This is a genomic window from Zunongwangia atlantica 22II14-10F7, assembly GCF_002094855.1.
Taxonomy (GTDB): Bacteria; Bacteroidota; Bacteroidia; order Flavobacteriales; family Flavobacteriaceae; genus Zunongwangia; species Zunongwangia atlantica.
The window spans coordinates 1-57,671 of record NZ_ARYN01000004.1 but is presented as its reverse complement, the minus strand read 5'-3'; the positions used below and the strand labels follow the sequence as shown (position 1 = coordinate 57,671).

Here is a 57,671-nt window from a genome sequence, read left to right as displayed (position 1 = left end):
TCGTAGACGGAGAAATTTGTGCTAGCATGCCAGCCCACGTAACTTCAAATACAGGTTTAGATGCTTTAACACATTGCGTAGAGGCTTACGTGTCTAATATAGACGATAATTATGCTGATGTTTTAGCTAAAGGCGGATTACAAATTGTTTTTGATAATTTGCAAGAAGCGGTAGAAAATCCTACTAACATCACTGCTCGTCAAAACATGCACGACGCTTCATTTATGGGAGGATTAGCTTTTAACAATGCTTGGTTAGGAATTGTACATTCGTTATCTCACCAAGTTGGTGCTCTTTTTGGAATTCCTCACGGAGCAGCTAATGCTATATTCTTACCAAACGTTATTCGTTACAATGCCGCAGCTACCAATCGTTACCCAGAATTGGCAAAAGCAATTGGTAAAGAAACTGCTGAAGATTTAGCCGTGGCAATTGAAACGCTTAGAGCAAGTGTAAACAATAATGCTTCTATTCAGGAATTTGGAATTACAGAAGAAGACTGGGAAAGAAATCTTGATTTTATGGCAAATAATGCTTTACAAGATCCTTGTACCGGTTTTAACCCACGAAAACCTTCTTTAGAAGATTTAAAAGCACTTTATAATGCTTGTTTCTACGGAAATGTTTATGCTGAATAAGTAACATTTGTTTTATAAAAAATCCCGATTTTCAGATTGAAAATCGGGATTTTTTAATGCTTTTTTATTCCTCTAATTATTCTAAATCATTAACAATTTCATCTAATTTCTTCAAAAGTTTGCCATAAATGGCTTCCGTAGAGCTTAAATATGCGAATAAACTAATTCCACCAATCGCCAAATACATAAATACGGCAAAAATGATCTTCTTAATTACTGAAATATTTGCAATCGTATTCAAATAAACTTCAGAATCGTTAAAAACAAGCCATAATTCAACAAGCATAAACAAAGGAATAATCAAGCCCGTAAGAATGATATAATTTCTTTTCTGATTTTTGATGAAAACCTGGTTCGTTTTCATGTAATGCTGAACATCGTCTGAAGGTTTAATATTCTTTAATTTCGCAATAGTATTTTTATTCAGCAAAAAAAGAAAAAATAGAAAGCCAAAAGCCAAACCAGCTGCCAAAAATTCTTGATAAAGGAGCAACATTCCTAGGATTAATAAGCCTACAGGAATTAGACTCATATTATCCTTCTTTAAATATTTTAATATTTGCTGAAACCAAAGTTTAGATTCTCTATTATAAAATTCGATATTTTTAACATTTCCGTGATTTCCGTTTTTCCAGATGTTTTCGATACTATTTTCCATAAATAATTGTTTTTAGTTTTGTTTTTATTCTATTAATTCTTGCGCCAACGGCACTTACTTTCATTCCGCTTACATCAGCTATTTCTTTATACGACTTATCTTCCAGGTAAAGAACGATAATTGCTTTATCTACTTCGGGCAATTGTCGAATCGCTTTGTAAAGCAGTTGTAATTCTTCATTATTAAAAGCCTCACTTTCTGTACTTAGATCATTTTGTACAATCTCGTTAGTTGCCGTATGCTTCTTTTGTTTTTTCAGCATGGTCATGCAAACATTAAGTGTTATTCTGTACACCCAAGTAGACCATTTAGATTGTTCTTTAAAATTATCTTTGCTTTTCCAAATTTGTAGACATACTTCCTGAAAGTAGTCTTCAAAATCGAATTCGGTATCAGTATAAGCCCTGCAGAGTTTTATTATAATCCCTTTATGCGGAACGATATACTTTATGTAAAAATCTTCACTCAAAATTGTTGTTTATTAAATAGGTAATCACAAAACCAATTTTATTACGGATAAACTTTATTTTAATTAAATCTAAATAATTTTTGATTGCAGCATTCAGCATTATATATTTGCCTACATAGAATTAATCTAAATAAAGATGATAAGCTTTGCGCTTCTTTTTTGCCTTTTAGGTTGTTGGTGTCATTACGCAAAATCGCAAAAAATAAAAATTGAAAAGATGTTTTTAGAAAATTGGATTGGCGAACACCATTTACCAGCAAAACTGGCTACATTTATTTTTTTACTGCTATCATATTCTCTTTTTTATGCTAAATATGGTTTAGTTAGCGGCCTATTTGTTTTTATCACCGTTTTAAGCCTAATATTAAGTTTATTGATTTTGGGACGCCCTCTTAATACACCTAAATTAAGTGTCCTCATCTTTATTTTTTTAGTGAGTTTATTTTCTGAAATTTTTATTTGATTATGCCGGCCAATAAAAAATACCTAACAAACTCTTTTCATCAAAAATTTGCGAAACTAAGTGCAGGAATTTTAGGTGGTTATGCGATTTCAGCATTACTGCATATGGCGTTGGCTTTTTGGCTTCCAAATCATAAGCTTGTTTTTATAACATCTGTATTTAGTCTTTTTCTGGTATGGATGTTATTAATCATCATACCATATTTATATAAAAATGCCTGGAAAGTCTGGGGTATTTACCTTGCCATAATCGCTTTGCTTTATGGCGCTGTTTATTTCGGAAAAATATACCATCCAATCGTCTAATATGAGCAAAAGAAATTACAACGTATTTTTTCACGTTCATACCATAAGCGGTATCATAATTAGTGCTGCATTATTTATTATTTTTTTCTGCGGAGCTTTTGCCTTGATAAAGGATGAAATTACCGCCTGGGAAAAAGGCGAAAATGTTAATATGAAAATAGCATCAGACGTAGATTACGATCGCGCTATGCAAAGCCTGAAGGATGAGGGCTTAAATTTAACAGGAAGAGACATTAGGATGATTCCGCCAGATGTTAAACAGAAAATGTTCGTAGGCGTTTCAGCTTCAAAGTCAGAAAATGCTAGTGAAGAAGATAAATTAAGCACTTATTATAACCTTCACACTCGAACGTATGAATTATCTACTTACTATGCTTTTTACAGTATTGGTGAATTGATCTATAGACTTCATTTCTTTCATCAAATTCCTACCTACGGAATCTTAACAGCAGGCTTCGTTGCTTTCTTTTTTTTATTGGCGATCGTAAGCGGACTAATAGTTCACTGGAAAAAAATTGTCTCAAATTTTTACATTTTCAGGCCAAAAACAAAACTTAAAACTATCTGGACAGACGCACATACAGCTTTAGGAGTTATTGGATTGCCATTTCAATTTATGTTTGCGCTAACCAGTAGCTTTTTATGCCTTTCAAGTCTTATTTTACTTCCTATAAATTTTGCTTATGATGGAAATCAGCAGCAGGCGTTGGAAGATCTCCGTCCAATGCAAAAAACCTATGAGTGGGAAGAACAAGCAACAGGTGAAATTCCAAGTTTAAATGTTTTATATGAAAAAACTCAGGAAAAATGGCCAGAATTTGAAGCCGCTCAGGTTTATGTAAAAAATTATGGTGGAACCAACATGAAATTTCAGATCGATGGTTTACTTAAACCAGATGAGGCGTTTCTAGGTCACGGCAGAGTCGTATATGATGTAATGTCGAATACGATTACTGAAGAAAAAAATCCTGAAGATCCAGGCTATGCTGAAACAGTAGAATTAGCCATAAGAAGACTTCATTTTGGTGATTTTGGAGGCCTTTCATTGAAAGTTATCTATTTTGCTTTAGCGATAGTTACCTGTTTTGTAATTCTAAGTGGTGTTTTAATTTGGTTAGAAGCCAGAGATAAAAAATATATCCCAGAAAAGAAGCGTAAATTCAATAGAGCTCTTGGTTATTTTTATGTAGCAATATGCATGTCACTTTATCCCATAACCGCAATTAGCATGCTTGTGGCTAAATATATCCCCAGAACCATGGATGCCGATAGACAATCTATACTCTATGCCGTTTTCTTTATAGGCTGGTTAATATTTACCCTGTTTTTCAGTTTTAGGAAAAACAACTATATCACCACAAAATATTCATTAATTCTAGGAAGTTGCTTCGGAATTTTAGTTCCGATAATCAATGGACTGGTTTCAGGAAACTGGATGTGGGTAATGTATCAGCAGGATCAAACTGCAATTTTCTTTGTAGATATTTTCTGGATCTGTATATCGCTTATAAGCTTCGGAATTTTGCTAAGAATGAAGAAGCCAGTTTGAAGCGGCTTTTAAAAAGTATAATAAAGCGAAACAAAAGAACTGGCTACGTAATAATTACGATTTTCTAAATCTGGAGCTATATCATCTCGTTTTTCAAAATTAAACTGAAGCCCAGCTCTAAAATTTCTTAAAAAGACATAGCGTAATTCGAGATTCATCGCCAAATTTACAAATTGGTCAGTTTCAGTATTTGTGTTTAAATAATCTCGATTTACCATACCAACGTCTCCCCCGGCCAAAGCCTGAAACTTATCATTTAAAAACATCGTGTAAATATAGCCTCCTATTCCGTACTGTTGGTAACCAACATCATTAAATCTTTCATAGTAGGCATAGAGTTCAACCGGTACAAAATACTTGTTTGTACCATAACCGGCTTTAAAAAGCAAATCTAAACCATCTGTTGTAAAGTCTGGATCTGCAACATTAATCCATTTTTCAGTAGGAATAGGATCAGCTCCTGCAGAGACAAAGAAATAAGAGTCCATTTTTTTTCTTTTAGGACCTAAATCGTAACATTGGGAAAATGACTGAAAACTAAAGAAAAGAAGTATTACTAGAAATTTGATTTTCAATTTTGGAAGCTTTTAAAATGTATGACAATAATTAAACAATCTCAGCAGAATCTATTTCGCTACTACCCCTATCTCTTAAAGGCTTTATATCTTTAGATAACTCACTTTTAGTATTATTTATTGCTTTTTGCCAATCCATTTCGTTCACAATAGTCACTCCAAGATCTTTTGCTTCTTCTACAACCAGCCAATCAGGATTTTTTCCGGTTATAAGATAATTTGTATCACTAGCCATTTTTTCTTCAACAATGGCATGTTTTCTTAAAAGATCATTTTTAATAACCTCTTCTCTATACTCATCTAACTGGCCATCAAATACGACTTTTTTACCATCAAAATCGTTTTTTGCCTCTATATCTTCTTTAAAATTATCATCAATCAAATCTTCTATATCTTCAGGAGAATTGAAAAAATGATTCCAGGTAAGATAAACGATTCCCAGGAAAACCAGGATATACGCGGTTATAATAATTTGAATGGTCATAGTTAGTGTGCGGTTAGCTAACAATCCTATAATTGGTTGATTATAAGACTGAATTTTCAACAAACTTACATCATTTTTTTTCAGTAATCTTTATAAAATTAAGCTTTTAACGCTTTTAGCAAAATATTAAAGGTCATAAAATTGTTTAAAGGCGTTGCTTCTAATTAAAGCGTTAATCATTGCTTAAAACAGCTTTTATTCTTTTCGTATTCGGTGAATCTTCTTAATTTCAGAAAAAAGAAGTTATGGAATTAAAAAAATTAGGAAACACAGATCTGCAAACACCTCCAATCATTTTTGGTGGTAACGTTTTTGGATGGACGCTTAACGAAAAAGAGTCTTTTAAAATGCTAGATGAATTACTTGAACAAGGTTACACGTGCATAGATACCGCAGATGTTTACTCAAGATGGGCTGAAGGAAATCAAGGAGGCGAATCTGAGAGGATTATTGGTAAATGGATGAAAGATCGTGGTGTAAGAGATAAAATTACGCTGGCCACTAAAGTAGGTTCAGATATGGGGCAAGGCAAAAAAGATATTTCTGAAAATTACATTTTAGAAGCCGCACAGGAATCACTCAAAAGGTTAGAAACAGATTATATCGATTTGTATTACACCCACTGGGACGATGATCGTACTCCTGTTGAAGAAACTTTAGGCGCTTACCAAAAACTGATCAGAAACGGAGACGTTAAATATATTGGTGCCTCAAATTTGAGTCCGGCGAGATTAAGGGATTCTTTAAACGCTTCTAAAGAAAAAGCTCTACCAAAATATCAGGTTTTTCAGCAGGAATATAGTTTAATGAATCGTGATAAAATTGAAGGTGATATTTTAGAATTATGCCAGGAAAATAATGTGAGTATATCAACCTATTTTTCTTTGGCTAGCGGATTTTTAACCGGTAAATATCGCAGCAAAGACGATCTTGAGGGACAAAACCGAAAAGATTTTGTAAAAGATTATCTAGATGATCGCGGTAAAAATATTCTTAAAACTTTAGACGAAGTTTCTGAAGAGCACGGAATCTCTAATGCTGGTGTGGCTTTAGCCTGGATTATTAACAGACCAGGAATCACCGCCGCAATTGCTAGTGCTACAAAATCGTCGCATTTAAAAGCTTTCAAGGAAGCAACTTCAGTAAAACTATCTGATGAAGATATGGTGAAATTGAATGAGGCAAGTAGTAAAAAAGCGCTACAGGATAATTAGAATAAAGATGTAAAAAATAAATAAAAAAGCCCCAAAATTGGGGCTTTTTTTATGCAATCTTAGCTATAATATCTTTCAAGTTTAATCGATCCTGCTCACCTGTTTTCATATTTTTCAAAGTATATTCTCCTGCTGCCATTTCTTCGTCACCCGCAAGAATCACAAATGGAATATTACGTTTGTTTGCATAATTCATTTGCTTTTTCATTTTGGCTGAATCTGGGAAAACTTCAGCATTTATACCTTCAGCACGCAAAGCATTTACACCTTTAAATGCATAGAGTGCTTCCTTTTCACCAAAGTTTACAAATAAGACTTTTACATCATCTGCAACTGCTTCAGGGAATAAATTCAATTCTTCCAACACAAGGTAAATTCGGTCTAAACCAAAAGAAATCCCAACGCCACTCATATTTTTAAGTCCAAATATTCCCGTAAGATCATCGTAGCGACCACCGCCGCCAATCGATCCCATCTTCACCCCTTCTGGTGCCGAAACTTCAAAAATCGCTCCTGTATAATAATTTAATCCTCTCGCTAGCGTCACATCTAAATCGAGTTTTGCTGTTTTTAAGGGCATTTCTGAAATTGCATTCTGAATAAATTCTAGCTCTTCGATTCCTTTTAAACCAGCTTCAGAAGTTGATAATATCGATTTTAAAGCCTCAATTTTTTCAGCAAAATCACCTTGTAATCCAAAAATTGGTTTGATTTTTTCTATGGCTTCTTCAGCAATTCCTTTAGCAAGCATTTCTTTCACCACACCATCTTCACCAATCTTATCCAGTTTATCCAGCGCAACGGTAAAATCGATTAATTTATCCTGCTCGCCAATCACTTCAGCAAAACCAGATAAAATTTTACGATTATTGATCTTAATTGTAACTCCGTCTAGTTTTAATGCTGAAAAAACCGAATCGTACAATTGTACAAACTCTACTTCCTGCCATAAACTATCACTTCCAACAACATCAGCATCGCACTGAAAAAACTCTCTAAATCTCCCTTTTTGAGGACGATCTGCACGCCAAACAGGCTGAATTTGATAGCGTTTAAACGGAAAATCAATTTCATTTTGATGCTGCACCACATAGCGAGCAAAAGGCACAGTAAGGTCGTAGCGAAGTGCTTTTTCTGAAATCGACGGCGTAAGTTTCAAGCTATCTTTATCTGCATAAGCACTTTCATCGGCTTTCTTTAAAAAATCTCCAGAATTAAGAATCTTAAAAATAAGTCGGTCTCCTTCTTCTCCATATTTTCCCATCAGGGTATCAGAATTTTCAAAACTTGGTGTTTCGATCGCCTGAAAACCAAACTTCTTAAATTCAGTTTTAATAATATCGAAAATAAAATTACGCTTTGCTACTTCCTGCGGAGTAAAATCTCTGGTTCCTTTTGGTATTGAAGGTTTTTGTGCCATAAATCAATCTATCTTCAGGAAAAATCCTGTATTCATTCAGTTTAAAATTGTTGTCCAAAATTAACGAAAATCGCCTGTATATTTGGTTTACAGACCATTTTATCGGCTGCAAATATCTTAAATTTTGCTCGAACCTAAACAATTTTCAATTTTTAAGTAACATTATTCTTAAAAATGAGTCTAACTTACAGTGACTGAAATTTCAAAATATGTTTGCACTCCTACGCGAGAATATTAGTATCGCTTTCGATTCGATTAAAGGTCAGCTTTTAAGAACTATTCTAACCGTTCTTATTATTGCTATTGGGATTACCGCATTGGTAGGAATTCTTAGTGCCGTGGGTGCTTTAGAAAACACCATTAGCGGGAATTTTGCTTCTATGGGTGCCAATACATTTAATATTCAGCGTTATAATTACACTTCACAAAGAGGAAACGAGATTAATAAAATAAATCCTGTGATCACTTATAGAGAAGTAAAAGATTTTCAGGATAAATATCAATATCCTTTAACTACAACGGCGATTAGCTTTACGGGAACTACTGCTGCGGAAATTAAATGGGAAAACGAAAAAACAGATCCTGAAATAAATGTACTGGGAATTAACGAAAACTTCCTTACCAATTCTGGTTTAGAAATTGAAACAGGTAGAAATTTCAACTATTTTGATATTCAAAACAATAATAACGTAGCCATTGTTGGAGCCGATTTTGCTAAAGATAACGGCCTTTTTAAAGGTGCTAGCCCAATCGATAAAATTATAAGTGTTAGAGGGGCAAAATTTAAAGTGATTGGCGTTTTAGAATCTAAAGGATCTACATTTGGGAATAATGAAGATTTACGCATTTTGATTCCGTTACAACACGCCAGATCGATATTTAGCAATCCCGGGATTAATTATAATTTAAGTATTAAGGTTGAAAATAAAGAAGCTTTAGAAGCTGCACAGGATGAAGCGATCCTTACATTTAGAAACATTAGAAAATTAAGCCCTATTGAAAAAGACAATTTTGGGATTGAAAGATCAGACAGTTTATTAAATGAGATTGCAGAAATGTCTTCTGTTTTAAACTTTGCTGCCTGGATTATTAGCCTGGTGACTATTTTTGGATCTTCTATCGCTTTAATGAATATAATGCTGGTAAGTGTTACTGAAAGAACTCGTGAAATTGGTGTGCGTAAAGCCCTTGGTGCCAAGAAAAACACGATTGCCGTACAGTTTTTTATGGAAACACTAATCATTGGTCAATTTGGTGGAATTTTAGGGATTATCTTAGGAATTTTAATTGGGATGGCCGTTTCAGCCGGTGTAGGTTTCGATTTTACAACTCCGTGGTTAGCGATGTTTTGGGCTGTGGTTGTTACCCTGCTTACCGCGCTATTTTCAGGATTATATCCTGCAATAAAAGCCTCAAAACAAGATCCTATAGAATCACTTCGATATGAATAAAAAGCATCACTAAAACCTCTAAAATTGAATGCTCTAAAAAAGTTTTTCCCTATAATTTTTGTATTAGCACTTGTAAAATTAGGGATTCAGTTATTAGGCAATCAAAATTATGGGTTCCACAGGGATGAGCTTTTACATCTTTCTGTAAGTGAACATTTAGATTGGGGATTTATGGAATTCCCGCCATTTATAGGTTTCCTTGGTAAACTCTCTTATTGGTTTTTTGACTATTCTTTAATAGGCGTTCGCTTATTTCCGACATTTGCAGGTGTTACGATTCTTATACTTTGCTGCTTAATTTGTATCGAGATTGGCGGTAAAAAACAAGCGATTTTACTTTCCGGGGTTTGCATTTTAGCTTTTTTGCCATTTTATAGAAATCATACATTATTTCAGCCGGTAGCATTTAACCAGTTATTTTGGACACTTGGCTTTTACTTTTACATCAGATTTATTAAAACTGAAAAGAAAAAGTTCCTTATTTATCTTGGAATCACTCTTGGATTTGGATTACTGAATAAATACACCACGCTTATCTGGGCATTCGGGATCTTAATTGGTATACTGTTTTATAGAAAAGGGAATTTATTCAGAAATAAATGGATGTATTTTTCTGCAATATTAGCTTTACTCATTTTTTTGCCGAATATTATCTGGCAAATCGACAATGATTTTCCACTCCTGAAGCATTTACAAGCGCTAAAAGAACATCAACTAGATGAAATAAATCCGTGGGAATTTGTCTTGGCGCAGTTAGACTATCCTTTTACGTTATTAATTAGCATTCTGGGAATTATTGGACTATTTATAGATGAAAAACTGAGGAAGTATAAGTCGGTTGCTATTGCATGTCTGGTTATCTTCGGACTCATGTGGATCTTAAACTCAAAAGCTTATTATGTTTTTGGAATTTATCCTGTTTTATTCGCAGCCGGTTCAACTAAAGTTTCCTTTGTTTTCAGTAAAAAACAAGTCTGGATTTATACAATTTCAGCAATAGTTTTACTGCCTTCAATTTATTTTATTCCTGAAGCTACGCCCATACTTTCCGTAGAAAATTATATAGATCATGCCGACTTAAAACAAAAAAACGGCCGAGTTGAATTAACCAGTGATTATGCAGATATGTTTGGCTGGGAAGAACAAGTAAAGCTAGTAAATAGCGTTTACCAAGGTCTTAATGAAGCAGAAAAACAGAAAACGGTGATCTGGGCTGAAAATTACGGAGAAGCCGGAGCCATAAAAGTACTTGGCAAAAAATATGATTTACCCAATCCTATTAGCCGGCACGGTAGTTTTTGGACTTGGGGTTATGGCAATAAAAATGCTGAAATATGGATAAGTTTAGGAAACGAAAAGCAAGTTTTACGCCATGTTTTCGAGGAAATAGAACTCGTAAAAACCATTACTCATAAATATGCTGTTGCTGAAGAAAACAATATCCCATTATACATTTGCCGAAAGCCAAAAACCGATATTGAAAATTGGTGGCAAAAGTATAAAGATCATATTTACGACTAAGCTTTTGGAATTTCAGCTTATAGAAATATTTTGCTATAAAAATTGTGAGTAGAAACGTAGAATCTTAACTCTTCACGATTTCAGCAAAATAATTATAAAGATCACCTTTGGTAATGTTAGATCCTTGTTTAATTAGCGCAAAAATATCTTTGTTTCGATCTTCACTTATAGCTTTAGTAGAGGTATAAATATTTACGGCATCATCCATCAAATTTGTACGTAACCAATTATAACCTTCGTGTGTAGTAATATCGATAGCTTCATTTTCTACTTTAACAGCGATAAGATTAATCGTAGCCGCTGTGATTTGAAATAAGAATATTTGTTGTTTTGAAAAATGCTCCAGATACTCCACTTTGTTTAAAACACCTTCCCAAATTAGGTCACTAAAAACATCGATTTCTTTTTCTGCAACATCTGGTTTATTGGTTTTTATATCTTTCCACTCTTCCGCAGTGATAGACTGGGTAGCTAAAAAATTAATAAATTCCTGATGCATTTCTTCAAGCTGCTCGCGTGTAAGTCTTGCGTATTTCATAACAAATAAAACAGTTATAAAAAAAGCCCACTCATAGAGCAGGCTTTTTAATATTTATATAGGTTTCTTAAGCTTCTCCTACAACATCAAATGATAATGTAGAGATTACCTCACGGTGAAAACGTAAAGTAGCTTCGTATTGTCCTAATCTTTTGATGTTTCCACCGGCAATATTGATATATTTCTTGTCGATTTCTACACCTTCTTTAGCTAAAGCATCAGCTAAATCTGCATTAGTGATAGATCCAAATAATTTGTCTCCAGCACCAGCCTTAGCTGTAAGCTTAATAGATAAACCATTAAGTTTTTCAGCTTGCTTTTTAGCCTCGTCGATATGCTTTTGCTCTTTATAAGCTCTTTGTTTAAGAGTTTCAGCTAAAACTTTCTTAGCTGATGGAGTTGCCAATTCTGCGAAGCCTTGTGGGATTAAAAAGTTACGACCGTAACCATTTTTTACAGATACCACATCGTCTTTAAACCCTAAATTATCTACGTCTTTTTTAAGTATCAATTCCATAATTGCTTCTTTTTATTTTAATAAATCACCAACGTATGGCATTAATGCTAAATGACGTGCACGTTTAACAGCAACAGCCACTTTTCTTTGGTATTTTAAAGAAGTCCCAGTTAAACGACGAGGAAGTAATTTTCCTTGCTCGTTTACAAAACTCATTAAAAAGTCTGGATCTTTATAATCGATATATTTAATACCAGATCTTTTAAATCTACAGTACTTTTTAGTTTTAGAAGTTTCTATATTAAGAGGAGTAAGATATCTAATCTCTCCGTCTTTCTTACCTTTTGCTTGTTGTTCAATAGATGTAGCCATACCTTACGCTTTTTCTTGGATTCTTTTTCTTCTTTTCTCAGCCCAGGCTGCAGCGTGCTTATCTAACTTCACAGTTAAATAACGCATCATACGCTCATCTCTTCTAAAAGCAAGTTCTAAAGGCTCGATAGCCTCTCCTGGTGCTTTAAACTCAAATAAGTGATAAAAACCACTTTTTTTGTGCTGAATTGGATAAGCTAATTTTTTAAGCCCCCAATTCTCCTTTGATACCATCTCAGCTCCTTTAGAAACAAGAAATTCTTCGTATTTCTTAACTGTTTCCTTTATCTGCTCATCAGATAAAACGGGATTCAAGATGAAAACAGTTTCATAATGATTCATAAAAGTATATTTTATTAAAATTGGCTGCAAAAATAAAACTATTTTTTATATTTCACAAGCTTATTTTATCAGGGTTAAAATCCCTATTTAATCGACGAAATTACGCCCTACCTTGCTTTTATCAAATATAATTTCTAATATTGTTAATTGTAAATTACAAAAGACCTGTGGAAGATATTTTGCTTAAATGTGCAGTTGTAGACGACTCTAGTCTTCAGCGATTATCCATCGTGAAGATGATCAAAGACCATCCTAATTTAACATTGGTAGCAGAATATAATAATGCTATCGAAACAAAGAATGGTCTTTTGGATACCGATATCGATTTAATTTTCCTTGATATAGAAATGCCTATTTTATCTGGTTTCGAGCTGTTAGATGATCTTCCTAACCAGCCACAAATCGTATTTGTAACCGGTAAAACAAAATATGCATACAAGGCTTTTGATTATAGTGCTACAGATTATTTACAGAAACCCGTTAGTAAAGAGCGTTTTAGCAGTGCAGTAATTAAAGCATTAAATATGTACAAGCTTAAAACACAGGCTGTACTTCCTGAAGACGAAGATTTTATTTTTGTAAAAAGTAACCTTAAGAACCGAAAAGTATTTCTAAACCGTCTTAAATACATACAGGCGCTTGGAGATTATGTGAAGTTTGTTACTGAAGAAGATAATTTTGTGGTACTTGCGACCATGAAATCTTTTGAGAAAGAATTACCTTCAGATAAATTTATGAGAACACATAAATCTTACATTATAAATTTAGATAAGGTTGAAAGATATAATAGTAAGACTGTTGAAATCGCAGGAGAAAAGCTACCATTAAGTAGACACAAGAAAAATAATCTTATCGAAGCACTAGGCAGTAAAGCTTAAATTTATTTCAGAAAAACATTTTAATTTTCAGATACTAAGAAGCCGAATATCAAAATTTCGATATTCGGCTTTTTATATTATATAAATTCCGAAAATCTTATACAGGATCTACATTTACAATAACTCTTACACTTCTATAAGCTGAAATTGCATTAAAACTGATAAGAATCTTTTTAAGCACAGATTTTGTTTTACCTAAAGATTGGTTCTGCGGAATTTTAAGCATGATATTTTTGTAATACTCATTTCTTATTCTGGCCACCGGTGGAAATTCTGGTCCTAAAACATGCTGCTTAAATACATTTTGCATCGCTTTCGCAATCCAATCTGCCGCTTCATTGGTTTTACTGAAATCTCGCGATTTTAAACTTAATCTTACCAATCTAAAATAAGGCGGATACTTATAATTATATCTTTCCTGAAGTTGTTCTTTATACATCCCAGCATAATCATTAGTAGAAACTTGCTGAATGATCTGATGATGCGGATTATAACTCTGAATCAAAACCTTACCTCGTTTCTTGGTTCTACCGGCTCTTCCTGCAACCTGAAGCATTAACTGGAAACTACGTTCGTGTGCTCTAAAATCTGGGAAATTCAAAAGATTATCGGCATTCATAACCCCTACCAAGTTAACATTTCTAAAGTCAAGTCCTTTAGTAAGCATTTGAGTTCCTACCAAAATATCGATCTCTAAATCTTCAAAAGCGGTGATAATTTTTTCGTAGCCATGTTTCCCCCTTGTGGTATCCTGATCCATTCTGCCAATTTTATGCTTGGGAAACAGCGCTTTTAATTCGGTTTCAATTTGCTCCGTTCCAAAACCTTTTGTAGATATATCATCGCTGTGGCAGGCCATACAACGTTGCTGCATTGCGATATGATATCCACAATAATGGCACCGTAACTGGTTGCTATGGCTGTGATAGGTTAAACTTACATCACAATTAGGACATTGCGGAGAATGCCCACAGGTATTACATTCTAATATTGGTGAAAATCCTCTCCTATTCTGAAATAAAATTATCTGTTCCCCTTCAGCTAAAGATTCCTCGATCTCTTTTAATAATCGATCTGAAAAATGCCCCGTCATTCGTTTTTTGCGATGCTTTTCTTTAATATCAACAATTTCGATTTCTGGCATCAAAACATTTCCAAAACGCCTGGATAATTCAGCAAAACCATATTTATTATGCGCTGCATTAAAATAAGATTCTAGCGAAGGAGTGGCAGACCCCATTAAGGTTTTGGCTTCAAAAAAATTCGCTAAAACTACGGCAGCATCTCTCGCATGATATCTTGGTGCAGGATCGTATTGCTTAAACGTAGCTTCGTGTTCTTCATCAACAATAATCAATCCTAATTTCTGAAACGGTAAAAATATCGCCGATCTGGCGCCAATAACTACTTTAGGATCATCGCCGGCATTAAGCACATTTTGGTAGACCTCTACCCTCTCGTTCATGGAATATTTACTGTGGAAAACTAAAACTTTATCTCCAAAATACGCCTGAAGTCGGTTTATTAACTGCGTAGTAAGCGCAATTTCTGGCAGTAAATAAAGGGCTTGCTTACCTTCGTTTAAAACCTCTTCGATAAGCTTTAGATAAATCTCAGTTTTACCACTAGAAGTTACACCGTGTAATAAACACACCGTTTTTTCTTCAAAAGAAGCTTTAATTTGTCCAAAAGCTTTAAGCTGATATTCGTTAAATTCGATATGTTTTCTTGTAATCTCCCCATCAAAGCTTACACGATCTTCAGTAATATAATATTCCTTAAAAATGTTCTTTTTTACCAAACTTTTTAAGGTTGAACTGGTTACTCCGGCAAGTTTTTGCAGCTCTTTGGCACTAATTGGTTTGGTATTTTTAGCTTTTAAGCTGAAATAATTAAGTACCACTTCTCGTTGCTTATGCGCTCTGGAAAGTTCATCTAAAAGCTGATGCATGGCATCCTCAGATTCGTGATTTTCGTGCAGTTTTATATATTTAACGCGCTTTGGTTTGTACTGCTCGTAAATTTCCTGACTAAGAATTACAATATCTTTCGCCATCAATCGGTTTAAAACCGGCAAAACCGATTTTCTGTCTAATAGTGCTTCAACTTCTTTAATTTTTAGTGACGACTGATTTTGCAAAGCTTCAACCACCAAAAATTCGTCATCCTTAAGCTCAGATTCGATAATTTCAGCCTCTTTTTGTAGCTGAACTATACTTTCACTTTCCAGAATAAATGCTCCGGGCAGTGCTGCGCGCATCACTTCACCTTCAGTACACATATAATAGGAAGCGATCCAACTCCAAAACTTCAGTTGTTGTGCAGTAACTAAAGGAATTTCATCTAAAATCTGACTAATAGGTTTGGCTTCGTAAACTTCTGGCGCTCGATTATGTACTTCAGCAATAATCCCTGTGTACACTTTAGATTTTCCGAAGGGAACAGCAACACGCATACCCGCTTGTAGAAAATTAGCTTCATCTTTAGAAATACTGTACGTAAACCTGTTATCTAAAGGCAATGGTAAAATTATATCTACAAAATGGGACATAAGCTATAGCTATTCTTAAATTGAGTGCTGGTAAAAACCGCAAACATACTATTCTAGATTATCGAGTAAAAATAAAAACCATTCTCGATTAAAGAATGGTTTTTAAATTAATTTAATAAATAACCAATATTAGCTATTTATCGATCATTTTTTATTTTTAGTTATTCGGCGCGTTCCCAGGTCATTGTTTTATAAAAGAAAGCCAAATAACCTCTAACTTTAAGTTTATCGGGATCATTTTCGTCTACCCAAATCTTTACTTTATATTCTTTTCCAGATTTTGGATGAATAATTTCTCCGCCACTATACTCATTTCCATCTTTACGAAGCCCATGCATAAGTTGTAATCCCTCTATAGGTTTATTTTTTAGATCTCCTTTACATGCCGTACAAAGTTTATCACGATCTTCTTCTTTAGTAATCCTAACCACTTTACCACAAACTTCGCCGTCGTCTTTTTGATAGATTTTTACGATAGAATTTACTTTACCTTCGTCATTAGTACATTTCCATTCTCCAAAAATGTCGTCTTGCGCATTCACTGCATTAAGCGCCCCAAGAGCGATAAAAATTACGGAAAATAGAATATACTTTTTCATATTATAAATTTAGCATTGCTTCTTTTAAGTCGTCTTCAGCTGGTTTATTAGAAAGCCAAATCCCAAATAGCGCTTTTTTAAATTCCATGCCTTTAATTGTACCTTTTTCTTCTCCATTTTTGTAAGATATCACTCCGGTACCAGGAATGTAAACTAAATCGAAAACATCGTTCTTTTTAATTTCTTCACTAAAAAATCCTTTAAACTTTTTAATTTCTGAAGCTAAAGGGGCAGTGTTTCCATTGGTTGAATTCTCAAAACCTTCGTTAACGGCATCTACCATTTTTTTACTGGTAATTAATTTTGAAACGATATGAAGTTTAATCGCCATTGGCTTATCTGCACTCATAATCTGTTTCGCATCGCTATTTTTTTCTTCCAGGTAAAGGCCACCGGCATAAAGATCGATCCAAAGTTTCTCTCGTACCCCAGCTCCATTTAATTTTAATGATTCTCCTTTAAAAGTTACTGTATTTGGTAAAGTAACTCCTCCAACTTCGGTTTGTGCACTCAACATTGTAACTGAGCATAATGCCACAAAAAGCAACATATACTTTTTCATTGTCTGTGTGGTTTTAGTTAAAATAAATTTATTTAAAATTTTTCTTCAGTTTTATTAAAGAGGCGTTAAGTTCGAACCCCAACAAAAGAATATTAGCATTTAACCAAATATACACCATTAAAATTAACAATGCTCCAATAGAACCGTACAATTCGTTATAATTTGAAAAATTTTCAATGTATAAACCGAATAAAAATGAAGTGATTAAAATCAAAATTGTGGTGAAAAATGCACCAACAGAGAAAAATCTTGCCTGCCGTGCTTCTTTTGTTCCGAAGTAATACAAAGTTGCAACTGCAATATAAATAAGTATTACAAACGCAAAATATTTAACTACTCCGGCTCCTGTACCATCATCTGCTATTAAGCCATAATCACTTAAATCTTCTACGGCATAGGTTAAATATACCATTAATATTACGGTAAGAAGCAAAAGAAATGCCAAAACTAGCGAAACGCCAATGGCCACGATATACTGCCTAAATAAAGAACGTTTAATTTTGGTATGATAAGAAAACTCAAAGCCAGTAAAAATAGCGTTCACACCATTGGTCATTAAAAATATAGAAAGTATAAATGAGAACGAAAGCAAGCCACCACGAGGATTATTGGCAATATCTGCAAAAATATCACTAACATATTCCTGTGTTTCGGGTGGTAAAAGTGTGTCTATAAAAAGTAAAAATTTAATTCTGAAATCGTCGATAAGATTGGTCTCTTCAACATAAGGGATTAGATTGAAGATAAACAGCAAAAAAGGGAAAAGCGCCATAAAAAAACTAAAAGCAATGGCACTGGCTCTAGACGAAAACGTACCATGAATAATGCCGCCACTATAAATATCCCACAAATGGTAAAAGGAAAGACCATCTGTACCCGGCAAAATAACTTTACCAGATGTTCTTTTCCACCAGGCTGAAATATTATCCAGTTTAGCTGTGATCGCCTCGAGTATCGACATATTTTACATAGCTTTTAAGCTAAGATCCATATTATAAACCGAATGGGTTAAAGCCCCGCTCGAAATATAATCTACACCACATTCGGCATATTTTCTGGCAGTTTCTAAAGTTATTCCGCCGCTAGATTCGGTTAAGCATTGGTTACCTATAAATTCGACTGCTTTTTTAGTATCAGCATAATTAAAATTGTCGATTAGGATTCGGTACACTCCGCCCTCCTCTAAAATTTCTTCGATTTCTTTCATATCCCGGGCTTCAACAATAATTTTAAGATCAAGATTGTTTGTTTCCAGATACTTTTTTGTTTTCTTGATGGCTTTGGCCACTCCACCCGCAAAATCGATATGATTATCTTTTAGCATGATCATATCATAAAGTGCAAAGCGATGATTTTCACCGCCACCAATTTTTACGGCCCATTTTTCTAAAGCACGAATTCCTGGTGTGGTTTTTCTGGTATCAAGTATTTTGGTGCCGGTACCTTCAAGTTTATCTACAAATTCTTTGGTTTTAGTGGCAATAGCACTCATTCGTTGCATCGCATTAAGCACTAATCGTTCAGCTTTTAAAATAGATTGCGAAGCAGCTTCAACATAAAAAGCTACATCTCCTTTCTTCACTTTTTCGCCATCATTGATCTTAATATCCAGTTTCACTTCAGGATCTACATATTCAAAAACTTTTTTTGCAAAAGCAACTCCGGCTAAAATACCATTGTCTTTTACCAAAAGTTGTGCTTTTCCTTTAGCTTCCGCAGGAATACAAGCGAGTGAACTGTGATCGCCATCACCAATATCTTCCCTAATAGCGTTGGATATGATTAATTCAATTTCTTTTTCAAATTGTGCTGCTGAGATCATTTGCAATACTTATTTTTGTAAATGTAGGAAAGTCTGCGCTAAATATACCGAATGACGATAAAATTACTCTGCATAGGAAAAACCGACAGCAAGGAATTACAAAAACTAATTGAAGTCTATCTAAAACGGCTTCAGTTTTATACAAAATTTGAAATCGACGTAATTCCTGATTTGAAAAAGGCTAAAAATTTAGACGAAAATCAGCAAAAATCGAAAGAAGGCGAATTGATCCTGAATAAAGTTCAAACCTCAGATTATTTAGTGCTTTTGGATGAAAATGGAAAACAATTTTCTTCAGAAGCCTTTTCAGAATACCTTCAGAAAAGAATGAATAGCGGCTTAAAACAACTCATTTTTGTTATTGGTGGCCCTTATGGATTTTCTGAAGCGGTGTATCAACGCGCCAATGGTAAAATATCCTTATCTAAAATGACGTTCTCCCACCAAATGGTGCGTCTTTTTGTAACCGAACAAATTTATCGCGGCTTTACTATCTTAAAAAACGAACCTTATCACCACAGATAATTTATATGGAATTAGTATTTGCAACTCACAATAAAAATAAATTCAAAGAAATCGAAGCCATGCTTCCAGAACATATTACTTTATTATCCTTAGATGATATTGGCTGCACTGAAGATATTGTTGAAACTGCCGATACCATCGATGGTAACGCCATTTTAAAAGCTGAATATGTTCGCCATCGTTATGGCTACAATTGTTTTGCTGATGATACCGGTCTAGAAGTTCAAGCATTGGCGGGAGCTCCTGGAGTATATTCTGCTCGCTACGCTGGCGAACAAAAAGATGACAAGGCAAATGTTGCTAAATTATTAGAGCAATTAAAAGATAAGGAAAGTAGAAAAGCGCATTTTAAAACCGTGATAGCGTTAAATCTAGAAAATAACGAAAATCTTTTTACCGGTATTTGTGAAGGTGAGATCATAGAAGAACGAAAAGGAGAAAAAGGCTTTGGTTACGATCCTGTTTTTGTACCTACTGGCTATAATCGCACATTTGCAGAAATGGAAATGAAAGAAAAAGCTGAAATTAGCCACCGAGGTAAAGCTTTTAGAGCTTTAATTAATTATCTTTCAAAATAATAGCCGAATTAAAAATATAAATGCGATAAGCTGTAAACTAATACGTACATTTGCAGCTTATTAAATTTTATAATGAATAAATTCCAAGAATTAGGTTTAAATTCCTCGATCTTAAAAGCTATTGAAGACATGGGCTTTGAAAGTCCAAGTGAAGTACAGGAAAAAACCATCCCCATTTTATTAGACGAAGAGACTGATATGGTTGCGTTAGCCCAGACCGGGACAGGAAAGACGGCAGCTTTTGGTTTCCCTTTGATTCAGAAAATTAACCCCAAATCAAAGCACACTCAGGCACTTATTTTATCTCCTACCAGAGAATTGTGTTTGCAGATCACAAACGAACTTAAAAACTATTCTAAATACGAGCCTTCACTTTACCCTGTTGCGGTTTATGGTGGAGCCAGCATTACAGAACAGGCAAAACAAATAGAGCGAGGCGCTCAAATTATTGTTGCGACTCCTGGAAGAATGCAGGATATGATAAGACGCGGTCTTACCGATATTTCGAAAATCGAATACTGCGTTTTAGATGAAGCAGATGAAATGCTGAATATGGGATTCTATGAAGATATCACTTCAATCCTTTCACATACTCCAAAAGAAAAAAGCACCTGGTTATTTTCGGCAACCATGCCAAAAGAAGTAGCTACGATTGCTAAAAAATTTATGCGTAACCCTATTGAAGTTACCGTAGGTAGCAAGAATATGGGTTCTAATAACGTTTCTCACGAATTTTACCTAGTAAACGCTCGTGATCGTTACGCTGCATTAAAACGTTTGGCAGATGCTAATCCAGATATTTTCTCTGTAATATTTTGCCGCACCAAAAGAGATACGCAAAAAGTGGCAGAGCGTTTAATCGAAGATGGTTATTCGGCTGCTGCATTACACGGAGATTTGAGTCAGAATCAACGTGATTTGGTAATGAAATCTTTTAGAAGTCGCCAAATCCAGATGCTGGTAGCTACAGATGTGGCTGCACGAGGAATTGACGTAGACGATATTACCCACGTAATAAATTACCAGCTTCCAGACGAAGTAGAAACCTATACGCACCGTAGTGGTCGTACCGGCCGTGCCGGTAAAACTGGTACATCGATGGTGATCGTTTCTAAAAGTGAGCTTCGAAAAATTAAAAGTATCGAGCGTATCATCAAACAGTCTTTTGATGAGAAACAATTACCAGATGGAAAAGACATCTGTAAAGTACAGCTATTACACTTAGCCAATGATATTAAAGATACTGCTATTAATCACGAAATTGATGCGTATTTACCTAATATCAATAAAGTGCTTGAAGAATTCAGTAAAGAAGAATTAATTAAAAAATTCTTTTCAGTAGAGTTTACAAGATTCTTTAACTACTATAAAGATGCCAGCGATCTTGCTCCGGTAAGTGGTGGTGCAAATGTAGACCTTGATCCAAACTCTACCCGTTACTTTATGAACGTTGGTAAGAAAGATGGATTCGACTGGATGAGCTTAAAAGACTTCCTAAAAGATGCATTACAACTAGGAAAAGATGGTGTATTTAAGGTAGACGTTAAAGACAGCTTTTCTTTCTTTAATACTGAAAACTCTGAAACAGACAAAGTTCTTAACGCATTTAGCGATTTTGAATATCAGGGTAGAAAAATTAATGTAGAAATCACCAAAAACTCCAATAGTGGCGGTGGTAAAGGCGGTGGCCGCAGGCGTAAAGGTCGTAACGGCGGTGGCGGTTTTGGAAAAAGTGACGACAGATCTTCAGGTAAAGGAAGATCCAGATCTAAAGATTCAAAAAACTCTAAAGACAACGGCTTTAAAGGTAAAAAATCAAAGCGTTCAGGTAGTCGCGGTAAAAATATAGAAAGTTCTATTAAAAGAAGAAAATCCAAAAAATAAGCTAGGTTTTAGCCTATTTTGGCATCATTTTTTAGAATGATTTTCATATTTTAGGCCCCAAGATTTATGAAGCAGTTAGTTACTTTTTTATTTTCAGTATTTTTTGTTTGCCAAATAGCAAGCGCTCAGGATGTTATTTCAGGAACCGTGATGAATGCGGCTAATGACGTGCCATTAGAGAATGTTCATATTGTAAACCTTAACCAGGTAAAAGGAAGCACTTCTGAAGAAGATGGTTCTTTTAAATTGCAGGCAACAGCAAATGACACCTTATATTTTACTTATTTAGGTTTTAAATCTATTAAAGTAAGGGTAACTAACGATTGGCTTAAATACGGAAATGTAAAAGTGAAAATGACAGAAGTTGGGATCGCTTTGGAAGAAGTGACCGTGAGTGACGTAAAACTTACCGGTTATCTTGAAATCGACGCTAAGAATATCCCAATTTATGAAAATAAGAGATATAGTATTTCCGGCCTTAATATTGGTTATGAGGCCGGAGGTTCTTCTCCTAATGCTTTTAATAAAGTAATTGGATCTATTTTTAATCCTGCCGATGCATTGAACAATCTATTTAGCCGAAGAGAGCGTCAAATGCGTAAGCTTAGGCAAATGAAAGAAGACGAAAGTATTCGTGATCTTTTAGGCTCTAAATATAATCGCGAAACATTAAGCGCAATGCTACAGCTTAGTAAAGCTGAAATCGAAGAAGTTTTAAGTAGGTGTAACTATTCCGAAGATTTTGTAAAAACAGCTACAGATTTACAAATCCTTGATGCCATAAGTGGTTGTTGGGAAGAATATAAATTACTACAGCGTAACAAAAATTAGAAGTTGCTTTCTTCTAAGTAGCTTTTAAGGTTTTGAAGACTCTTTTCAAAATCATTGCCTAATCGATTCTCCATACTGTAGAAAATAGAAATCACAGAATAAGGAAATGGTAAATAACCACGTACACCAAAGACGATTTTAGTTCTTTCTGGCTGTATTTCTTTTGATGCAAAATATACTAAAGCTACTGCTTCTGCGGGTTTTACTACAAGTAATTTTATTTCGAAAACATGGCCGGGTTTTACTTTTATAATCTTTTGAGTGCCCTCACCAATACTTTTATCACCTTTCCAATATACAATTGCACCTTCCTTGCCATCCTCTCCCTTAAATTTTAAGTGAGTAAGCTTAGCATTTTGTAATTGAGAAACCCATTTTTGTTGGTTCTTAAGTTGTCTTACAAAACCAAAAATATCTGCTTTAGATCTATTTATAACAATAGTTCTACTTACATCATAATCTTTCTTAGACCAGGCATGTAAAAAAGCTACAAACGTAATTATCGCAATAATAACGTAGAAGAAAAGCGTCATTGGTGTAATTTACTTTTTGTTAAAATTAGCAATTATTTCGAATAAAAATGAGAAATAAGCTCACTACTATTTTTAAGGTTATTCTTAAGCCATTGTAATTTTAAGTCTTCTTTCTCTTCTTCATTAAGTTGCCAATTCACAGCTTCTTTTCTTATCCGTTCAGCTAGACTTTGTAAGATAATTGCGGCAGAAACAGAGATATTTAAACTCTCTGTAAAACCGTACATGGGGATTTTTAAAGTACAATCTGCTTCTTTCATTATTTCTTCTGATAATCCATAACGCTCTGTCCCGAAGAATAAAGCCGACTTCTTATTGACATCAAAATCTCCCAAGTGTAAAGAATCATTATGGGGGCTTGTCGCTACAATTTGATAGCCATTTTCCCGTAAATGCGATATACACTCTTTTGCTGAAGCATGACGATTCACAGTAACCCATTTTTGAGCGCCCATGGCGATCTCGCGATCTATCCTTTTAGGAAATTTTTCTTCGATTACATGTACATTTTGGATTCCAAAAACATCACAACTTCGTATAACTGCGCTTGTATTATGTAATTGATATACATCTTGTGTAGCCACAGTTATATGATTAGTTCGTTGATCGATCACTTTTTTAATAAGCGACCTTCTACGATCGGTAAGAAAATCTTCTAAGTAAGAAATTAAAGCAGGGTCATTCATATATCATCAAAAATATAAAAATGAAATTACTAAATGTATAAAAGATGCTATAAAAGCCCATTCAGCCTTAAATATCGTGCGTAATAAAAATGAAAATCATTCAAATTACTGCTTAAAAATTTAAAATTTAGCGTCTGTAAATAACAAATGAATTACAGTAACATAAAATTGAAATCTAAATCGCTATAAAAGTTAATATTCGATAAAAATTGTATTGATTTTTATCGAATATAAGGTTCAGGTTTCTTCAAAATAATTATCTTTTTCAAAATTTCTTTTTATGAAAAATCTTGTAGTACTTACAGGGGCAGGAATTAGTGCCGAAAGTGGTATAAAAACCTTTAGAGATGCTGATGGTTTATGGGAAGGCCACGATGTGATGCAGGTAGCTTCGCCTTTAGGCTGGGAAAAAGACCAGGAACTGGTACTCGATTTTTATAATCAGCGTAGAAAACAGTTGTTAAGCGTTGATCCTAATAAAGCACATATAGTTTTGGCCGAATTAGAACAGGATTTTAACGTTGAAATTATTACACAAAACATCGACGATCTTCACGAACGTGCCGGCAGTGCTAATGTTTTGCATTTACATGGCGAACTTTTAAAAGCCCGCAGCACTTTTGATGAAAATTTAGTGCTCGATTGGAAACAAGATATTAAGATTGGTGATTTTTGCGAACATAATTTTCAATTACGCCCGCATGTGGTTTGGTTTGGTGAAGCGGTCCCAAAGATGGAAAAAGCCATTCAAAAAGTATCGCAAGCCGATATTATTGCAATTATAGGAACATCAATGCAAGTTTACCCGGCAGCTGGTCTAATAGATTTTGCATCGCCGCAAACGCCAGTTTATTTTATCGATCCTAATCCTAATATTCAGGAGAATGAATATCTAAATATTTATGCTGAAAAAGCAGTAAGTGGCGTCCCAAAAATGGCTGAAGAACTTCGCAAAAAATTTGTCTCGTGAATGTCGAATTTCATCTAGAGAAAATGACCATGCATGCTGAAAGTAGAGCAAACTTAAGCAGGATAATTAGCAAAAATCAGTTTCTACCGGATTTAATTCAGATTATTCAGCAATCTACAGTATATCGCCTTAAAGCAATTGTGGCTTTAGAATTTTATACCAGGGATCATTGGGAAGAAGTAAAAAATTATTCCGAAGAAATCATTGAAATTTCAACCAAAATCACTTCAGAAACCGAGAAGCGCTGCATTTCAAAATTATTGGAGAAAATTAGCGAATTTCAATATAAAGAATCAGGTTTTAAAATTCCGCAGCAATCTTTAGAAAAAATGGCCAGTGTTTGTTTCGACTGGCTTTTAGTAAACAGTAAAACCGCAACAAAAGCTTTTGCGATGCAAAGTCTTTTTTACCTGGGTTTTAAAATAGGCTGGATTCACCCGGAATTGAGAGCATATTTAGAACAAAATCTGGCTAAGGAATCTGCCGGTTTTAAATCTCGCGGAACAAAAATTTTAAAGAATTTAAGATAGTGGTTTCTTAGATGGTTTTGAAGCACTATCTTTACGCTTTAACTTTTAAAATAAGAAAATGACTCCGCTAAATGCAATTTCTCCGATAGACGGAAGATATCATTCTAAAACAAAAGCTTTATCGGCTTATTTTAGTGAAAAAGCGCTTATAAAATATCGTGTAAAAGTAGAAGTTGAATATTTTATTGCTTTATGTAAACTTCCTTTACCTCAGTTAAAAGATGTAGATGAGGCTGTTTTTCCACAACTTCGTGGGTTGTACGAAAACTTTACAATTCAGGATGCACAGGCTATAAAAGAGATTGAAAAAACCACCAATCACGATGTTAAAGCGGTAGAATATTTTTTAAAAGAAGAGTTTGAAAAATTAGGCCTGGAAAAGTCTAAAGAATTTATACATTTTGGGCTTACTTCTCAGGATATTAATAATACAGCGGTTCCGCTTTCGTTAAAAGATGCGATAGAGGAAGTTTATATACCACAATTAGACGAAATTCTAAGCAAATTAAAATCGCTTGCTAAAGATTGGAAAGATGTACCAATGCTTGCCCGTACTCACGGCCAGCCTGCCTCTCCTACTCGACTTGGTAAAGAAATAGAGGTTTTTACTGCTCGACTAAAGGAACAAAAAGAGCTTTTAGATGCTTGTAGTCACGCTGCTAAATTTGGTGGCGCAACAGGAAATTATAATGCTCATTTTGTAGCATATCCAGAAATTGACTGGAAAAAATTTGGTAGCGGCTTTGTTGAAAACACTCTTGGTTTAAAACATTCTTTCCCAACAACTCAAATCGAGCATTACGATCACATGGCTGCTCTTTTTGATGCTTTAAAAAGAATAAACACCATAATCCTAGATTTAGATAAAGATATCTGGACGTATGTTTCTATGGATTATTTTAAGCAAAAGATCAAAGCTGGAGAAATAGGAAGCTCTGCCATGCCACATAAGGTAAATCCTATCGATTTTGAAAACAGTGAAGGGAACTTGGGTATCGCGAATGCTATTTTTGAGCATTTAGCCGCTAAATTACCAGTGAGTAGATTACAGCGAGATTTAACTGATAGTACTGTTTTAAGAAATATAGGCGTTCCTGTTGGGCACACAGTTATTGGATTCCAGTCGACTTTAAAAGGCTTGAATAAATTATTGCTGAATGAAGAAAAGCTTAATGCAGATCTTGAAGCAAACTGGGCCGTAGTTGCTGAAGCTATTCAGACAATCTTAAGACGTGAAGGTTTTAAAAATCCTTACGAAACTTTAAAAGGCCTTACTCGTACTAACGAAAAGATCAATAAAACAAGTATCGCTAACTTTATTGAAAACTTAGAAGTAGAAGATAATATTAAGGAAGAATTAAAGAAAATTACTCCGCAAAACTATACCGGAATCTAATTTACATTTTTTATTCTTATTGAATATCAAAGGATTGCCAGTGGCAATCCTTTTTTGTATCACAACTAATAGAAATTCGACTATTTTTGTAATAAATAAATCTATATTTTTACACTAAACCGTAAATTGAAATTATGAATTCAGACTCTCAAATATCAGAAAATATAAATCCTGAAGAACAGGTAATTTACTCTGATGCGCAACTTAAACAAGGGCAAACAGCTTATATAAATAAGGTTTTTAACTGGATGTCACTGGCACTTCTAATTACCGGTGTAACTGCATTTTTTGCAGCTGGTAGTTATGAATTGATGAATTTAATCTTCTCTAATAAGCTTGTTTTTTACGGACTTTTAATTGGGGAAGTTTTATTAGTTGGATATATTGGCGCTAATATTCAAAAGTTGTCGACTACTACCGCTACAGCTTTATTTATCCTGTATTCCGTGTTAAATGGTATTACTTTATCATTTATTTTACTTGTATTTACCTCAGCTTCTATAGCGACCACTTTTTTTGTAACTGCCGGTACGTTTGGTGCTATGAGTGCTTACGGATATTTTACTAAAAGAGATCTTACCAGTATTGGTAATCTTTGCTTTATGGCATTAATCGGGATTATAATCGCCTCGATCGTAAACATTTTCTTTTTTAGCGAAATTTTATATTGGGTAATTACTTATGCCGGTGTTTTGATTTTTGTTGGCCTAACTGCTTACGACACTCAAAAGATCAAAAGAATGTATAGAGCAGGAATGGAAGATTCAGATATCGGCCATAATTTGGCTTTAATGGGAGCTATTACACTTTACTTAGACTTTATAAATATGTTCCTTTTCCTACTTAGAATCTTTGGAAATAGGAAATAGAAAAAATTGCTTCAAGTCTATGTATTTGTTTGAAAATAGTTTTATTTAGACATCACTATAAAAATCGTGAACTGGAGGATTTAAACTCAATTATCGAGTTAAAAGTTAAATATTAGAAACTATAAAAAAGCTTCAATTAAAATTGAAGCTTTTTTGTTTTAGTTTATATTCTGAATAGCTTTTGAAAGCGAATCCTGCCAATTCGGAATTTCAATCTGAAAAGTACTTTTTATCTTAGATTTATCTAAAACACTGAATGAAGGTCTTTTTGCAGGTGTTGGATAATCCTTAGATCGTATAGGTTTTAATTTACAATTGACCCCAGCCAAATTAAAGATGTTAAATGCGAAATCATACCAACTGGCAACTCCTTCATTGCTATAATGGTAAACTCCGTAATCTTTTGATTGAGATTGGATGATACCAAGAATCACTTCAGCTAAATCCATAGCATAAGTTGGTGTACCTACCTGATCAAAAACAACAGATAATTCTTCTCGTTCCTTACCATACTTCAGCATCGATTTTAAAAAGTTATTCCCAAATTCAGAATATAACCAGGAAGTTCTAATGATAAAAAATTGATCTAAATTTTGTATAATCTTAGATTCTCCTTCAAGTTTAGTTTGACCATAAACTCCTAAAGCAAGCGTTTTATCGTCTTCTAAATAAGGTATAGAATTATCTCCAGAGAAAACAAAATCTGTAGAAATATGTATTAATTTAACCTGAGATTTAGCACAAGATTTTGCAAGATTTTCAACAGCAACATGATTTATGATATCAGCTTTCTTTGCATCAGATTCTGCTTTATCAACCTGCGTATAAGCAGCGCAATTAATGCAATAATCGTAATTATAATTAGATAATTCTTGCTCTATTTTTTTTGCATTAGTAATATCTAATTCCGAAGAACTTCTAAAAACAAGTTCAAATTGATAAGAACTGCTTAACTTTTCAATACATTGTGCAAGTTGCCCTTTACCACCAGTAACAAGAATTTTAAGCATACTATTGTACTTCGGAATATTGAGAAATATAATCTTTAAAACTTGGTAAAACCAAATCTTTATCTGATATGATCAATTCTTCCTCAGATAAATGCCAATCTATTCCAAGATCTTTATCATTATAAATGATTCCTGCTTCAGCTTCTTTATTATAAAAATTGTCGCATTTATAGTAAAAAAGCGCTGTTTCACTTAAAACAACAAATCCATGAGCGCAACCTCTGGGAACAAATAATTGCTTTTTATTTTCTTCGGAAAGCAATGTACTATAAACCTCACCAAATGTTTTGCTTCCTTTTCTAAGATCTACCACGACATCTAAAACCTTTCCTTGCAAAGCAGAAACTAATTTTGCCTGAGAGAAATCACCTTCCTGCAGATGAAGCCCTCTTAAAACGCCTCTTTGTGAAAATGACTGATTATCCTGAACAAATTCTGTATTTATACCTGTTTCTTGCTGAAAAACTTTTTTATTAAAACTTTCATAGAAATATCCTCTTTTATCATTTATTATTTTTGGTTCAATTTCAAAACAGCCTTCTATGCTAGTTCTTTTTACTTTCATTAAATTGTTGCTAATAAATTTTTACTGTATCCACTTTTTAGAAAGGGCTCAGTTAAACTCACAAATTGCTCTTTTGTGATGTATCCCATTTTTAAAGCTGAAGCCTCGATAGCACCAACTTTTAGCCCTTGTCTTTCTTCAATTACTTGAACAAATTGGGACGCCTGCATTAAAGAATTAAATGTTCCTGTATCGAGCCAGGCCGTTCCGCGGTCTAATATACTAACATTAAGTTTTCCTTGATTAAGATATTCCTTATTTATATCAGTTATTTCTAATTCTCCTCGCTTACTTGGTTTTATATTCTTGGCTATATCTATAACATTATTGTCGTAAAAGTAAATTCCGGGTACTGCATAGTTTGATTTTGGTATTGATGGTTTTTCTTCGATAGAAATTGCTTTTTGATTATCATCAAACTCTACAACACCGTATCTTTCGGGATCTGTCACATGATATGCATAAATGATTCCTCCATCTGGTTCATTGTTTGCCTGTAATAAATTAGATAATCCAGAACCGTAAAAAATATTATCACCTAATACCAATGCAACTTTATCTTTACCTATAAAATCTTCACCAATTAAAAAAGCTTGAGCCAAGCCCTCTGGTCTAGGTTGAACTGCATATTCAAAAATACAGCCATATTTAGCTCCATCTCCCAATAATTTTTTAAATAAAGGCATATCGTGAGGGGTACTTATAATTAAAATTTCTCTTATCCCTGCTTCCATTAAAGTTGAAAGTGGATAGTAGATCATTGGTTTATCATAGATAGGCATTAATTGTTTACTTACTGCTATTGTACAAGGATGGAGTCTTGTACCAGATCCTCCTGCTAAAATTATTCCTTTCATATAATCTGGTTATGTTAGTTTTTGGTTAATCAAACAGTCTCAAGAATACTTTTATATTTATTTAAATACCAGTCAACTGTCAATTCAATTCCGGTTTCAAAGTTTTCATCTGCCTTCCACCCTAAATCATTCTCAATTTTTGTGGCATCAATAGCATACCTAAAGTCATGTCCTGCTCTATCTGTAACATAAGATATTTGTTCCGCATAACTTTTACCAGAATTTAATGGAACTTTTTGATCGAGTATTTCACAAATCTTTTCAGCAATATAGATATTGGTTCGCTCATTTCTGCCACCTATATTATAAGTTTCTCCAGAAATTCCTTTCTTAAAAGCTAACTCGATTCCTTTACAGTGATCTAAAACGTAAAGCCAGTCTCTTATATTTTTACCATTCCCATAGATAGGAATATTTTCACCAGATAATGCCTTTCTAATAATAACAGGAATTAACTTTTCATCATGCTGTTTAGGTCCATAATTATTCGAACAATTTGTAGTAACTACATTCATCCCATAAGTATGGTGATAACTACGTACAATAAAATCTGAAGAAGCTTTAGATGCACTATAAGGGCTATTAGGGGCATAAGCCGTAGTTTCGTGAAATAGTCCCTTTTCGCCTAATGTGCCATAAACTTCATCTGTAGAAACGTGATGAAATCTAGAGTTTATATATTCTTCCTTGTAATTCCCTGCAGAAATCATCCAATACTTTTTAGCGACATCTAAAAGGTTAAATGTTCCCATAATATTGGTTTGCATAAAAGCATCAGGATTGGTGATACTATTATCTACGTGAGACTCTGCAGCTAAATGTATAACATCCCGAATGTCGTATTTAGAAAATAGCTGATCTATGAAATCTCTATTACAAATATCTCCCTTTTCGAAAATATATCTAGAATTATCAGATATCTCAAATAAATTAAGAACATCTCCTGCGTAGGTTAACGCGTCTACGTTAATGATTGATTTGTTAGGATTATTATTTAGAAAATGTATTATAAAATTTGATCCTATAAAGCCACAGCCCCCAGTAACTAGAATATTGCTCATCTTTTCTTTTATCTTTAAAATTAAGTAAATCAAAATGAATTAAATACTTTTTTTTCATTTACAATCAAAATATTCTAGTTATTAGATAATTAGATAAAAAAAAAGGATTAAAGGTTGAAATAAAAAAAATTAAGATTAAAGAAGAGAAACCAAAAAAGCTCAAAACTTAATAGAATTGAGCTTTTACGAAGTGTTATATTCAATTTATCTTATAGTCTTCTTACTAATTCTATATTGAAATTAGTACCGTCAGACATAATCACAATACTACTATCTGATTCAGATCCTCCCGCTATAATCTTTAGCATATCATTGGCGTTCAAAGATACCAGCTTAGTTTTAGAAACTGTTTTTACATCGTTATTTTTAACATTTGCAATAGATAAGCTTCCTGGTACATCATTATTATTTTTCTGTAATTTAAAATGTATATCTTTTCCTCCACCACTACCGGTATTACTAATCATAATACTATAGCTAATACGATAGATTCCTTTAATAGGTACCCTTATAGATCTATCTGTTGTTTCTACATTATTACTTAATACTACATCTGTTCCAAAATCAACTTCTTTCCAAACCGGGGAAGGGTTACTGCCGTTCCCTGCATTATTAAGCGGCGTTGGAGCATCTGATTTGAATACCTCTGCATACACAAAATAGTCTCCAAGATTTTCTTCACTCATCATCTGGTTCCATTTATTATTATACCAATAATAGAATCCAGGGGTCACGTCGTTTCGTGTAGCTGTATTGAATACAAGTAATCCATTTGCAGGACTAGAAACGGGGTTTTGCTGATCTGTTTTGTCTAGTTGAATTCTAGGCACTAAAACTCCTTTATTAGTACTAACAACATCTAACATAGCAGAACTATTAGGAGATCCAGTACCCACTCCTGTTCTGGTATCTGATCCACCAAGTGTAATTACTTTACTTTGTGAAGTTTTTGCCTGATAACCAATGGCATAAGAATGTGTTCCTGAAGCTTCGGCTTCTCTACCAATAGAGTAACTATCTATACCACTACTTTTAGACTGATAACCTAAAGAATATGCTCTGGTTCCTGAACTTGCAGCTTCGCGTCCAAAAGCGTATGTTTCGCTACCACTTGCACTACTATTATAACCGTAAGCATATACATCATTACCTGAAGCAGAAGATCCTCTACCATAAGCATAACCATCATTAGTACTAACAGCGGCAGAATAACCTATAGCAAAACCTCTTTCTCCACTAACTACAGCATTACGCCCAATGGCAATCCTATCTTTAATCCCGAATTGCGCCTGCTTCACGTTATTTACTTTAAATACTATTGGTTGCTCATTAGTAGAACCTAAAAACTCACTGCCATTTAAAGAATTACCATTTAGGGCCCAACCAGAACCATCTTCTAACTCTTTAAAACGTTCATCGATCTCATCCATGATATCATCGATATCAGATTGATTTTCGACTTTATCCCACTTTTCATTATCCCAAATATAAAATCCTTTCCGAAGATCATGGGAGTTATCATCTCTCCTATTGTATACTAAAAGACCTTCGGTAGGTTCATTTACAGTGTTTCTATCAGTCAAATTTTGAAGATCTACTTTTGGAAGTAATACTCCTTTATTTGTACTTTGAATATGTAAAACAGCTGATGGATCTGGATTTGAAGTTCCAATTCCTACCTGTGCAGATAATTCGCTAGAATTAAAAAATGCTACAAAAAATATTGAAAAAACTGTTAGAAGTAAGTTCTTTTTAAAGGGGTAATTTTTCTTCATCGTAAACCTTATATTAAGAATTCGTAATGGAGTAAATGGTTAAGTTGAAATCTAAAAACAAGGCAATATTAATGTTAAAAGTTTTCTAAAAAAAAAATTAACGACCACTTGCCAGTATAATCGTTTAAAAACACATAATACTATATTTCAACATATTACCCCTACAATTTCTTAATACCTTTTGTACATAAAACAAAGTTAATTTAGGTAATACCCCCAGAAATCAGAAAGATTTTAGAAAATCTTAAAAGTTGAAATTAATGCTTCGTAAAGAGGCATTTTATTTTTTCTCTTTTATTACGTTTAAGCATATAAAATTTATCAGATATCTTATAAACTGAAAATTATTTGATGATCTATCAAATAAATGACATTGCCGATATTCTAAAAAAACTGCCCAAACATGATTTTTGTAGACGTTCATGGTGTTCGAGCAGCATAAAATGAGTTTTATTTTTCTAAACCACGTTTTAAAACCTCTCTAATACCCTCTAAATTTTCACTAAAAGCCATCATTTGGGATAATACCTGCGCCATTTCATTCTTGTCACCAAATCCCTTCAGCTTATTATTCTTTAAAAAGGTCTCTTTAATCGCACTCCAACGAGCCTCTTCATCTTCAGAAATACTTCCGCGCAATTCTTTAAACTTTAATAAATTCGCTTCCGCAGCAGCTGTTAGTGTTTGCGATTCGTTCTCGTAATGCGATAATAACAAACTATTTAATTCTTTTTCATTCATAATCGGTACCACTTTCGAAACCAGTTTATTCATATCTCGATACGATCCCTGCAACTTAAACGCCGGTTCTGTTCGATATTCATCTTCCATTCCGGCCGATTTTATATAAGTAGCGTTTACTTTTAAAACGGTATTCCGAATGCTTAGCACTTTTTCTAAAACCGATTTATAATCCTGAATTTCCTGCTGAGTATGATTTCCTTTTAATTCTCCGGCATCCGAATTATTTTCTATACGATCGATCAACGTATATACATCATCAAAATTTCGAGAACTTAATTGATGCAATACAGGATTCGATGTTAGCGAATTCTCTAATAAGCTTAATTTAAACAAACTTTCGGTATCGCCAATAATATCTCCCAAATTATAAATATCGGCACGGTTAGAAAGCATATCCGGGATTCTAAATTTCTCGCCGCTTTCGGTGTAAGGATTCCCGGCCATGATCACACAAAATTTCTTTCCGCGTAGATCATAAGTTTTTGGTTTTCCGTTATAGATTCCTTCAATTTTTCGGGTTCCATCGGCAACGGAAATAAACTTCTGCAAAAATTCCGGATTGCAATGCTGAATATCGTCTAAATACAACATTACATTATTTCCCATCTCAAAAGCCAGATTCAGTTTTTTAAGTTCTTCTCTGGAAGCCGAATTTGTCGCAGCCTCAGGATCTACAGAGGTAATATCGTGACCAATTGCCGGCCCATTGATCTTCATAAACACCAATCCCAATCGATTGGCAATATATTCCATCAGCGTAGTTTTCCCGTAACCCGGCGGTGAAATTAACAACAGCATTCCCATTCGGTCGGTACGGCGGTTCTCCCCTACGCTTCCCAATTGTTTCGCCAGATTTTCACCGAATAATGGAAAATAAACCTGATCGATCAATTTATTCCGAACAAAAGAAGTCAGCACTCTTGGCTTAAATTCGTCTAATTTCAGCTGTTCTTTTAAATCTTCGGTAACCTGATGTCTTGCTTTTCTGAATGCCTGAAATGCCGGAACGCTATGATTAAAATATAATTGAAGTTTTTGCGTAAAATCATGAAAATTGAACTGAAATTGCCCATTTTCGATGTTTTTATGATCTCCTTTTAGTTCTGAAATTACTGCGGAAGGATCGATATGGTTCACCTCCGGACTTTGCTGCGGAAATAAAATACAACATGCAGCTTCATCGATATAATTTAATTGATTTTCTAACAATTTCGCCTTAGCGAACGCCTGAAGCCATTGTTTTACCAACCTAATTTTTGCGGAATAAGATTGTAAACTTTCAACACTGTTTCTAAACTGAGATTCGGCTTTCTCCTTCTTCAGCATTTGCTGAAAATCATCTGCTAATTTTTTTGCCAATCCGCTAACTACGAATTGATCATCACTTTGCAGTTCTTCAAAAAGATATTGCGCGGTTTCTAAACTGACTTCCGCAGAAAATAAGCCCGATTTTTGTCCAAAATCGCTTATTACCTGCTCTAATTCCTGAATTAAAAAGTCATATTCGCGAGTATTGGGGAAATATTTTAAAACCTGACCCGAGGCTTTTATCGAATTATTATAGCCTTTTTTAGCATCGCTTTCTAACTGGTTCCAAAAATACCTCGCAAAAGCTCTAATCTCAGATCGCCATCTTAAAATGCCTAAATCTTTATGTTTTTGCACTAAAATTTGTAGAATCTTAGCGGCATCAAGATCATGAACTCCTTTTATATAACCTTCAGAATAATTACTACTGCTTTCTTCCTGAATCAGCTTCAACAATTCATCTTCATTTAATTCTGATAGGTTTTCTAAAGACTGGTTTTTATATATTTTAAAGGCTAAAAATGAAGAGCGATAAACCGAATCATTTTCAGAAATAAACTCCTGATTCCAATATTTCCGACTATTATTTAAAATTTCATTTTCCAGTTCCTTGTAAAAATCGGTTCCGCTTAAATGGTAAAATAACTTATCGTCTTTAAAAACAATACTTAGATCCAATTCCTGGCGGTTAACTCCGAATTTATGATTCCCAAGTTTGATAATATTTTCCCCATCTTCGTAAAGATCCTGCTTGTCTTTTAGCTTTCTTAGCGCATCTTCCCTACTCGTTTTTAGCGAAGTTTCAATTTCTTCGGCATTACCGCTATCATCCAGTTCTCGTAACTGCTCCACAATGTCGCGAAGCTTATTCACCATTAAATCTGAAGCGTAATACCCATTAATTTCTGAAACAGATTTTAAACTTTCAGCTTTCTTGCCAATACTTTTTAAAATACGATCTGAAGCGGTTTGCAAGGCAATCGCCTTTTTATTTCGCTTTTCATTGATCGCACTTTTCTTACTTTCAAAAGCGTTATAAACTTCTTCCCGCTTTTCGATAATTTCAGTAATAAATTCTTCAAAATCGGCAAATTTACCTTCTAATTCTTCAAGTTGAATACTGACTTTGGTTTGAAATTCATCACATTTTTCAGGCGTTGAAGCAATATCCAGGTAATTAATGATACTTTGATCAATCAGTTTTAATTGGGCGGCAAAATCGGCTTGGGCTTCTTTACTTCCCAGTGATTTTTTCTTATTCTTAATCGCTGCTTTTAACTGATTGATAGTTGCAAAAATCAAGCTTATATTATCGATAATCTTGGTGGAATGCGAGGTATCTTCGATATCCAGATTCGAAACAATATCGATAAGCATTTCCAGATCTAAAGCGATCTGATTAACATCCTCTTCCAGCTTTTTGGCTTCAACTACTTTACTGATCTTGTCTAATTGTTGCTGTTTTTCTTCAACTTTATCGTGATAAGGCTGCAAGGCTTTATCATTCAGCAAAAATTCTACGCAACGTCTCGAAATTTTGGTAGTTTGCTCTGCAATTTCATCTTCTAGCGATTTAATAAATTCTTCGTTTACATATCGAATTTCGTATAGACCAATCACCTCGCCACGTAAAGCTCGTAGCTGTGAGAGTAATTCGACAAATTCGTTGATGTTTTTAAAAGATGTGCTCTTAATTTTACTGAAAAGCTCTTGTGCTTTCTGCTGAATTTCTTTGGTTTGTTTTTCAGCATTTTTCTTAAGCTGAATCACTTTCTGAAATTCATCTATCGCTGCATTTGCGGCAATATTGATCTCTTTTAACGGCTCACTTAAAACGGCAGTTTCCTTTTCGTTTAGCCAATAATAAGCATCTAAAATATTCTTTGAAGATTTTGCAATATCGGCATACAATCCGTCATAATTATCCTCTTTACTCAGCAATGTGATCAGCTCATTAGCCTCTGCCATTACTTTCACGATATCTTTATTCCCAATTTTATATAACATCGAATCCTGATGTTCAGAAGGCATAATATCGCCCTCCAAATACGGCGTTTGCCAAATCTGGATCATGTGATGTTTGGTCTGCTCGTCATCAGCCTTAAAATAGCAAAGCTCTCCATTAGGTAAAATGGTAAAGCCTCCACAAACAATAGGGGTTTTGATTTCCTGCTCGATCATATTATAATCCATGAGCAGATAAGTCCCTTTTGAAGGTGAATAGAAAATATACAGAAAATCCTCCCCATTTGGAGAATTCATGGTTCCCTGATATTTTAAAGACTGAACTTCGTTAGAGAATAGATGAAATTCCCCGGTTTGTAAATAGTAACCATTTGGGAAAATAATTCCCTGATCGTCTGGTAATAAAACTGCCGTTTCTTTGATCGAATCGATTTTCTGAACTTCCTGCATCTTGTGATTGTACACAAAATAGCGTGCTTCTTCCTGAAAAGGCTTTATTTCAAGAATGATTAAATTCCCTAGATCGGCAAAGCGAATCTGGCCATCATCCAGCGTTTGATCTTTATAATCTACAGGTTCAGAATAAATTCCCATTCCGTCTTCTGTATTATCTTCAATTTTAATCGTAAGATCGCCGCCAATAGTTTCAACAAAAACTTTATCTAAAATTGCAACATGAGGATGTTCACCATAGCGTTGCATATCTCGCGTAGCTTCCTGCCAGTTAAATTGATGCTGCTTAGGATACTTAAATTCGTGTTCGCTACGATTATCAATATAAGTAAGCGAATTATCCTTTATAAGCCATTTAAAGGTCTTAATATCGGTCACACTTTCACTCAGCTGAAAAACCATGTGCAGATAGTTCCCTATCCTGGCAAACTTGCTAAAGATCGTATTTCGATAATATTTATAAAGATTTGAAAAATCGGTTTTAAAAGTATCATCTTCAAAAAGCGCTAAAGAAACTGCTTCAAAATGATTGTCTTTAAACTCGTAAACGCTAAAAACATCGGAAAGTGTAATTTCTGTACGTAATCCAAAATGAACATTATAGCCAAAAATGCAGGTATTTCCCAGCGAAATGATATCTCTGGCCACACAATTATTTTCGGTACTAATTCGGTTATTGGCAATTAATTGCGTTTCAAGCGAACCAAAAACCGTTTTTCGGGCGTCATTTAAGGTATTAAGACGTTCCTGCAGATCAGATTTATGAGTGTTGAGACGTTTACGGATAATCTCGTAGGTTCCACCATCCAAAGCATCTTTTTGTACAGACTTTTCTTCGTTAGTATTCATTTGGTTTTGTGGTAAGGTTAGGGTTTGATTGCTCTAATTATTGAAGCAAAAAGAATTAAAGAGGATGAAATCCCGGGTTACGCCCAGGATGACAAGGCTCTAAATTTCATTACTAAAAAACAGGATGAGACCCTGAAACAGGCCCGCCTGACGGACGGACAGGTTCAGGGTGACATTCCTATCTCATAATAAGTTATGGATTAAACCTTTAAGGTTGAAACTCGCTTATCAGACAATCCTAAACCTTTAGCCAGGTTGAATAAATTGCCTAACATGGTTTGTTCATTTTGGTCGTTTGAGCGCCCTTTTAATTCCATGATCAAATTAGCGATCGTTAGGTTTTTGATATCTTCGGAAGAGATTCCGTACTTCTCTGAAAATTCACGAACTTTCGTTAGCAAATTCCCCTGAATATCATCACTTCCTAAGATTGAATCTTTTAGATCCTGAATGTTAGAGCTGTTCTGTACCAATCTATCGAATCCTTTACCTCTGGTAATCTGACCAATGATCTGGTCGAAGAACATAGTTTCTCCACCAACAATATCGATCTTAGCGGCTTTAAGTGCATCACTAATTACATGAGCTTGTGCATCTGCAATATCTTTTTGGATGTTGATATGCGCAAGATCTACCTGTAATTCTTTATCCAGTTTTAACTTGAATTCTTCGTGTTCTTTACCTACACCATCAAGTTTCTTCATTGCAGCAGCTTTTTCTTCGATACCGGCGGCATCTGCAAGTGCTTTATCTCTAATCACATCTGCAGCGGCTTTACCTTCTTTTCTACTCGCTTCAGCTTTAGCTTCCATTCCGGCAGCTTCAGCTTTGGCTTTTTTCTCGATAATAAGAGCTTCCATAAGTCCTTGTCTTTCGCTGGCATCTGCTTTAGCATGCATCACTTCAGCTTCAGATAAACCAATGGTTGCTTCTTCTTTCGCTTTTGCTTCAGCAATGGTTTTTCTTGCTTCTGCTTCTTTTTCACTGGCTTCTTTATGCGCCTGCGCTTCAATATTAATTTCTTCAGCTTTTTGCTTGGCAGCTTCTTTTTGTGCTTCTGCAGCTTTAATGGTTTTGATCAATTGTTCCTGAGCGTTCGCTTCAGCAATAGTAACTTTTACCTGCTTCTCACGATCTGCAGTTTTAAAGGCCTGAATATCTTTCATATTCTCCTGCTCTTCTACCACACCTTTTTCTAACATTACTCGATCACGAATAACATCCTGAATGTTTTTCTTCTCTACTTCTAGAACCTTCTCTTTCTCGATCTGCGCCAGCGTAACAATACGTTCTCTTTCAGTAGCCTCTAACATACGGTCTTTTTCAACACGTTCGCTTTCTACGGCTTCTGTTCGTTCTTTGTTTTTCGCCGCCACGATGATTTGACGGTTCATATTTTCTTCGGCTACTTTTACTTTTTCTTCCGTAGCTATTCTTGCTGTTTCAGATTTTAGACGCTCTTCTTCCGCAACTTTACTAACTTCAGCATTTTCTCGTGCCTTGATGTTTGCGATCTCACGTTTTTGAGCTTCTTCTTTTTCAGCTAATTGCTTATCTAATTCAAGGATAGCTTCTCGAGCTTCAACGTCTTGTTTTCTGATGGTTTTTTCTTCGTCACGCTTAATAAGGTTCGCTTTCATATTCTGAACCGCAGTAAGCTCGGTAATCTTTTTGATCCCTTCAGAATCCAGAATATTATCTGGTTTTAAATGCGAAATTGGTGTTTGCTCTAAAAAGTCGATCGCACAATCTTCTAAAGTATAACCGTTAAGATCTGTACCGATAATGTTTACGATCTCGTCTCTAAATTCACGACGCGCTTCGTATAATTCGATAAAATCAAACTTCTTTCCTACGGTTTTTAAAGCTTCAGAAAATTTAGCTTCAAAAAGATCCTCTAAAGTTTCGATTCTTGATGCACGATCTACACCAATAGTTTGTGCTACTCTTTTAATGAAAGAGATATCGTTGTTCACCCTTACGAAGAAGGCAACTTTAATATCTGCACGCATATTGTCTTTACAAATAAGACCTTCGTGCTCCATTCTTTCGATTTGGATTTTCTTTACAGAAATATCCATTACTTCCACTTTGTGGAAAACAGGCACCACATAAAGTCCTTTATCTGTGGCTACTTTGGTTCCGCCAAAACCGGTACGAACGATCGCACGGCCCTGTGGAACTTTCTTGTAAAACATCGCAATTATTGCGAAGTAAACTACGATTAGGAATAATAATCCCCCTAATCCAATTCCGATAATTGGTAAAATTTGCTCCATTTTTTAAGTTAGGTTTAGTCGTTATAAGATTGTACTAAGAAGTAATTTTTATCTGCAGATTGCTTGATAATTAAGATTTTTTCGTGGTAATTTAATTGATGTCCATCTAACGACTTTACGTAGATGGAATGCGAATCTCCATTAGCATAGATTTCAGCATTTCCCATTTTATCACCAGAAATGGTGGATAACAAAATACCTTGCCTGCCAATATAATCGATGGCTTTATCGCCGTCTTTGTTCAGGTTTTTAAAGAAACCTTTAAAAGGTGTGGTAAAGATCTTGTTTACAAACAAAGAAGTAAAAAAACCGGCGATCATGATGGCGAAACCCAAAAAGTTATTATACGTATAGGTTAGCGCTGTTGTTATTGCCGTGGTAAACCACCAGATAAATACAAAACAGGTAAAGGTGAACATAAATGGCAGGCCAACAAAGTTGAAATAGATCAACATAATTTGCCACCATTTTAAAGGTTGAATTCTTCTACCTACCACATCCTCTTTATTCAGCTCGGCATTCGAAACATCCTGAAATTCCATATTTGCGCCATCGGTTGCCAGATCTGCATCGACATCTACATCGGCATCGATATCAATATCCATGTCGTAATCAAAGTCGATACCGCTTATCATGGTTAGCAACCAATAAACGATTAATAGCATACAGAGGATGCTTAAGGTAATGTTTACCTCAGAGAATAATATGTCTGTTAAACTGGTCAATTTCGTTATTTTTTATCATCATTTAAACCTAGTTGATTTTTAAGTTTGCTAAGATCATCTTCGGCTTTTGCTTCTGTAGTGCTAGCTGCTTTTTCAAGCTCTTCGTCTATAGATTTAGAGGCGCCGGCAATATCGCCATAGGCTTCAGCCAAAGCTTCTTCCTGCGCTACTTTTTCTTTCATGCGCTCTAGCATAGAAACTGTGCTACTACTATCAATTTCGGCCATTTGCTTGTTAAGGCTCTTTGTGGCGTTGCTCACTTTTACGCGAGCTTTAAGCGTTCTAAGTTCGTTTTCCCAATTGCTAATATTCGATTTGATAGTTTGAATATTTCGCTCTAACTGGGCTACATTTTCATTAAACTTTTTGGCTTCTTCTTCAGATCGTTCTACGTGTTTTTGCGCTTCTTCCTTTTTTACTAAAGCCTCACGAGCAAGGCGATCTGATTCGGTTTTATCCATATCACCACTTTGTCCTTTTTTCAGGATCAAAATCGCTTTATTATGGTAATCTTCTTTTTTGTCCAGATATTCTTCCTGGTCGTTCTTTGCTCTAATCGCCAGGGCTTTTACCTGCGCCAAAGCTTCCAGATTTTTCTCCAAATCCTGTTTAAGGTCCCTGATTCCCTGCTCGGTTAATTTAATGGGATCTTCCATTTTATCTATTGCTGAATTTGCTTCAGCTTCTCCTATTTTAAATAATCGTTTAAAAATGTTCATAACGCTAAGGTTTAATATTTTGAAAATTCTATGATTTTGTCTGAATATTCACTCATTAATAAACTAAGTGAATTTAATGATCCTTCCAGTTCGTTTAGATCTAAGTTTTCTATCTGAAGCGTATCTCTAAAGATCACTTTTTCTCCAAAATCGTCTACTACAAAGGCGCCATGGATAATGTCACGGTTTTTTTGCAGCAGGCTGCGATAGATCTTTTCAGACTGGTTATTAATCTTGAATAAGAACTGCTCCATTATTAAAATAGGCGGTGCTACACCCAGGATAAGGTTTTTAATCCCAAAATTCTCTTTTCGAATCATTAAAATTCCTTCGGCTTCATTTTCGAAATCGATATTGAAATTAAGCTCTAGCAGAAAATTTTTGGTTATCTGAAAGTGGTTTTTCATCTAGACAGTGTTTTTTGATTGGTGTTAAAAACTAGAGTATAATAATACAAAATCTATTTTGTATTAAGGTATTATTAACACAATCACTGCCGTAATTATTGCTGTAATCATTGGTTGTTTAGGTTTAAAGTTCAAATTTTCCATTTCGAGCTAATTCATTTAGCAATCTCTATATTGTAAAATCCATGAAGAGAAATAACCAAATAAATTAGTAATTATCAAATCTATTAGCTAATATTGTTAGATAAAGATACAACTAAATTTCAATATTGCAAATAATTTTAGCAAAATATGTCGTATTTCGGTAAAAATATTAGGAAGATCAGAAATGTAAAGAAACTAAGTCAGCAGGCTTTTGCTGAATTATTTGAGCTAAAACGCGGTACTTTGGGTGCTTACGAAGAAGAACGAAGTGAACCTAGAATTGAAACCATTATTAAAATAGCTAATCATTTTAGCATTACTATAGATGATCTACTTACTAAAGAACTTACCGTGAATAAACTTTTAAAGTTTAAAGACGACCTTGCGCTACAAGGTAGTTTTAATAAAGAAGAGTTTACTAAAATCCCCTGTATCACTCCAAAAACCGAAGCAGATTATATACAATATTACGATAAGCCACACTTTATAGAAGATCTTCCCAAACTTCACTTACCTATAAATCCAGATAAAAAATATAGAGGTTACTTAATTTCTAATTTAGAAATGACTAATAACGATAAAGCATTTTGCCCTAAGGATGTTGTTATAGGAGAACATATTTTAGCGGAAGATTTTACCAAAATCGAAAATGGCAGCCTGGTTATTGTTTTAGTTCACGGAAAAATATTTTTTAGAAAGTTTTATCACTCTTCAGCAACTATAACCTTAAGAGCAACTAATACCAATATCGACGATCTTGAAGTTTCTCCTACAGAAATTAAAGAAATGTGGAGTGTTTGCTATACTTTCTTTAAGCGTCTTCCTGAAAATAATAATATTGAAATCGAACAAAAGCTTAATTTCCTAGAGCAGGAATTTATGAAATTGAGACAGAATTTTAAGTAAGTTGTATTCCGAAGAATACATTCTTTTCTAGATTTATTTATAGGTTCTGAGCCTATTTTAGAGCGTAAAAAGCCTATAATTCAAAAATTAGCTGTCAAGTATAATATTGCAGATTTTTACTTAAATTAAGCCATTAAAACCCCCATCATGAAATCGGCCTTTTCAATAATTATTATTTTATTTCTTGATTTTGCGCTGTATGCACAAAAAGAGAATTATACCTATACGATAATTCACAAGGACGATACGATTGGGCAATTAAAAGCGGTTAAAGAAACACAGGGCCAAAGTGTACAATATCTTACCAAAACAAATATAGAAACCCGAATTTTAACCAAAATTGAAGTCAGTTACGCCTTTGATGTAAAATTTGATGGCCAACATTTAGAACAATCTGATGTTCAAATTTATTTTAACGGCAAAGAGCGTACAAATACCAAAACTTTAAAATCTACCAGCGGTTACAAGTTTTACGATTCGGGCGAATTAGAGAAAAACATCAAACATTCTGTCTCCTATTGTGGCGTGCAATTAATTTTTGAAGAACCTACAGGAATAGATCGCGTTTACAGCGAAGAAACAGGTGGATTTCATGCGTTAAGAAAGATTGGAAACCATATCTACGCAAAAGAAAACGAAAAAGGCCGGGAAAGCACTTATCTTTATAAAAACGGAATTTTACATTCTGCAAAAATTGATGCCGGAATTATCGAATTTGAGCTGCGCTTACAGCAATCATAAGCTTTTAGCCATCTCTAAGAGCTTAATACAGGTTTTCCAGTTTCGGGTAGTACAATTTATTTTCAACAGCTTTTCAGCGACACTATTATTGATATTCGATTTACTGTAACGCTCTGTTTCACAGCAAATGTAAACGCAATCTTCAGCAGTTGTAAAGACATCTGGAGAGGCATCGAAAGTTTCAAGCTTTTGGCGGTTTTCTAAGATGGGTTCAGTCTTAAAAAAAGTACAGTGTAAACGCTTAATATCAACTTCAGCATAAGGATTTTTATTTATTACATGAGTAAGTTCCTCTTTTGAAAGTACAATAGTGCTGACTTCAAAACCATAATGATCTAAAATTTTATCCTGAATTAATTGTTCTAATAAACTGGTATCCTTTAATGAAGCATTAAAAATAATATTCCCACTTTGAATATAGGTTTTCACGTTTTCGATCTCATTAATTTCAGTTAATAACCCTCGCAGTTCTGCCATTAGGATTTTTTTGTGTCCGCCTACATTAATTCCTTTTAAGATGGCGATAAAAACATTCATTTGTTTAGATATTTAGAATTATTAACATGAAAAGCTAAATCGAGGTGAATTTAAAAATAATTAAGACAACAGCCCAAAAGCTTGCACTACTTTAGGCAAAGTATTTAAAATGGCCTATGGAAAAGATTGATGATCCTAAAGAAATCGCAAAAGCTTTACAGGAACTTCTGGAAAAGAATTATGATGCGGGAGAAGTTTTTAAAAACGGATTAGAGGATACCGAAAGTGATTTACTTAAAGATTTTATTTTAACTCAGGCTAACCAACGCGCAAGATTTGCAAAAGAACTGGAAAGGGAACTATACCAAATAGACCATTTACCGGCAGTTGGTGGTACTTTTCAGGGAACTTTACAACGAACCTGGATGGATTTAAAAACCATTTTTACTGAAAATAAAGATGAAATTATCCTGGAAGAATGCTTAGAGGGAGAAAAAGAAAGCGCTAAGGAATACGAAAGAGCCATAGAAAATTATAACTTCAGTAAAGAAATTTTAAGGGTTTTAAACGGCCAGCTAGACGAAATAAAATATACGCTTAAGAAAGTAACAGGTTTAAAAGATCTGGAGACTTATTAGCCTCCAGATTTATTATTTTTTTATAGGAACCATATAAACGGGGATCTGTGTCTTTTCTAAAACTTTAGAGGCTACCGTGCCAACTAAAACCTTCTCTAAAGTAGAGTGACTATGTGTTCCCATTACAATTAAATCTGCGCCCCATTCTTTGGCATATTTTAAAATACCACGATGACTGTCTCCAATTTCTAAAGCAATAGAAACTTTATCATCATTAAACTGCTTTTTAGCAGTTTTTAAATAATCCATAGCCATCTCCTGCAATTGTGCACTAACACCAAGATCAAATCCCATATTTTGGTATCCCGGATAACCTAAAAATTCAGAATAATTTACGCCGTAATGAGAAACATCGGCTAGAACGTGAAGTAAACAAACCTCAGCGTTCATTTTCTCTGCCAGTTCGTATCCGGCCGTAGCCACTACCTCTGAGTTTGGGTGATAATCGATAGCAATTAATACTTTTTCCATGATCTACATATTTTGGTTCGTAAATTATTAAGCAATAACTCAGACTTTAAAAATTTTCCTTGAAAATAGTAATTCAATATTATTGATTTTAAGTCTCAGTTTTTATCTCTTATTCTATGCTTAGGCTTCATATAAAGCTAGTGAATAATCTCTATTTTCAGTATTAAATTCATGATATAATTTAAAAAAACATTCAGAAACTTAATGCTTTTGCTTTAAAACCAGACCCGAAATTTGTCGATTTTCAATGAGAGTTTTCAAAAGAATACTTCAAAAGCTTTTTAAGGAATTATTTTTAAATTTTTCCGTAGAAAAAAAGCGTGAAATAAGCGCATTACTGATATATGTCATAAACCGAAAGAGCATATTTCTCTAAGTTTGAATACCACTCTACAAGTTCAATTATCCATAAATAATCTGCCTTATGAAGAAATCACCCCTGGATCAGTACTTGGTATTACCGATCAAAAATTTTATTGAAAAGCAAACCTCTGTTGGTATTCTTTTAATCTTTTCAGCTTTACTGGCAATGATTGTTGCCAACTCCCCACTCGCTGAAGGCTATCATAGCTTTTGGAAACAACATATCCATATTGGTCTTAATGATTTTGTGATTAATAAAAGTATACTGCATTGGATTAATGATGGTTTAATGTCGATGTTCTTTTTTTTAATTGGTCTAGAAATTAAAAAGGAAATTTTACATGGCGAATTGTCTTCCTTTAGAGGTGCCCTTTTGCCTTTAACGGCAGGTATTGGCGGGATGATGATGCCCGCTATTATTTTTAGTGTTTTTAATAGTGGTACTCCCGCTATTGGAGGTTGGGGAATCCCAATGGCCACAGATATTGCTTTTGCATTGGGTTTATTATATTTGTTAGGAGATAAAGTACCACTATCCCTTAAAATCTTCCTTACCGCCATTGCAGTGATCGACGATCTTGGCGCCGTTTTAATTATTGCCCTTTTTTACACCTCTGATATTTCACTTTTAAATTTAGGAATTGCGGCGATATTCCTTTCTGTTCTAATATTTGCAAATTACATAGGTGTTAGAAATACTTATTTTTATATGATTGTTGGTATTGGCGGTCTATGGCTGGCTATTTTATTATCTGGTGTACATGCAACGATTGCAGCTGTTTTAGCTGCACTGGCAATACCTAATTCGCGTACTATAGATACACCGCTATTTTTACGAAAAGTGAAGTTACTTTCTTTTAAAATCAATAAAAATGAAGATCCCAATTTAACGAGCAGTGATGAGGATACCGGAGTGATTATTGAGAAATTTGCGCTACTCACAAAAGAAGCTACACCGCCATTAGAACGCCTAGAAAGTGGCCTATCCAATTTTGTAAACTTTGTGGTATTACCACTTTTTGCCTTTGCAAATGCTGGTGTTACCATAGATGCCGAATCATTTGGATTCTTTTTAAGCCCGATAACACTCGGAATCGTTTTGGGATTAATTATTGGAAAGTTTTGTGGTATCGTGCTATTTACACGCTTACTATGCGCTATAAAACTTTGTAAACTACCAAAAGGAGTAACCTGGAAACATATTTATGGTGTTGGCTGTTTAGGCGGAATTGGTTTTACTATGTCCCTTTTTATAACTGAGTTGGCTTACGACCAACCAGAAATGCTTACACAAGCTAAAATAGGTATTTTAACGGCATCTATTTTAGCAGGAATTATAGGTTATAATTATCTTAATTGGGTAAGTAAACGAAAGTAAACTACCTGGGGGCAAGCTTCCCTGTATTATGGCGGAACCAATAAATACTGCTTAAATTATCGAATTTTGAAGTTGTATTACTTCTTTTTTATCTCAATTTAAAACATAAAAAAACCTGCCCGTTTAAATCAGGCAGGTTTTTTATTTATTAAGCTGAACCGAAAAATTAGGCCTAAAATTATCGAATATTACTGTTTTACTACCATTAAACTTGCTTTTGCACCCGTAAGAAGATTCCATTCTTTAGAAACTAACTGCTGGCCATCTTCACCAAATACTTTTAGCATCGCGGTATTTGGACCAGATAACCCCTGGTTTAATGCTTCAAACTCTATAGTATTAAAACCACTCTGTAAAGTAACCAATATGGGTTTATAAGAACCGGTTAACGCTAAATTTTTATAGATCACTTCGCCATTTACTGTAATTTTTACTCGGTCTCCATCAACAAACTCATGATCTCTACAGTATAATTCTACAAATTTACCGGTAGTTTTTACATCTCCCAGATATTGATCATTAGCGTACTCTTCCTTTGCTTTTTTATCTGCCTTCCATTCTGCTGCTACACGATCACCTTCAGTTAAAAGTCCGTTTTTATCCTGGCGCATATTAATTTTACGCTCTTCTTTTTTCATAAAGATATCTTCAACCTCGTTATTTACCCTTGGCAAAAAGACACTATTGCTCCCGCTAGTGGCTGGCTTTACAGATGCACCACTATTTGTAGTTTTTGGGATTTCCTGTGCCTGAATAAAACCAAAGGCAAAAATCGATAATATCAGACTTAAACTTATCTTTTTCATTTTTATGCGGAATTATCTTCAGGATTATAATCAAAAATATAGCCAAAAATAATCATTTTTAAACTGAATTTAAGCTTTTTCACTAATCAATGCTTATTTCTGAAAAATTCTAAGCAACTTCTAAATGGAATCCTTTACGATAGTTTGTATATTTATGCATCTAACTTTTAAAAAGCCAAAAAACGATGCATGTTCATCATTTACTTAATAATAACTCTATTGCCAATAAGTTTATTGCCCAGCTGCGTGATACTAAAATTCAGCAGGATCGAATGCGTTTTCGCAAAAATATAGAGCGCTTAGGTGAAATATTGAGTTATGAATTAAGTAATAAATTACAATACACTACTCGGGATATCACAACGCCTTTGGGGATTGCCAAAGTAGATCTTCCTGCCAACGAAATTGTAATATGTTCGATTCTTAGAGCGGGAATTCCATTACACAACGGAATTTTAAATTATTTTGATGATGCTGAAAATTCATTTATTTCGGCCTATAGACATCATCCTAACGAAGACGAAGAATTTGAAATAAAAGTAGAATATCTTGCCTCACCTTCTATAAACGGAAAAACCTTAATCCTGGCCGATCCCATGCTTGCTACAGGCCGTTCTTTTGTAAACGTAATGCAAGCTTTAAAACAAATGGGGACACCAAAAGAAATTCATTTAGTTGCTGTAATTGGTGCTGAAGAAGGTTTAAAGCTTTTGGATGAAGAATTTCCGCAGAATACACATTTATGGATCGCTGCCATAGATCCAAAATTAGATCATAGAGGTTACATCGTCCCCGGTCTTGGTGATGCTGGCGATCTTTGCTTCGGAACCAAAAAACAGCATTAAAAAACTCTAATCTTACTTAAAACGGATATCCAATCGCAAAGTTAAAGATCGGACTTCCAAAATCGTAGCTCCAGCGATCTCCTTCTGGTAAAGAGGGATCGTGCATTGGTGCTGCAAGGTCAAAACGAATTACAAATCCTTGTATATCTACACGAACACCTACCCCGGTGCCTATTCCCAGTTCATTCATAAAATTAGAACTAAACTTACCTCCTGGTAAACTATCTTCTTCAGTAGACGTCCAAACATTCCCAGCATCAGCAAAAACAGCTCCGTTTACATAAGGAGGAAAAAGTGGAAAACGATATTCGATATTTGCTTCTAATCGAATATTCCCGGCACGGTCAAAATAATCGGTATTTATTAAACCATTTTCATCCCGGTTTTCATCAGGATTGTAAACTCCGGGCCCAAGCTGTCTAATTCTAAAAGCTCTTACACTATAAGGGCCACCGGAGAAATATTGCTTGGTAAATGGCATAATTTCAGAATTACCGTAAGGCATTCCGTAACCAGCGAATAATCGGGTGGCAATTTTACTACCGCTTCCTAGATTAAGGTGATAACGAAAATCTACATCAGCTTTGGCATATTGCGCATACTCTAAATTGAAAACAGTTTGCGGATCTTCTTCTGCATTTCCGCTTACAAGATCTAAGAAGTTTCCTGCGAAATCGAGTGTTGAATTTACAAAAAACTGATGCGTTTTATTTTGATCTACCATTCCATTATAGGTAAAACTATACATAGATCCCGCTATAAATTGCTGCTCAAAACTACTTTGTAAGTATGGATTTTCACCTAAAATGTCCTCAAACTCTGGCGTGGTATTTATTAAATCTACATAAGTTACAGAAACGGGATCGAATGTATGTGTAACATATCTGTTCGCATTCCATATATAACCAAATGTGGCAGAAGCTGATCCTAAAGCAAAAAGCTGGCTACGTCTTAAATAATCGACATTTAAACTAATCTTGGTCTTTGGAATATCATACTCAAAAAAGTCTTCATTAAAATGCCACGGAAAAAGTAATCTTGGAAAAATAAGATCACTACCCACACCTAATTGAATACTGTTTAAGCCAGTATTATTACCGCTAGCCACCTGAACTTCGTAACCAAAACGCCCCTGAATATTTATAATTTCGCCTCCTTTAAATAAGTTTCTATTAGTTAATGAAAGCGCAAGGCTGGGACCGGCAAAATTATTAGATTTGGTAACCGCTTGTAATTCGGCTCTAATTGCCCGTTTATTTAAAGGCGATAAATAAATATTAGCCTCTAAAGCACCAATACTATCTGTAGCCAAGGTATCTACTTCCTGATAATCGATATTTATAAATTTGTAAGCGCCTATAGATCCTAATCTTCGGCTGGTTGCTTTAGAAATATCCGGACTATAATAATCGCCTTCTTCAATTAAAACAAAAGGATCTAAACGCTTTGGCAGAAAAAAGATACTATCTCGATCCTGAACAAATGTTTTGTTGTTAAAACGAATGCTGTCCTTTTCTAATGAATCACGCTCTATCGCGCTATTTGGGTAAATATTTACTTTTGAAATTTTATACGGAATTAGCGCTTTTTCAGGCACATCTTTTTTTACTTTTAAATAAAGATCGAATCGCTTATTATCATATTGATTGGTATCTGCCTCAAACAGTAAAAAACCTGAATTAAAATTATAGTATCCATCTTCTTTCAATTCTTTATCAAGGCGCTCTCGCTCTGCTTTCATATTAGCTAAATCGAAACGCATTTCTTTAACGAATTTGCTTTCTTCTACCAATGGCTTCATGTCTTTATAAATAGCAAGACTATCTTCTACCAATTGATAGGTTTCCATTTTGTACGGTGTGGTTACACCAACATCGTAAGCGGCCGTAGCGGTTTTATTTTTATCATTAGTATTTACATCTGCACTTACTCTGCTGTAAAAGAAACCGCGATTTTCTAATCGATTAAGAATTAGATCCTGGGTATTCCCAATTTCTACATCACTAAGATAAACCGGCTCTTCCCCTAGCTTCTTATTTAAAAATTTATTGATAAAACCTGGTTTTTCACGTTCGGCCTTGTAATGAAAATATAAACCGGGATAACCGCCTAAAAATTTAGAATTTGGTTTAGGGACAAGTACATTCTGAACTTCTAATTTTACTTTATCCAAATCTTCTATAGAGGAAGTATCTGGAAGCATTGTAATATCGGCACCGCGATAAAGGTATTCGTCTTCAGGAATGTATTTATCCACGCTACAGGCATTAATTAAGCCTAAAACGATTAAAATTATAATGCTATACTTCCTTATTTTCATTCTTCTTCGTCTTCTTTTTTGGCAGGTTGATCTTCTTGTTCCTCAGTCTTTAAAAAGTTTTTCCACAATTCTCGATATTCGTTAAATTCTCGAGTAAATATTAAAGCGATCCCGCTAACGATAAGCTGGCCATCAATCACATTTTCAAATTGATTTCTTCTAAAACCTCTCACTCTAAATCTTCCGTCTTCAGTAAGCAAATATTCTAAACTAACATTCCCAATTAAAGGATTGGTTTCCTGTCTTCCGCTATTACTTCCTTCAATATTCACCTGGCTTCCTACGCTAACAATTAGGCGATCATCAAATAATTTTTTTTGCGCACTAACATTAAGATCTGTTCGCTGTTCTGGCCCACTATCACCCTGATAATCTGTATAACTATCTACACCAAAATTTAGCGATACACCGGTATCTCCCATTAATTTTTCTGAAAACATATTTAGTTGATCTGATAGCGCCTGACTAATATTCTCTCTTGCAATCGCCATCGTACCACCATTACTACCATCTGTACCGGCATCTGGATAAAACCTGTTTAAAACCAATAAACTGAAGACCTGCTTGTTTAATTGATTTTCCTGGCTATTTAATTGCTGAACTCTACCATACACCTGCCCGCCAATAGCTCCCTGAGAATCTCTTGGCATATCTAAACCAAAACTAAGCTGAGGCTGCATTAATTCTCCATCTACATTTAAATACACCATAAATGGTAACTCCTGTCGATATCTACTTTGTTCATTATTATTACTTCCTGAAATATTGCTGGCCATAAGCGCATAAGCGGAAGTTTCAACATTGTAAATGGCTCTTACATCCAAAGTAGCATCAAAAGGATCGCCACTCCAACTCACCGAACTACCATCTGCAATTTCGAATCTACGATTTACCAGGTTGTAGAGACTCATTTCATAATGACCGTCTGATATTGTGTATTTTCCGCTTAAAGAAGTTCTTCCGTTAGGAGAAATATTAAAACGCAGGTCACCATTTCCCTGGATTTGAAGGTTATCATTTGTTTGTTCATTTAGTATAACATTGATAATCGCTTCATCTCGAATTTTTAATTGAGCACCTATATCATAACCGCTAAAAACATAGGATTCTTCCTCGCTTTGAGTTAGAATATTATCGGGATCTTCTTTATTAACAAAAGTAACGATGCCTTCACGTTCCTGCATTTGCAGTTCGGTTTCAGGAACTACATAAGTAACATCGGTATTTTCACCAATTTCAAGATTTAGTCTTAGCTTTGGTAAATTTAGATCTCCTTTTAACGTGGCCTGAGCATCAAAGCTTGCTGTTCCGTAGAAAAGATCATTATCCTCTTCGGTAGAATTTAAAACATTGAAGTCATTTGCTTCAAAACTAAGATCGAAGGTAGGATTTATAAAACTTTCGGTTCCCAATTCTCCATCGACTACAAAAGAATTACCTTTAGTATCACCAATCTTGAAATTATTAAAATAAACGCCATCATTATCTAAATCGAGTGTTTCGCTCTTAAAAACAAAAGGAGCATTTAGCATGGCAACGGTAAATTGCGCATCGTTAAAATCGATCTTACCAGAATACTCTGGATTAATAGTTGTGCCATTTAGTTTGATATTTCCTTTAAATGAACCTGAACCTTTTTCTAAAGCACCAAATGAAAATCCTGTTACCGCTGCCATTTCAACTTTATTAAGATCAAGATTCATATCTAGATTGGCGGTAGAATCTGCTGCAACGTAATTCCCTGTAAGATCCATATCCACAGCACCTTCTTTCATTCCCATTTCGAAACGATATTTCTCGGATCCCATAGCAATTCCACGTAAAGACAATTTCCCTAGATCTACATTCATCGATTCCAGCTGTTTTATATTAAGATCTGCAAGGATTCCGGTTTTACCAAAAGGCTCAACTAAAGCAAAACGACCATTCATATTTCCTTTAGCTAATTTAACCTCAGGATTTAAGAAATTAAGAAATGCTGCGAGTTTAAAGTTTTCGAACAGTAAGGTGATATTATCTAAATTTCGCTCGTTTTCTTGATTGACCAGTTCTAGAGACTGACTTTCCCTTGTGATCCTGAAATTCTCAAATGTTATCTTTTCACCATCATAAAGCATTGCGTTATTTTGCTGAATTTGCCACGGATTTTTATTGAGAATTAATTTCTTATCACTTATTTCGTATCTAAAAGTTTCTTCATTCTTCGATAATCTTGATGAAACATTTACCAATGTATCTTCATCGTAAACCGAATTAAAATTTAATCCTAAAACACGGTTTGCCAGGTTTGCTTTTAATTGTGTTTTCTTTAGCGCCAGCGGGCCGGCACTAATGGAGTTAAAACCAAAACTAAAGTCGAGATCCTTAAGGTCTGATCGTACCGAGATTCCTAAACTATCAATCGCAGCACCATAGTAATGAGCAAAAGGTATTTTTACATCTGCATTTAATTTATGCTCTTTTTCACTAAAATCGACATCAATTTTTACGGTATCTAATTCTTCTAAATTTACCAGTAAGACCTCGTTTAAAATTGGTGCCTGGCTAATCGTTCCTTTTACATAAAGATTCACCGGGTTTTCTACTGTATCGGTTGGATCATCTTCGGTTAAATAACTTTGATAATGTCGCTGTAGAGCCTGGCTAAATTCTAACGGACTAGCATTAGATTGCAGATTAAGATCTAGGATTTTGTTATTCACTTTTACAGAGGTGGTATCTGGCGTTACAAAAGCAGAGAGATCTAAATCTCCTAACAAATAAGTTTGATTATCGTAAACAGCAACACCTTCTTCGATCTCTGCAGAGGCTTTATATTTCTCAGCATTTCCTTTAAAATTCCCTTGCAATTTAAACCCAGTACGTATATTTCTATTTACAATACCAAGTTCAGCAAGATCGGCTCCAGCTAGATCTAGATTCACATTAACTTCTGGAGCAACCGAATCTAAAACTACATTTGCCAGCAAATCTGCATCTAAATGATCATCTCTATAATTCGTAGTTACATCTCCGCGGCCATTCTTAATATCGCCAGTAATTTTTAGATCTTTAATAGGATAATTATTATAGCTAAAATGGCTAATATTAGTTTCTAATTGTGCATTAAGCGTATTCACCGTGCTACCACTTCCCTGCCCCTTAAGATTTAGACTTAGTTTACCTAAAGAAGGATTTTGCAATAGTTCTCCCAGTACTAAACTATCTACTTTTATAGCTGCCTGAAAAGCGATCTCTTCTGAATTCTGGAAGTTTCCTTTTGCGATAATATTCCCAAGGCTAGATTCTAAAGTAGCATCTACTTCAATATCACTTGGTGTACCTGCAAGATTCCCCGAAAGTGCGATGTTCTTTGGTAAATTAACACCTAATTGCCTTTCGTCTACAAAATAATTTAGATCGTTTTTGGTAGAACGTGCTTTAAAACGTGGAATATTAAAATAAATATTATCAGGATCTGTAGCATTTCGAATTTGCCCATTTAGTACCAGGTTTGTTTGACTTCCCCAGGAGATATTTGCTGAAGGAATCCTGATATTCGACAATTGGCCGTTAGCACTTAAACTTCCGGTAAGTAATTTACGGCTTAGTACTTTTAGATATTGATTTTGCTGAAGCGCAGGCTGAAATCTAAAAACCTCATTTATATCCAGCTGAATTTCAGAAAGACTAGCATCCAAACTTGCATTTTCAGGTTTTTCAATTAAGCTTTCTACGGAATCATAATTCAATTTAAGTGTTCCCTGAAGCTGATTGTTATTTAAAGCCAGAATAAGATTCTTCACATTTAATGCTGAATTATCCAGAGCTATTTCCGTAGAAAATTCTTTAAGATCTAATCCTGAAGCTTCCTTAAAACTTACCTGATTAATATCTGCGCTTACCTGCCTATCTGCCAAGGCGATATTCCCAGTTTTAAGATTCAAATATCGAAACTTTAAAGCATTGGGATTAAATTTTTGTTGTTCGATTTTAGCGCTATCTACGATATACGCGATATTATTTTGCTGTAAATCGATATTTTGAACATTAATTTTCCAGGCCGGCCAAACAAATCCTGCGGTATCATTTTCAGTGGAATCCTTAGGCTGAGATTGTACAGTTTTAGTCTGCATTCTTAGCAAAACGTTCGACTTTTTCAGCGATACGGTATTAAAATCTATTTCGTAGTTCCCAAGGTCCATTTTGGGCATTTCAGCAAGAAATTCCAGGATATGCACATCGGCGAGCATACCGTCTGGCTCAGACTGATATTTTGCATTCACATTATTCAGCATCAAACGATCTACAACCACCAATGGCATTGGCGCTTCAGATTCTTCACTTGGTGGTAAAGCTTTATTTTGCCGATACACCACCATCGTATTTTTTAAAGAAGCATCTGCAACCTCAAATTGCATATTTTGGAGGTCTGTTTTTCGCATGGCAACATCCAGCTCTCCCAATTTAATTTCGGCTTCCATTCCGGTGACCTCGTCATTGTAATTCAGAATTATATTTTGAAGATTTACATCTCCAATACTAACATCCATTGCTGCTGAAGTGGTGTCCTGAGCTTGCGTTTGCTGAGTATTCGTAGAGTCTGAAGCCGCAAAAGCATCCATTAAAAACTGAAAATTATAGCCAGAAATTGAGTCTTTTCGATACACATTTGCTTTTAGCCCTTTTAGATCTAGATCGTTTACTGCAAAACCACCACCTTTTATAATGGGTAAGATTGGGATATTTGCTTCAAGATTGTGAGCGTAAACCAGCGTATCACCTTTTTTATCTTCAAGATAAAGTCCTTCCAGACTAATCGCACCGCCAAAAGTGATAAATAAACGATCGATTTCAACTTCAGTATTCGTTTTCTTTTTAATCGTAGAGACTACTTTGTTAACGATAATATTTTGGCCCCACGGACTTCTAATAAAAAGAATTAATAAAAGGAGGAAAATAATTATCCCGGCAAATACTTTTGCCAGAATCCTAAGAAATTTTCTAAGTTTCGGGTACTTTTTCTCCAATTTTCGGGCTTGTTAGTGGTTGTAGAAATTACAACTGCAATTAACTACTAAGAAGGGATATTATTCATGATATTCTTATAATCTTCTGTTAAAATTAAAATCTCCCCATCTGTGGAATAAATTCCACAAAAGTTTAGAAATTTTCAACACTTTTTTTTGAACTTTTAATTTTGAGCAAAAAAAATAAAATTCAAAAAAATCCTTTTAAAACATTGAATTTCAGGATAAATAAATAGGTTACTAAAATTCAACTATAAATTTTGGGCACGTTTTTGAAGCTCATAATTCCTAAATGTGAAAAAAGTTTAATAGTGCGTTAAATATGCTTAAAAAAGAATTATCTATTAATATTCTGCGTTGTTTTAAGCCATAATTCAACAAAAAAGTTGGATGCTTTATTAAACTATTAACTACTTAAATAATGAGAAAAATGAAAAGAAGTTTAGCTGTAACAGTATTTGCAACGGCCCTATTGGCCTCATGTGTTTCAAAGAAAAAATATGTAGCATTAGAGGGTGAGCTTGACGATACAAGAAGTAATCTTCAAAAAACTCGAGTAGAAAAAGAAGAAATTGAAAAAAAATACGCTGCAATCGAAGAACGAGTAGCAGATTATAATGCAAAAATAAACTCGCTTCGTTCGTCTAACGACGAAAAATTAGAAATGAATGATGTAACTGCGATGTCTAATAACACTAAAGAGCGAATGAGAAAAACCATTTCTAAAATGGATCCATCTGAGCTTGAAGGTGTAGAAACTTTAGAAGATTCTATTAACGCTGCCATTTCTTACAATCTTAAAAATGAAATTACAGAAGGTAAAGACGGTGACGATGTAGATATTACTGTAGATAAAACTGTAGTGATGATAAACGTATCAGATAAGTTATTGTTTAGAAGCGGTAGCTATAGATTGTCTAACGAAGCACAGCCTTTACTTAAAAAACTTGCTGAAGTAATTAACAGTGAACCTTCTATGGAAGTGATGGTTGAAGGGCATACAGACGATCGCACAATGGTAGAAGATTCTTGGTTAGAAGATAACTGGGATTTAAGTGTACGTAGAGCAACGGCCGTTGTAAGACAATTACAGGATAAATATGAAGTAGATGGTGAAAAATTAATCGCTGCCGGTAGAAGTAGCTATTCACCATTAGTTGAAAATACTTCTAAAGAGAATATGGCT

Annotated in this window: 54 protein-coding genes (1 of these 54 running past the window's edge); 23 read left to right on the top strand and 31 right to left on the bottom strand. The window is 34.5% G+C overall.

Features of this window, described 5'->3' with window-relative positions; all coding sequences use genetic code 11:
* Window positions 1-638, top strand: the 3' portion of a protein-coding gene (locus IIF7_RS05125) for an iron-containing alcohol dehydrogenase (RefSeq protein ID WP_084840612.1). The gene continues 514 nt to the left of window position 1, outside the view; the window shows 638 of its 1,152 coding nt (coding positions 515-1,152); the start codon falls outside the window, past its left edge; its stop codon occupies window positions 636-638.
* A gap of 76 nt (window positions 639-714) precedes the next feature.
* Here IIF7_RS05125 and IIF7_RS05120 read toward each other — a convergent pair whose 3' ends face one another.
* The gene (locus tag IIF7_RS05120) at window positions 715-1,296 is read right to left on the bottom strand and encodes a hypothetical protein (protein ID WP_084840611.1); all 582 of its coding nucleotides are present in this window, start codon (window positions 1,294-1,296) and stop codon (window positions 715-717) included.
* Window positions 1,286-1,765, bottom strand: coding sequence for an RNA polymerase sigma factor (locus tag IIF7_RS05115; protein WP_084840610.1), 480 nt, complete (start codon window positions 1,763-1,765; stop codon window positions 1,286-1,288). Before IIF7_RS05115 ends, IIF7_RS05120 begins: the two co-directional genes overlap by 11 nt.
* 136 nt (window positions 1,766-1,901) lie before the next feature.
* On the opposite strand from IIF7_RS05115, the gene IIF7_RS05110 reads away from it, so the two are divergent.
* From IIF7_RS05110 to IIF7_RS05100, 3 genes are read left to right on the top strand one after another with little or no spacing between them, the layout of a single operon-like run.
* Window positions 1,902-2,228: a hypothetical protein gene (locus tag IIF7_RS05110; protein WP_139801271.1), complete on the top strand. Its 327-nt coding sequence runs from the start codon at window positions 1,902-1,904 to the stop codon at window positions 2,226-2,228.
* A gap of 2 nt (window positions 2,229-2,230) precedes the next feature.
* Window positions 2,231-2,533 (top strand): hypothetical protein, encoded by a 303-nt coding sequence (locus tag IIF7_RS05105; protein WP_084840608.1) that lies wholly within the window; start codon window positions 2,231-2,233, stop codon window positions 2,531-2,533.
* Window position 2,534: 1 nt separating this feature from the next.
* Window positions 2,535-4,082 (top strand): PepSY-associated TM helix domain-containing protein, encoded by a 1,548-nt coding sequence (locus IIF7_RS05100; RefSeq protein WP_084840607.1) that lies wholly within the window; start codon window positions 2,535-2,537, stop codon window positions 4,080-4,082.
* Between the two features lie 8 nt (window positions 4,083-4,090).
* Here IIF7_RS05100 and IIF7_RS05095 read toward each other — a convergent pair whose 3' ends face one another.
* Both IIF7_RS05095 and IIF7_RS05090 read right to left on the bottom strand, forming a co-directional pair.
* On the bottom strand, window positions 4,091-4,570 hold the full coding sequence (locus IIF7_RS05095) for a hypothetical protein (RefSeq protein WP_084840606.1): 480 nt from the start codon (window positions 4,568-4,570) through the stop codon (window positions 4,091-4,093).
* 118 nt (window positions 4,571-4,688) lie between these two features.
* On the bottom strand, window positions 4,689-5,141 hold the full coding sequence (locus IIF7_RS05090; RefSeq protein ID WP_139801270.1) for a BRCT domain-containing protein: 453 nt from the start codon (window positions 5,139-5,141) through the stop codon (window positions 4,689-4,691).
* Window positions 5,142-5,386: 245 nt separating this feature from the next.
* Between IIF7_RS05090 and IIF7_RS05085 the strand changes: the two genes are divergently transcribed.
* Window positions 5,387-6,355, top strand: coding sequence for an aldo/keto reductase (locus IIF7_RS05085; RefSeq protein WP_084840604.1), 969 nt, complete (start codon window positions 5,387-5,389; stop codon window positions 6,353-6,355).
* Between the two features lie 49 nt (window positions 6,356-6,404).
* Here the strand turns inward: IIF7_RS05085 and hisS are convergent, their stop codons facing one another.
* On the bottom strand, window positions 6,405-7,775 hold the full coding sequence (hisS, locus tag IIF7_RS05080; protein WP_084840603.1) for a histidine--tRNA ligase: 1,371 nt from the start codon (window positions 7,773-7,775) through the stop codon (window positions 6,405-6,407).
* 209 nt (window positions 7,776-7,984) lie between these two features.
* Between hisS and IIF7_RS05075 the strand changes: the two genes are divergently transcribed.
* Entirely contained in the window at window positions 7,985-9,226 is a 1,242-nt protein-coding gene (locus IIF7_RS05075; RefSeq protein ID WP_084840602.1) for an ABC transporter permease, read from the top strand.
* 24 nt (window positions 9,227-9,250) lie between these two features.
* Entirely contained in the window at window positions 9,251-10,747 is a 1,497-nt protein-coding gene (locus IIF7_RS05070; protein WP_176218898.1) for an ArnT family glycosyltransferase, read from the top strand.
* 64 nt (window positions 10,748-10,811) lie between these two features.
* Here IIF7_RS05070 and IIF7_RS05065 read toward each other — a convergent pair whose 3' ends face one another.
* The 4 genes from IIF7_RS05065 to rpsF form a co-directional block, all read right to left on the bottom strand.
* Window positions 10,812-11,285, bottom strand: a complete 474-nt coding sequence (locus tag IIF7_RS05065) for a DUF6495 family protein (RefSeq protein WP_084840601.1) — start codon at window positions 11,283-11,285, stop codon at window positions 10,812-10,814.
* A 67-nt stretch (window positions 11,286-11,352) separates the two neighbouring features.
* Entirely contained in the window at window positions 11,353-11,802 is a 450-nt protein-coding gene (gene rplI / locus IIF7_RS05060) for a 50S ribosomal protein L9 (RefSeq protein ID WP_084840600.1), read from the bottom strand.
* 12 nt (window positions 11,803-11,814) lie between these two features.
* The gene (rpsR, locus tag IIF7_RS05055) at window positions 11,815-12,114 is read right to left on the bottom strand and encodes a 30S ribosomal protein S18 (RefSeq protein WP_013071549.1); all 300 of its coding nucleotides are present in this window, start codon (window positions 12,112-12,114) and stop codon (window positions 11,815-11,817) included.
* Window positions 12,115-12,117: 3 nt separating this feature from the next.
* Window positions 12,118-12,456, bottom strand: coding sequence for a 30S ribosomal protein S6 (rpsF, locus tag IIF7_RS05050; RefSeq protein ID WP_013071548.1), 339 nt, complete (start codon window positions 12,454-12,456; stop codon window positions 12,118-12,120).
* A gap of 167 nt (window positions 12,457-12,623) precedes the next feature.
* Between rpsF and IIF7_RS05045 the strand changes: the two genes are divergently transcribed.
* A complete protein-coding gene (locus tag IIF7_RS05045; protein ID WP_084840794.1) occupies window positions 12,624-13,334 on the top strand; it encodes a LytR/AlgR family response regulator transcription factor in 711 nt (236 codons plus the stop codon).
* 97 nt (window positions 13,335-13,431) lie between these two features.
* On the opposite strand, the gene priA is transcribed toward IIF7_RS05045, so the two are convergent.
* From priA to nadC, 5 genes are all read right to left on the bottom strand, one after another.
* On the bottom strand, window positions 13,432-15,885 hold the full coding sequence (priA, locus tag IIF7_RS05040; protein ID WP_084840599.1) for a replication restart helicase PriA: 2,454 nt from the start codon (window positions 15,883-15,885) through the stop codon (window positions 13,432-13,434).
* 161 nt (window positions 15,886-16,046) lie between these two features.
* Window positions 16,047-16,484, bottom strand: coding sequence for a DUF2147 domain-containing protein (locus IIF7_RS05035; RefSeq protein ID WP_084840598.1), 438 nt, complete (start codon window positions 16,482-16,484; stop codon window positions 16,047-16,049).
* Between the two features lies 1 nt (window position 16,485).
* On the bottom strand, window positions 16,486-17,046 hold the full coding sequence (locus IIF7_RS05030) for a chalcone isomerase family protein (RefSeq protein ID WP_084840597.1): 561 nt from the start codon (window positions 17,044-17,046) through the stop codon (window positions 16,486-16,488).
* A 28-nt stretch (window positions 17,047-17,074) separates the two neighbouring features.
* Window positions 17,075-18,007, bottom strand: a complete 933-nt coding sequence (locus IIF7_RS05025) for a YihY/virulence factor BrkB family protein (protein WP_084840596.1) — start codon at window positions 18,005-18,007, stop codon at window positions 17,075-17,077.
* A 3-nt stretch (window positions 18,008-18,010) separates the two neighbouring features.
* Entirely contained in the window at window positions 18,011-18,868 is an 858-nt protein-coding gene (nadC, locus tag IIF7_RS05020) for a carboxylating nicotinate-nucleotide diphosphorylase (RefSeq protein WP_084840595.1), read from the bottom strand.
* Between the two features lie 51 nt (window positions 18,869-18,919).
* Here nadC and rlmH point away from each other — a divergent pair, with 51 nt between their 5' ends.
* From rlmH to IIF7_RS05000, 4 genes are all read left to right on the top strand, one after another.
* On the top strand, window positions 18,920-19,393 hold the full coding sequence (gene rlmH / locus IIF7_RS05015; RefSeq protein ID WP_084840594.1) for a 23S rRNA (pseudouridine(1915)-N(3))-methyltransferase RlmH: 474 nt from the start codon (window positions 18,920-18,922) through the stop codon (window positions 19,391-19,393).
* Between the two features lie 5 nt (window positions 19,394-19,398).
* Entirely contained in the window at window positions 19,399-19,971 is a 573-nt protein-coding gene (locus IIF7_RS05010) for a non-canonical purine NTP diphosphatase (protein ID WP_084840593.1), read from the top strand.
* A gap of 72 nt (window positions 19,972-20,043) precedes the next feature.
* Window positions 20,044-21,855 (top strand): DEAD/DEAH box helicase, encoded by a 1,812-nt coding sequence (locus IIF7_RS05005; protein WP_084840592.1) that lies wholly within the window; start codon window positions 20,044-20,046, stop codon window positions 21,853-21,855.
* Window positions 21,856-21,921: 66 nt separating this feature from the next.
* The gene (locus IIF7_RS05000) at window positions 21,922-22,686 is read left to right on the top strand and encodes a carboxypeptidase-like regulatory domain-containing protein (RefSeq protein ID WP_176218897.1); all 765 of its coding nucleotides are present in this window, start codon (window positions 21,922-21,924) and stop codon (window positions 22,684-22,686) included.
* Here IIF7_RS05000 and IIF7_RS04995 read toward each other — a convergent pair.
* Both IIF7_RS04995 and IIF7_RS04990 read right to left on the bottom strand, forming a co-directional pair.
* Window positions 22,683-23,219, bottom strand: coding sequence for an SRPBCC family protein (locus IIF7_RS04995; RefSeq protein WP_084840591.1), 537 nt, complete (start codon window positions 23,217-23,219; stop codon window positions 22,683-22,685). The genes IIF7_RS05000 and IIF7_RS04995 overlap by 4 nt on opposite strands.
* 32 nt (window positions 23,220-23,251) lie before the next feature.
* On the bottom strand, window positions 23,252-23,905 hold the full coding sequence (locus IIF7_RS04990; RefSeq protein ID WP_084840590.1) for a TrmH family RNA methyltransferase: 654 nt from the start codon (window positions 23,903-23,905) through the stop codon (window positions 23,252-23,254).
* A gap of 280 nt (window positions 23,906-24,185) precedes the next feature.
* Here IIF7_RS04990 and IIF7_RS04985 point away from each other — a divergent pair, with 280 nt between their 5' ends.
* From IIF7_RS04985 to IIF7_RS04970, 4 genes are all read left to right on the top strand, one after another.
* The gene (locus IIF7_RS04985) at window positions 24,186-24,875 is read left to right on the top strand and encodes an SIR2 family NAD-dependent protein deacylase (RefSeq protein WP_084840589.1); all 690 of its coding nucleotides are present in this window, start codon (window positions 24,186-24,188) and stop codon (window positions 24,873-24,875) included.
* A complete protein-coding gene (locus IIF7_RS04980; RefSeq protein WP_084840588.1) occupies window positions 24,872-25,405 on the top strand; it encodes a hypothetical protein in 534 nt (177 codons plus the stop codon). Before IIF7_RS04985 ends, IIF7_RS04980 begins: the two co-directional genes overlap by 4 nt.
* A 58-nt stretch (window positions 25,406-25,463) precedes the next feature.
* The gene (purB, locus tag IIF7_RS04975) at window positions 25,464-26,801 is read left to right on the top strand and encodes an adenylosuccinate lyase (RefSeq protein WP_084840587.1); all 1,338 of its coding nucleotides are present in this window, start codon (window positions 25,464-25,466) and stop codon (window positions 26,799-26,801) included.
* Between the two features lie 134 nt (window positions 26,802-26,935).
* Window positions 26,936-27,670, top strand: a complete 735-nt coding sequence (locus tag IIF7_RS04970) for a Bax inhibitor-1/YccA family protein (RefSeq protein ID WP_084840586.1) — start codon at window positions 26,936-26,938, stop codon at window positions 27,668-27,670.
* 158 nt (window positions 27,671-27,828) lie between these two features.
* Here the strand turns inward: IIF7_RS04970 and rfbD are convergent, their stop codons facing one another.
* The 6 genes from rfbD to IIF7_RS04940 form a co-directional block, all read right to left on the bottom strand.
* Window positions 27,829-28,680: a dTDP-4-dehydrorhamnose reductase gene (rfbD, locus tag IIF7_RS04965; RefSeq protein WP_084840585.1), complete on the bottom strand. Its 852-nt coding sequence runs from the start codon at window positions 28,678-28,680 to the stop codon at window positions 27,829-27,831.
* Between the two features lies 1 nt (window position 28,681).
* On the bottom strand, window positions 28,682-29,245 hold the full coding sequence (gene rfbC, locus IIF7_RS04960; protein WP_084840584.1) for a dTDP-4-dehydrorhamnose 3,5-epimerase: 564 nt from the start codon (window positions 29,243-29,245) through the stop codon (window positions 28,682-28,684).
* Window positions 29,245-30,102 (bottom strand): glucose-1-phosphate thymidylyltransferase RfbA, encoded by an 858-nt coding sequence (gene rfbA, locus IIF7_RS04955; RefSeq protein WP_084840583.1) that lies wholly within the window; start codon window positions 30,100-30,102, stop codon window positions 29,245-29,247. Before rfbA ends, rfbC begins: the two co-directional genes overlap by 1 nt.
* A 29-nt stretch (window positions 30,103-30,131) precedes the next feature.
* Window positions 30,132-31,163, bottom strand: coding sequence for a dTDP-glucose 4,6-dehydratase (rfbB, locus tag IIF7_RS04950; protein ID WP_084840582.1), 1,032 nt, complete (start codon window positions 31,161-31,163; stop codon window positions 30,132-30,134).
* 209 nt (window positions 31,164-31,372) lie between these two features.
* On the bottom strand, window positions 31,373-32,938 hold the full coding sequence (locus IIF7_RS04945; protein ID WP_084840581.1) for a hypothetical protein: 1,566 nt from the start codon (window positions 32,936-32,938) through the stop codon (window positions 31,373-31,375).
* Between the two features lie 450 nt (window positions 32,939-33,388).
* Entirely contained in the window at window positions 33,389-38,257 is a 4,869-nt protein-coding gene (locus IIF7_RS04940; protein WP_084840580.1) for a DNA repair ATPase, read from the bottom strand.
* 24 nt (window positions 38,258-38,281) lie between these two features.
* Here IIF7_RS04940 and IIF7_RS20805 point away from each other — a divergent pair, with 24 nt between their 5' ends.
* A complete protein-coding gene (locus IIF7_RS20805; RefSeq protein WP_176218896.1) occupies window positions 38,282-38,446 on the top strand; it encodes a hypothetical protein in 165 nt (54 codons plus the stop codon).
* 11 nt (window positions 38,447-38,457) lie between these two features.
* Here IIF7_RS20805 and IIF7_RS04935 read toward each other — a convergent pair whose 3' ends face one another.
* The 4 genes from IIF7_RS04935 to IIF7_RS04920 form a co-directional block, all read right to left on the bottom strand.
* Window positions 38,458-40,536, bottom strand: a complete 2,079-nt coding sequence (locus tag IIF7_RS04935; protein ID WP_084840579.1) for an SPFH domain-containing protein — start codon at window positions 40,534-40,536, stop codon at window positions 38,458-38,460.
* 14 nt (window positions 40,537-40,550) lie between these two features.
* Entirely contained in the window at window positions 40,551-41,201 is a 651-nt protein-coding gene (locus IIF7_RS04930) for a hypothetical protein (protein WP_245801538.1), read from the bottom strand.
* Window positions 41,202-41,266: 65 nt separating this feature from the next.
* Complete coding sequence (locus IIF7_RS04925; RefSeq protein WP_084840577.1) at window positions 41,267-41,980, bottom strand: PspA/IM30 family protein; 714 nt, start codon at window positions 41,978-41,980, stop codon at window positions 41,267-41,269.
* A gap of 11 nt (window positions 41,981-41,991) precedes the next feature.
* Window positions 41,992-42,387, bottom strand: coding sequence for a type III secretion system chaperone family protein (locus tag IIF7_RS04920; protein WP_084840576.1), 396 nt, complete (start codon window positions 42,385-42,387; stop codon window positions 41,992-41,994).
* 291 nt (window positions 42,388-42,678) lie between these two features.
* On the opposite strand from IIF7_RS04920, the gene IIF7_RS04915 reads away from it, so the two are divergent.
* Together IIF7_RS04915 and IIF7_RS04910 are read left to right on the top strand one after the other, a co-directional pair.
* Window positions 42,679-43,437, top strand: a complete 759-nt coding sequence (locus IIF7_RS04915; protein ID WP_084840575.1) for a helix-turn-helix domain-containing protein — start codon at window positions 42,679-42,681, stop codon at window positions 43,435-43,437.
* Between the two features lie 147 nt (window positions 43,438-43,584).
* Entirely contained in the window at window positions 43,585-44,178 is a 594-nt protein-coding gene (locus tag IIF7_RS04910; protein ID WP_084840574.1) for a DUF6134 family protein, read from the top strand.
* On the opposite strand, the gene IIF7_RS04905 is transcribed toward IIF7_RS04910, so the two are convergent.
* Window positions 44,173-44,715, bottom strand: coding sequence for a DUF1697 domain-containing protein (locus IIF7_RS04905; RefSeq protein ID WP_084840573.1), 543 nt, complete (start codon window positions 44,713-44,715; stop codon window positions 44,173-44,175). The genes IIF7_RS04910 and IIF7_RS04905 overlap by 6 nt on opposite strands.
* Before the next feature lie 116 nt (window positions 44,716-44,831).
* Here IIF7_RS04905 and IIF7_RS04900 point away from each other — a divergent pair, with 116 nt between their 5' ends.
* Entirely contained in the window at window positions 44,832-45,293 is a 462-nt protein-coding gene (locus IIF7_RS04900) for a ferritin-like domain-containing protein (RefSeq protein ID WP_084840572.1), read from the top strand.
* Between the two features lie 12 nt (window positions 45,294-45,305).
* On the opposite strand, the gene IIF7_RS04895 is transcribed toward IIF7_RS04900, so the two are convergent.
* Window positions 45,306-45,764: a universal stress protein gene (locus IIF7_RS04895; protein WP_084840571.1), complete on the bottom strand. Its 459-nt coding sequence runs from the start codon at window positions 45,762-45,764 to the stop codon at window positions 45,306-45,308.
* A 424-nt stretch (window positions 45,765-46,188) separates the two neighbouring features.
* Here IIF7_RS04895 and nhaA point away from each other — a divergent pair, with 424 nt between their 5' ends.
* Window positions 46,189-47,505, top strand: a complete 1,317-nt coding sequence (nhaA, locus tag IIF7_RS04890; RefSeq protein ID WP_084840570.1) for a Na+/H+ antiporter NhaA — start codon at window positions 46,189-46,191, stop codon at window positions 47,503-47,505.
* A gap of 188 nt (window positions 47,506-47,693) precedes the next feature.
* Here nhaA and IIF7_RS04885 read toward each other — a convergent pair whose 3' ends face one another.
* Complete coding sequence (locus IIF7_RS04885; RefSeq protein WP_084840569.1) at window positions 47,694-48,311, bottom strand: hypothetical protein; 618 nt, start codon at window positions 48,309-48,311, stop codon at window positions 47,694-47,696.
* A 185-nt stretch (window positions 48,312-48,496) separates the two neighbouring features.
* On the opposite strand from IIF7_RS04885, the gene upp reads away from it, so the two are divergent.
* Window positions 48,497-49,156, top strand: coding sequence for a uracil phosphoribosyltransferase (gene upp, locus IIF7_RS04880; protein ID WP_084840568.1), 660 nt, complete (start codon window positions 48,497-48,499; stop codon window positions 49,154-49,156).
* A gap of 16 nt (window positions 49,157-49,172) precedes the next feature.
* On the opposite strand, the gene tamL is transcribed toward upp, so the two are convergent.
* Together tamL and IIF7_RS04870 are read right to left on the bottom strand one after the other, a co-directional pair.
* On the bottom strand, window positions 49,173-51,476 hold the full coding sequence (tamL, locus tag IIF7_RS04875; RefSeq protein WP_084840567.1) for a translocation and assembly module lipoprotein TamL: 2,304 nt from the start codon (window positions 51,474-51,476) through the stop codon (window positions 49,173-49,175).
* A complete protein-coding gene (locus IIF7_RS04870; RefSeq protein WP_084840566.1) occupies window positions 51,473-56,485 on the bottom strand; it encodes a translocation/assembly module TamB domain-containing protein in 5,013 nt (1,670 codons plus the stop codon). Before IIF7_RS04870 ends, tamL begins: the two co-directional genes overlap by 4 nt.
* Before the next feature lie 430 nt (window positions 56,486-56,915).
* Here IIF7_RS04870 and IIF7_RS04865 point away from each other — a divergent pair.
* Window positions 56,916-57,671: OmpA/MotB family protein (locus tag IIF7_RS04865; RefSeq protein WP_245801537.1), on the top strand; the 756-nt coding region annotated here is incomplete at its 3' end.

Excerpts from the sequence above, each read along its gene's own strand:
- IIF7_RS05120 (WP_084840611.1), bottom strand. The coding sequence starts at position 1,296 with ATGGAAAATAGTATCGAAAACATCTGGAAAAACGGAAATCACGGAAAT.
- IIF7_RS05110 (WP_139801271.1), top strand. The coding sequence starts at position 1,902 with ATGATAAGCTTTGCGCTTCTTTTTTGCCTTTTAGGTTGTTGGTGTCAT.
- IIF7_RS05105 (WP_084840608.1), top strand. The coding sequence starts at position 2,231 with ATGCCGGCCAATAAAAAATACCTAACAAACTCTTTTCATCAAAAATTT.
- IIF7_RS05100 (WP_084840607.1), top strand. The coding sequence starts at position 2,535 with ATGAGCAAAAGAAATTACAACGTATTTTTTCACGTTCATACCATAAGC.
- IIF7_RS05095 (WP_084840606.1), bottom strand. The coding sequence starts at position 4,570 with ATGGACTCTTATTTCTTTGTCTCTGCAGGAGCTGATCCTATTCCTACT.
- IIF7_RS05090 (WP_139801270.1), bottom strand. The coding sequence starts at position 5,141 with ATGACCATTCAAATTATTATAACCGCGTATATCCTGGTTTTCCTGGGA.
- IIF7_RS05085 (WP_084840604.1), top strand. The coding sequence starts at position 5,387 with ATGGAATTAAAAAAATTAGGAAACACAGATCTGCAAACACCTCCAATC.
- hisS (WP_084840603.1), bottom strand. The coding sequence starts at position 7,775 with ATGGCACAAAAACCTTCAATACCAAAAGGAACCAGAGATTTTACTCCG.
- IIF7_RS05075 (WP_084840602.1), top strand. The coding sequence starts at position 7,985 with ATGTTTGCACTCCTACGCGAGAATATTAGTATCGCTTTCGATTCGATT.
- IIF7_RS05065 (WP_084840601.1), bottom strand. The coding sequence starts at position 11,285 with ATGAAATACGCAAGACTTACACGCGAGCAGCTTGAAGAAATGCATCAG.
- rplI (WP_084840600.1), bottom strand. The coding sequence starts at position 11,802 with ATGGAATTGATACTTAAAAAAGACGTAGATAATTTAGGGTTTAAAGAC.
- rpsR (WP_013071549.1), bottom strand. The coding sequence starts at position 12,114 with ATGGCTACATCTATTGAACAACAAGCAAAAGGTAAGAAAGACGGAGAG.
- rpsF (WP_013071548.1), bottom strand. The coding sequence starts at position 12,456 with ATGAATCATTATGAAACTGTTTTCATCTTGAATCCCGTTTTATCTGAT.
- priA (WP_084840599.1), bottom strand. The coding sequence starts at position 15,885 with ATGTCCCATTTTGTAGATATAATTTTACCATTGCCTTTAGATAACAGG.
- IIF7_RS05035 (WP_084840598.1), bottom strand. The coding sequence starts at position 16,484 with ATGAAAAAGTATATTCTATTTTCCGTAATTTTTATCGCTCTTGGGGCG.
- IIF7_RS05030 (WP_084840597.1), bottom strand. The coding sequence starts at position 17,046 with ATGAAAAAGTATATGTTGCTTTTTGTGGCATTATGCTCAGTTACAATG.
- IIF7_RS05025 (WP_084840596.1), bottom strand. The coding sequence starts at position 18,007 with ATGTCGATACTCGAGGCGATCACAGCTAAACTGGATAATATTTCAGCC.
- nadC (WP_084840595.1), bottom strand. The coding sequence starts at position 18,868 with ATGATCTCAGCAGCACAATTTGAAAAAGAAATTGAATTAATCATATCC.
- rlmH (WP_084840594.1), top strand. The coding sequence starts at position 18,920 with ATGACGATAAAATTACTCTGCATAGGAAAAACCGACAGCAAGGAATTA.
- IIF7_RS05010 (WP_084840593.1), top strand. The coding sequence starts at position 19,399 with ATGGAATTAGTATTTGCAACTCACAATAAAAATAAATTCAAAGAAATC.
- IIF7_RS05005 (WP_084840592.1), top strand. The coding sequence starts at position 20,044 with ATGAATAAATTCCAAGAATTAGGTTTAAATTCCTCGATCTTAAAAGCT.
- IIF7_RS05000 (WP_176218897.1), top strand. The coding sequence starts at position 21,922 with ATGAAGCAGTTAGTTACTTTTTTATTTTCAGTATTTTTTGTTTGCCAA.
- IIF7_RS04995 (WP_084840591.1), bottom strand. The coding sequence starts at position 23,219 with ATGACGCTTTTCTTCTACGTTATTATTGCGATAATTACGTTTGTAGCT.
- IIF7_RS04990 (WP_084840590.1), bottom strand. The coding sequence starts at position 23,905 with ATGAATGACCCTGCTTTAATTTCTTACTTAGAAGATTTTCTTACCGAT.
- IIF7_RS04985 (WP_084840589.1), top strand. The coding sequence starts at position 24,186 with ATGAAAAATCTTGTAGTACTTACAGGGGCAGGAATTAGTGCCGAAAGT.
- purB (WP_084840587.1), top strand. The coding sequence starts at position 25,464 with ATGACTCCGCTAAATGCAATTTCTCCGATAGACGGAAGATATCATTCT.
- IIF7_RS04970 (WP_084840586.1), top strand. The coding sequence starts at position 26,936 with ATGAATTCAGACTCTCAAATATCAGAAAATATAAATCCTGAAGAACAG.
- rfbD (WP_084840585.1), bottom strand. The coding sequence starts at position 28,680 with ATGCTTAAAATTCTTGTTACTGGTGGTAAAGGGCAACTTGCACAATGT.
- rfbC (WP_084840584.1), bottom strand. The coding sequence starts at position 29,245 with ATGAAAGTAAAAAGAACTAGCATAGAAGGCTGTTTTGAAATTGAACCA.
- rfbA (WP_084840583.1), bottom strand. The coding sequence starts at position 30,102 with ATGAAAGGAATAATTTTAGCAGGAGGATCTGGTACAAGACTCCATCCT.
- rfbB (WP_084840582.1), bottom strand. The coding sequence starts at position 31,163 with ATGAGCAATATTCTAGTTACTGGGGGCTGTGGCTTTATAGGATCAAAT.
- IIF7_RS04945 (WP_084840581.1), bottom strand. The coding sequence starts at position 32,938 with ATGAAGAAAAATTACCCCTTTAAAAAGAACTTACTTCTAACAGTTTTT.
- IIF7_RS04940 (WP_084840580.1), bottom strand. The coding sequence starts at position 38,257 with ATGAATACTAACGAAGAAAAGTCTGTACAAAAAGATGCTTTGGATGGT.
- IIF7_RS04935 (WP_084840579.1), bottom strand. The coding sequence starts at position 40,536 with ATGGAGCAAATTTTACCAATTATCGGAATTGGATTAGGGGGATTATTA.
- IIF7_RS04930 (WP_245801538.1), bottom strand. The coding sequence starts at position 41,201 with ATGCTATTAATCGTTTATTGGTTGCTAACCATGATAAGCGGTATCGAC.
- IIF7_RS04925 (WP_084840577.1), bottom strand. The coding sequence starts at position 41,980 with ATGAACATTTTTAAACGATTATTTAAAATAGGAGAAGCTGAAGCAAAT.
- IIF7_RS04920 (WP_084840576.1), bottom strand. The coding sequence starts at position 42,387 with ATGAAAAACCACTTTCAGATAACCAAAAATTTTCTGCTAGAGCTTAAT.
- IIF7_RS04915 (WP_084840575.1), top strand. The coding sequence starts at position 42,679 with ATGTCGTATTTCGGTAAAAATATTAGGAAGATCAGAAATGTAAAGAAA.
- IIF7_RS04910 (WP_084840574.1), top strand. The coding sequence starts at position 43,585 with ATGAAATCGGCCTTTTCAATAATTATTATTTTATTTCTTGATTTTGCG.
- IIF7_RS04905 (WP_084840573.1), bottom strand. The coding sequence starts at position 44,715 with ATGAATGTTTTTATCGCCATCTTAAAAGGAATTAATGTAGGCGGACAC.
- IIF7_RS04900 (WP_084840572.1), top strand. The coding sequence starts at position 44,832 with ATGGAAAAGATTGATGATCCTAAAGAAATCGCAAAAGCTTTACAGGAA.
- IIF7_RS04895 (WP_084840571.1), bottom strand. The coding sequence starts at position 45,764 with ATGGAAAAAGTATTAATTGCTATCGATTATCACCCAAACTCAGAGGTA.
- nhaA (WP_084840570.1), top strand. The coding sequence starts at position 46,189 with ATGAAGAAATCACCCCTGGATCAGTACTTGGTATTACCGATCAAAAAT.
- IIF7_RS04885 (WP_084840569.1), bottom strand. The coding sequence starts at position 48,311 with ATGAAAAAGATAAGTTTAAGTCTGATATTATCGATTTTTGCCTTTGGT.
- upp (WP_084840568.1), top strand. The coding sequence starts at position 48,497 with ATGCATGTTCATCATTTACTTAATAATAACTCTATTGCCAATAAGTTT.
- tamL (WP_084840567.1), bottom strand. The coding sequence starts at position 51,476 with ATGAAAATAAGGAAGTATAGCATTATAATTTTAATCGTTTTAGGCTTA.